Source organism: Pseudomonadales bacterium, from assembly GCA_024234435.1.
Classification (GTDB): domain Bacteria; phylum Pseudomonadota; class Gammaproteobacteria; order Pseudomonadales; family Porticoccaceae; genus JACKOF01.
In genome coordinates this window covers 1,845,188-1,902,858 of the sequence record JACKOF010000001.1, presented here as the reverse complement: position 1 = coordinate 1,902,858, position 57,671 = coordinate 1,845,188, and the positions used below count along the sequence as shown (strand labels likewise).

At 48.3% G+C, this 57,671-nt stretch carries 53 protein-coding genes (1 of these 53 cut by a window edge); 38 read left to right on the top strand and 15 right to left on the bottom strand.

The genetic code is table 11. The annotated features are described in order from the left end of the window. Positions 1 to 60: 60 nt before the first annotated feature. The 3 genes from H7A02_08765 to H7A02_08755 form a co-directional block, all read right to left on the bottom strand. Positions 61 to 492: an ester cyclase gene (locus H7A02_08765; GenBank protein MCP5172342.1), complete on the bottom strand. Its 432-nt coding sequence runs from the start codon at positions 490 to 492 to the stop codon at positions 61 to 63. A gap of 265 nt (positions 493 to 757) precedes the next feature. Beyond that, positions 758 to 1,792 carry an alpha/beta hydrolase gene (locus H7A02_08760; protein MCP5172341.1) on the bottom strand — a complete coding sequence of 345 codons (1,035 nt, stop codon included), beginning with the start codon at positions 1,790 to 1,792 and terminating at the stop codon, positions 758 to 760. Between the two features lie 52 nt (positions 1,793 to 1,844). Continuing rightward, positions 1,845 to 2,723, bottom strand: coding sequence for an AraC family transcriptional regulator (locus tag H7A02_08755; GenBank protein MCP5172340.1), 879 nt, complete (start codon positions 2,721 to 2,723; stop codon positions 1,845 to 1,847). A 207-nt stretch (positions 2,724 to 2,930) separates the two neighbouring features. Between H7A02_08755 and H7A02_08750 the strand changes: the two genes are divergently transcribed. Genes H7A02_08750 through H7A02_08735 form a run of 4 tightly spaced genes read left to right on the top strand, consistent with a single transcriptional unit; the run spans position 2,931 to position 7,255 of the window. Then, positions 2,931 to 3,389, top strand: a complete 459-nt coding sequence (locus H7A02_08750) for a (2Fe-2S)-binding protein (protein ID MCP5172339.1) — start codon at positions 2,931 to 2,933, stop codon at positions 3,387 to 3,389. Beyond that, positions 3,389 to 5,599 carry a xanthine dehydrogenase family protein molybdopterin-binding subunit gene (locus H7A02_08745; protein MCP5172338.1) on the top strand — a complete coding sequence of 737 codons (2,211 nt, stop codon included), beginning with the start codon at positions 3,389 to 3,391 and terminating at the stop codon, positions 5,597 to 5,599. The genes H7A02_08750 and H7A02_08745 overlap by 1 nt, the downstream gene beginning before the upstream one ends. A gap of 58 nt (positions 5,600 to 5,657) precedes the next feature. Beyond that, entirely contained in the window at positions 5,658 to 6,671 is a 1,014-nt protein-coding gene (locus tag H7A02_08740) for an XdhC family protein (GenBank protein MCP5172337.1), read from the top strand. Further along, the gene (locus H7A02_08735) at positions 6,668 to 7,255 is read left to right on the top strand and encodes a nucleotidyltransferase family protein (GenBank protein ID MCP5172336.1); all 588 of its coding nucleotides are present in this window, start codon (positions 6,668 to 6,670) and stop codon (positions 7,253 to 7,255) included. Before H7A02_08740 ends, H7A02_08735 begins: the two co-directional genes overlap by 4 nt. An 18-nt stretch (positions 7,256 to 7,273) precedes the next feature. Here the strand turns inward: H7A02_08735 and H7A02_08730 are convergent, their stop codons facing one another. Both H7A02_08730 and H7A02_08725 read right to left on the bottom strand, forming a co-directional pair. Continuing rightward, complete coding sequence (locus H7A02_08730) at positions 7,274 to 8,035, bottom strand: enoyl-CoA hydratase/isomerase family protein (protein MCP5172335.1); 762 nt, start codon at positions 8,033 to 8,035, stop codon at positions 7,274 to 7,276. 63 nt (positions 8,036 to 8,098) lie between these two features. Then, complete coding sequence (locus H7A02_08725) at positions 8,099 to 8,968, bottom strand: SDR family oxidoreductase (protein ID MCP5172334.1); 870 nt, start codon at positions 8,966 to 8,968, stop codon at positions 8,099 to 8,101. A gap of 417 nt (positions 8,969 to 9,385) precedes the next feature. Here H7A02_08725 and H7A02_08720 point away from each other — a divergent pair, with 417 nt between their 5' ends. After that, a complete protein-coding gene (locus H7A02_08720) occupies positions 9,386 to 10,720 on the top strand; it encodes a wax ester/triacylglycerol synthase family O-acyltransferase (protein MCP5172333.1) in 1,335 nt (444 codons plus the stop codon). A 468-nt stretch (positions 10,721 to 11,188) separates the two neighbouring features. Here the strand turns inward: H7A02_08720 and H7A02_08715 are convergent, their stop codons facing one another. Next, the gene (locus H7A02_08715; GenBank protein MCP5172332.1) at positions 11,189 to 11,839 is read right to left on the bottom strand and encodes a TetR family transcriptional regulator; all 651 of its coding nucleotides are present in this window, start codon (positions 11,837 to 11,839) and stop codon (positions 11,189 to 11,191) included. Between the two features lie 431 nt (positions 11,840 to 12,270). Here H7A02_08715 and H7A02_08710 point away from each other — a divergent pair, with 431 nt between their 5' ends. The 13 genes from H7A02_08710 to H7A02_08650 all read left to right on the top strand — a co-directional run bounded on the left by H7A02_08710 (position 12,271) and on the right by H7A02_08650 (position 29,285). Beyond that, complete coding sequence (locus H7A02_08710) at positions 12,271 to 13,158, top strand: hypothetical protein (GenBank protein MCP5172331.1); 888 nt, start codon at positions 12,271 to 12,273, stop codon at positions 13,156 to 13,158. Between the two features lie 188 nt (positions 13,159 to 13,346). Further along, complete coding sequence (locus tag H7A02_08705) at positions 13,347 to 14,999, top strand: AMP-binding protein (protein ID MCP5172330.1); 1,653 nt, start codon at positions 13,347 to 13,349, stop codon at positions 14,997 to 14,999. A gap of 176 nt (positions 15,000 to 15,175) precedes the next feature. Next, on the top strand, positions 15,176 to 17,620 hold the full coding sequence (locus H7A02_08700; protein MCP5172329.1) for a TonB-dependent receptor: 2,445 nt from the start codon (positions 15,176 to 15,178) through the stop codon (positions 17,618 to 17,620). A 600-nt stretch (positions 17,621 to 18,220) separates the two neighbouring features. Beyond that, positions 18,221 to 18,826 carry a hypothetical protein gene (locus H7A02_08695; protein MCP5172328.1) on the top strand — a complete coding sequence of 202 codons (606 nt, stop codon included), beginning with the start codon at positions 18,221 to 18,223 and terminating at the stop codon, positions 18,824 to 18,826. 45 nt (positions 18,827 to 18,871) lie between these two features. Further along, complete coding sequence (locus H7A02_08690; GenBank protein ID MCP5172327.1) at positions 18,872 to 19,954, top strand: respiratory nitrate reductase subunit beta; 1,083 nt, start codon at positions 18,872 to 18,874, stop codon at positions 19,952 to 19,954. Further along, a complete protein-coding gene (locus H7A02_08685; protein MCP5172326.1) occupies positions 19,951 to 22,863 on the top strand; it encodes a molybdopterin-dependent oxidoreductase in 2,913 nt (970 codons plus the stop codon). The genes H7A02_08690 and H7A02_08685 overlap by 4 nt, the downstream gene beginning before the upstream one ends. Further along, positions 22,860 to 23,411 carry a molecular chaperone TorD family protein gene (locus tag H7A02_08680; protein ID MCP5172325.1) on the top strand — a complete coding sequence of 184 codons (552 nt, stop codon included), beginning with the start codon at positions 22,860 to 22,862 and terminating at the stop codon, positions 23,409 to 23,411. Before H7A02_08685 ends, H7A02_08680 begins: the two co-directional genes overlap by 4 nt. Before the next feature lie 95 nt (positions 23,412 to 23,506). Beyond that, entirely contained in the window at positions 23,507 to 24,439 is a 933-nt protein-coding gene (locus tag H7A02_08675; GenBank protein MCP5172324.1) for a 2Fe-2S iron-sulfur cluster binding domain-containing protein, read from the top strand. A gap of 5 nt (positions 24,440 to 24,444) precedes the next feature. Further along, on the top strand, positions 24,445 to 24,864 hold the full coding sequence (locus tag H7A02_08670) for a hypothetical protein (GenBank protein ID MCP5172323.1): 420 nt from the start codon (positions 24,445 to 24,447) through the stop codon (positions 24,862 to 24,864). Continuing rightward, entirely contained in the window at positions 24,865 to 25,269 is a 405-nt protein-coding gene (locus H7A02_08665; protein MCP5172322.1) for a hypothetical protein, read from the top strand. 83 nt (positions 25,270 to 25,352) lie between these two features. Then, entirely contained in the window at positions 25,353 to 26,675 is a 1,323-nt protein-coding gene (locus tag H7A02_08660; GenBank protein MCP5172321.1) for an FAD-dependent oxidoreductase, read from the top strand. 67 nt (positions 26,676 to 26,742) lie between these two features. Beyond that, positions 26,743 to 27,516, top strand: a complete 774-nt coding sequence (locus H7A02_08655) for a CbbQ/NirQ/NorQ/GpvN family protein (GenBank protein MCP5172320.1) — start codon at positions 26,743 to 26,745, stop codon at positions 27,514 to 27,516. 47 nt (positions 27,517 to 27,563) lie between these two features. Continuing rightward, positions 27,564 to 29,285, top strand: a complete 1,722-nt coding sequence (locus tag H7A02_08650; GenBank protein MCP5172319.1) for a VWA domain-containing protein — start codon at positions 27,564 to 27,566, stop codon at positions 29,283 to 29,285. An 88-nt stretch (positions 29,286 to 29,373) separates the two neighbouring features. Here H7A02_08650 and H7A02_08645 read toward each other — a convergent pair whose 3' ends face one another. Further along, positions 29,374 to 30,078 carry a molybdopterin-dependent oxidoreductase gene (locus H7A02_08645; protein ID MCP5172318.1) on the bottom strand — a complete coding sequence of 235 codons (705 nt, stop codon included), beginning with the start codon at positions 30,076 to 30,078 and terminating at the stop codon, positions 29,374 to 29,376. 89 nt (positions 30,079 to 30,167) lie between these two features. Next, complete coding sequence (locus H7A02_08640; protein ID MCP5172317.1) at positions 30,168 to 31,295, bottom strand: spirocyclase AveC family protein; 1,128 nt, start codon at positions 31,293 to 31,295, stop codon at positions 30,168 to 30,170. Positions 31,296 to 31,810: 515 nt separating this feature from the next. Between H7A02_08640 and H7A02_08635 the strand changes: the two genes are divergently transcribed. The 7 genes from H7A02_08635 to H7A02_08605 all read left to right on the top strand — a co-directional run bounded on the left by H7A02_08635 (position 31,811) and on the right by H7A02_08605 (position 38,622). Then, complete coding sequence (locus H7A02_08635) at positions 31,811 to 32,485, top strand: TetR/AcrR family transcriptional regulator (GenBank protein MCP5172316.1); 675 nt, start codon at positions 31,811 to 31,813, stop codon at positions 32,483 to 32,485. Positions 32,486 to 32,630: 145 nt separating this feature from the next. Next, positions 32,631 to 35,045, top strand: a complete 2,415-nt coding sequence (locus H7A02_08630) for a TonB-dependent receptor (GenBank protein MCP5172315.1) — start codon at positions 32,631 to 32,633, stop codon at positions 35,043 to 35,045. A 138-nt stretch (positions 35,046 to 35,183) separates the two neighbouring features. Continuing rightward, positions 35,184 to 36,116: a hypothetical protein gene (locus H7A02_08625; GenBank protein MCP5172314.1), complete on the top strand. Its 933-nt coding sequence runs from the start codon at positions 35,184 to 35,186 to the stop codon at positions 36,114 to 36,116. 201 nt (positions 36,117 to 36,317) lie between these two features. Then, a complete protein-coding gene (locus tag H7A02_08620; GenBank protein ID MCP5172313.1) occupies positions 36,318 to 36,824 on the top strand; it encodes a winged helix DNA-binding protein in 507 nt (168 codons plus the stop codon). Between the two features lie 126 nt (positions 36,825 to 36,950). After that, entirely contained in the window at positions 36,951 to 37,712 is a 762-nt protein-coding gene (locus H7A02_08615) for a hypothetical protein (GenBank protein ID MCP5172312.1), read from the top strand. 9 nt (positions 37,713 to 37,721) lie between these two features. Further along, positions 37,722 to 38,324, top strand: a complete 603-nt coding sequence (locus tag H7A02_08610) for a cytochrome c oxidase subunit 3 (protein ID MCP5172311.1) — start codon at positions 37,722 to 37,724, stop codon at positions 38,322 to 38,324. Between the two features lies 1 nt (position 38,325). After that, positions 38,326 to 38,622: a cytochrome C oxidase subunit IV family protein gene (locus tag H7A02_08605; protein ID MCP5172310.1), complete on the top strand. Its 297-nt coding sequence runs from the start codon at positions 38,326 to 38,328 to the stop codon at positions 38,620 to 38,622. 33 nt (positions 38,623 to 38,655) lie between these two features. Here H7A02_08605 and H7A02_08600 read toward each other — a convergent pair whose 3' ends face one another. Continuing rightward, positions 38,656 to 39,717 (bottom strand): AraC family transcriptional regulator, encoded by a 1,062-nt coding sequence (locus H7A02_08600; GenBank protein ID MCP5172309.1) that lies wholly within the window; start codon positions 39,715 to 39,717, stop codon positions 38,656 to 38,658. Positions 39,718 to 39,930: 213 nt separating this feature from the next. Between H7A02_08600 and H7A02_08595 the strand changes: the two genes are divergently transcribed. From H7A02_08595 to H7A02_08565, 7 genes are all read left to right on the top strand, one after another. After that, a complete protein-coding gene (locus tag H7A02_08595; GenBank protein ID MCP5172308.1) occupies positions 39,931 to 41,187 on the top strand; it encodes a cytochrome P450 in 1,257 nt (418 codons plus the stop codon). Between the two features lie 88 nt (positions 41,188 to 41,275). Further along, complete coding sequence (locus H7A02_08590; GenBank protein MCP5172307.1) at positions 41,276 to 41,599, top strand: 2Fe-2S iron-sulfur cluster binding domain-containing protein; 324 nt, start codon at positions 41,276 to 41,278, stop codon at positions 41,597 to 41,599. Positions 41,600 to 41,608: 9 nt separating this feature from the next. Then, positions 41,609 to 43,207: a choline dehydrogenase gene (locus H7A02_08585; protein MCP5172306.1), complete on the top strand. Its 1,599-nt coding sequence runs from the start codon at positions 41,609 to 41,611 to the stop codon at positions 43,205 to 43,207. Between the two features lie 13 nt (positions 43,208 to 43,220). Then, on the top strand, positions 43,221 to 44,357 hold the full coding sequence (locus tag H7A02_08580) for an acyl-CoA dehydrogenase family protein (protein ID MCP5172305.1): 1,137 nt from the start codon (positions 43,221 to 43,223) through the stop codon (positions 44,355 to 44,357). A gap of 70 nt (positions 44,358 to 44,427) precedes the next feature. Then, positions 44,428 to 45,648: a phosphotransferase family protein gene (locus H7A02_08575; GenBank protein ID MCP5172304.1), complete on the top strand. Its 1,221-nt coding sequence runs from the start codon at positions 44,428 to 44,430 to the stop codon at positions 45,646 to 45,648. 2 nt (positions 45,649 to 45,650) lie between these two features. Continuing rightward, entirely contained in the window at positions 45,651 to 46,190 is a 540-nt protein-coding gene (locus H7A02_08570) for a hypothetical protein (protein MCP5172303.1), read from the top strand. 10 nt (positions 46,191 to 46,200) lie between these two features. Beyond that, positions 46,201 to 46,623, top strand: coding sequence for a globin (locus tag H7A02_08565; protein ID MCP5172302.1), 423 nt, complete (start codon positions 46,201 to 46,203; stop codon positions 46,621 to 46,623). Positions 46,624 to 46,703: 80 nt separating this feature from the next. Here the strand turns inward: H7A02_08565 and H7A02_08560 are convergent, their stop codons facing one another. Further along, entirely contained in the window at positions 46,704 to 47,777 is a 1,074-nt protein-coding gene (locus H7A02_08560) for an AraC family transcriptional regulator (protein MCP5172301.1), read from the bottom strand. Between the two features lie 423 nt (positions 47,778 to 48,200). Between H7A02_08560 and H7A02_08555 the strand changes: the two genes are divergently transcribed. From H7A02_08555 to H7A02_08545, 3 genes are all read left to right on the top strand, one after another. Then, the gene (locus tag H7A02_08555; GenBank protein ID MCP5172300.1) at positions 48,201 to 49,490 is read left to right on the top strand and encodes a cytochrome P450; all 1,290 of its coding nucleotides are present in this window, start codon (positions 48,201 to 48,203) and stop codon (positions 49,488 to 49,490) included. Continuing rightward, complete coding sequence (locus H7A02_08550; GenBank protein ID MCP5172299.1) at positions 49,487 to 49,669, top strand: rubredoxin; 183 nt, start codon at positions 49,487 to 49,489, stop codon at positions 49,667 to 49,669. The genes H7A02_08555 and H7A02_08550 overlap by 4 nt, the downstream gene beginning before the upstream one ends. A 96-nt stretch (positions 49,670 to 49,765) precedes the next feature. Then, the gene (locus tag H7A02_08545) at positions 49,766 to 49,942 is read left to right on the top strand and encodes a hypothetical protein (GenBank protein ID MCP5172298.1); all 177 of its coding nucleotides are present in this window, start codon (positions 49,766 to 49,768) and stop codon (positions 49,940 to 49,942) included. 34 nt (positions 49,943 to 49,976) lie between these two features. Here the strand turns inward: H7A02_08545 and H7A02_08540 are convergent, their stop codons facing one another. The 5 genes from H7A02_08540 to H7A02_08520 form a co-directional block, all read right to left on the bottom strand. Beyond that, on the bottom strand, positions 49,977 to 50,951 hold the full coding sequence (locus tag H7A02_08540) for a MarR family transcriptional regulator (protein ID MCP5172297.1): 975 nt from the start codon (positions 50,949 to 50,951) through the stop codon (positions 49,977 to 49,979). Between the two features lie 253 nt (positions 50,952 to 51,204). Next, positions 51,205 to 51,981, bottom strand: coding sequence for an SDR family oxidoreductase (locus H7A02_08535; protein MCP5172296.1), 777 nt, complete (start codon positions 51,979 to 51,981; stop codon positions 51,205 to 51,207). A 100-nt stretch (positions 51,982 to 52,081) separates the two neighbouring features. Beyond that, positions 52,082 to 52,870: an SDR family oxidoreductase gene (locus tag H7A02_08530; protein ID MCP5172295.1), complete on the bottom strand. Its 789-nt coding sequence runs from the start codon at positions 52,868 to 52,870 to the stop codon at positions 52,082 to 52,084. Between the two features lie 45 nt (positions 52,871 to 52,915). Further along, positions 52,916 to 54,061: an acyl-CoA dehydrogenase family protein gene (locus H7A02_08525; GenBank protein MCP5172294.1), complete on the bottom strand. Its 1,146-nt coding sequence runs from the start codon at positions 54,059 to 54,061 to the stop codon at positions 52,916 to 52,918. After that, positions 54,054 to 54,881 (bottom strand): enoyl-CoA hydratase/isomerase family protein, encoded by an 828-nt coding sequence (locus H7A02_08520; protein ID MCP5172293.1) that lies wholly within the window; start codon positions 54,879 to 54,881, stop codon positions 54,054 to 54,056. Before H7A02_08520 ends, H7A02_08525 begins: the two co-directional genes overlap by 8 nt. A gap of 379 nt (positions 54,882 to 55,260) precedes the next feature. Between H7A02_08520 and H7A02_08515 the strand changes: the two genes are divergently transcribed. The 3 genes from H7A02_08515 to H7A02_08505 form a co-directional block, all read left to right on the top strand. Continuing rightward, entirely contained in the window at positions 55,261 to 55,584 is a 324-nt protein-coding gene (locus tag H7A02_08515) for a 2Fe-2S iron-sulfur cluster binding domain-containing protein (protein ID MCP5172292.1), read from the top strand. Between the two features lie 394 nt (positions 55,585 to 55,978). Beyond that, positions 55,979 to 56,896: a catechol 2,3-dioxygenase gene (locus tag H7A02_08510; GenBank protein ID MCP5172291.1), complete on the top strand. Its 918-nt coding sequence runs from the start codon at positions 55,979 to 55,981 to the stop codon at positions 56,894 to 56,896. A gap of 62 nt (positions 56,897 to 56,958) precedes the next feature. After that, positions 56,959 to 57,671, top strand: the 5' portion of a protein-coding gene (locus tag H7A02_08505) for a Rieske 2Fe-2S domain-containing protein (GenBank protein MCP5172290.1). 631 nt of this gene lie beyond the right edge of the window; only the first 713 of its 1,344 coding nucleotides appear in the window; the start codon lies at positions 56,959 to 56,961; its stop codon lies beyond the right edge, outside the window.

The window sequence follows — 57,671 nt, the reverse complement described above, 5'->3', positions numbered from 1 at the left end:
TACTCGTCTTTTGGGTGCTCTGTTATTGAGTTTTACTCGTTTGCAGTGTGTTTTACGAAATTAAATAACGAACTGTGGATCCGGGGCCTTCAATCCAAGTTGTCGCATCAAGCATCCGGTATCCCACATACTTCGTTCCAGCGTGATTTTGCCTTCGACAAAATTATGCACAGTCATACCAGTGACATAGGTGGTTTTTCCCACTGCTGGTAAACCCAGAAAATCCGTTTTGTGTTCCATTTTCCAACCCCACTCTATGCAGCCGACGTTGTTATCTCCGTGGTAACGCAGGGCTTCAAAGTAATGCCTGGATGAGTTTGGGTCGGTGTTATCCATGGTGGCAAATAGGGCGCGTAGCTTATTCTTGTCGTTTACTATGCGAATACCAAAGATGAGGTCTTCGTATTCAAAGCTTTCGGGGTAGTTTGCCATCAGATTTTCGAGGTTATTATCAAACTGTTTTAACCAGTTGCTCTCCCACTCCAGATTCACATTGATCTCCCGATAGCTCATATTGGCAGTAGTGATTCTGGAGAGGACTCAGCGATATAGCGATGGCATGGTGCGACATCAAGTGCCATTTTGAGACAAAACAAGGTTGTGAGGCAGGGTCTGAGTGTTTGGGGCCCTTTGTGTGTACAGCGTTTTCAGAAAATCTGAACAACTATTGGGCAAGAAGCTGTTCGGGCAACCATTGAGAGATTGTTGCCCAGCCTCTGCGCCAATAATGACATCAGGGGCCGGGCCATTTTGTAGTTTAGGAGTGACTGGTTTCGGCTACCCGGCCTAGCCATTTACTTAGCTCGAGATTAACCTCGCCTGGTTTTTCCTGCGCCATCCAGTGACCAGTTGCGAGAACAGTTTCAGTTAATTGGCTGCATTTTTGTCGCATTGGCTCTGCGAGGCGAGAGCCAATGACCTGGCAGACACTATCGTCTTCTGCAGCAATAAAAAGTACAGGCATGTCGATGCTGCCATTATTTTTTGCCTGCAAATAGTAATCGGCATTGGCCTGGTGATTCATGTACCAGGAATTCGGACCAAAGAAGCCATTTTTTTGCAGAGCTTTGGCGTAAACGTCCAGCTCTTCGTCACTGATAATATCGGTATCTGTTGGTACATCAGGTGCTTCTCCGCCTTCGAACCAGCCACCTATCTGGCGAATGTAAGCGGTAAAAGCCGGTTTACCGAACTCATCAGGAAAACGTTTTTGAAACAGGGCTTTTATGGTGTTGCGAGGGTTCGCATCCATCTCTTCTGTGGCTTTATCAAAGCTCTCTTCGTAAAAGCGCATATATTCCCACTGGCCGGCAGGGAACTCATCTTCCGGGTAGATTGAGCGGTCTACGAGGCCTATCAGCGTATCTATTCCGCATTCAACAGTTGCGTAGGGAACGCAGAGATTGGCCACGGCGTGGCAACGTTCCGGGTGATGGCTGGCAATATTCCAGGCAACAGGGCTGCCCCAGTCGTGGCCGACCCAAATAGCTTTTTCATAACCTAGTGAATCGATCAGCTCAATCATGTCCTGCACGATAAGTTCCTGGCGGTAATCACTGTGCTCAGAATAGACGCTGGAACGACCATACCCTCGCATATCCGGCGCAATGGCGCGAAACCCTTTTTCAGCAAAAAAGGGTAGCTGATGGCGCCAGCTCATGGAGCACTCCGGCCAGCCGTGGATAAAAATGATCAATGGGCCGTCTTCAGGGCCGGCTTCAAGATAGAACGTTGTGTGACGCGCGGTTTTCAGGGTTTTTTCCGTAATTGTCGAATTGTTTTTGTTATGCATGGTAAGTCCTTACCGATAATTGTCGGGGTAGGTCGTGGTGGGAACAGGGTTGCTAGCCTGAAGCTTGCAATTGGATATCACTGGGAGTATTGCCGAAAAAACGTTTGAACTCGCGACTGAACTGTGACGGACTATTGTAGCCTGCCTTGTAGGATGATTCGCTGACAGGGTTGCCGCTCAACAGTAGCGAGTGAGCCTGATGTAAACGAAGGCTTTTGACAAACTGCATGGGTGTCATGGAGGTTGCCTGTTTGAAGTGATCGTGGAGCGAGGATGAGCTCATACCGGCGTAGCGGGCAATCGTGTCAATATCAAGCGGTTGTTGAAAATTCTTTTCAATATAGTGGACCACGGGCGCTATCCGGTTGGCTCCGGCATGGTGCGCGACACAGTTTCTCAGCAGATTGCCGTGGAGGCCTTTTAGTACTTCATAAAAAATTTCCCGTTTGATAGCTGGTGCGAGCACTTCCTGATCCATATCGCTCTCCAGGCATTTCAGCAGGCGCACGAAGCTGTTTTCCAGCTGATCATTGATAGCAGTAGAAACAATGATATCGTTCGCCAGAGTTCGAGAGTTGTTATCGAATTTCCCCATATCGATCAACAGCTGGCTGACCAGATAGCTGTCAATTTCGAGACTCAGGCCTAGATACGGCTTATCTTCGGAAGCCCCTGTGATCTCCATTTCTACGGGCATGGTGACGGAGTTTATCAAGTAGTTGTCTGCGTTATAGCTCCTTGTGTAGTCCCCAAAATAAAGGTTTTTGTGGCCCTGCGCGACGACGCATATCGCCGGATACAAAACAATTGGTTGGCGGTTTGTCGATTGGCTGGAGTGGTAAAGCGACAGCCCGGTAATAGCGGTTTGGCCGGTGCCGTTACGGGAGCTGAGTCGCTCCAGTACTTGAATAAGCTCGGAATCTGTGTGCATTGTTATCTCGGCTTTATATATTATTCGAGGATTATGGCAGGATTGATCCGCCTTTTGCCATCTTACACGTTAAATTTTGTAGTTTTGTGCAAATGGTTTGGATGATACCGATAACGATTTTTATTTCATTAAGCGCATAGTACGGTTGGGTTGTGGCGTATAACCCGATACCCAAAGGCACCAGTTAAATAATCAGGAGAAGTTGTTATGTCTGTCACCTTAACGGTAAATGGCGTTGACCGTGTTCTGGATGTCGATCCGGATATGCCTCTTTTGTGGGCTATTCGCGACCATACGGAGCTGACGGGAACCAAGTTTGGTTGTGGTATGGCTGTGTGTGGTGCTTGCACCGTGCATCTGGAAGGGCAGCCAATACGATCCTGCTCTGTTCCGGTTTCGGCAGTTGCTGGCAAGCAGATAACAACGATCGAAGGCGCGAAATCGAAAGTTGCCAAGGTGGTTCAAAGTGCCTGGGAGGAATTACAGGTTCCTCAATGCGGATACTGTCAATCTGGCCAGATTATGTCCGCGACGGCGTTATTGGAGTCCAACCCTCATCCGACGGATCAGGATATTGATAACGCCATGCAGGGGAATGTATGCCGGTGTTCGACTTACCCCCGTATTCGTAATGCCATTAAATCTGCTGCTAAGGAGTTAGGGTAATGATTACAAATAATTCGGGGCAGGAGCAGCCATTTTTTCAATCGAAACAAGATACTTTGACAACCGATCGCCGCGGTTTTTTGCGCATGATGGCTGTAGGCGCAGCCGGTTTAACGCTGGGTGTGAATTTTTCTTCTTCGGCAGTTGCTGGTGCGCACAAAGGAACAATTAATAGCGTTGGCGAGTTTGAGCCAAATGCGTTTGTTCGGATAAGTCCGGATAACACGGTTTATGTCATGATGAAGCATCTGGAGATGGGGCAGGGCTCTTTCACCGGATTGGCCACATTGGTTGCTGAAGAGCTGGATGCTGACTGGAGCCAAATTGTCGCCGAAGGTGCGCCAGCCAATACGCAGTTGTATAAAAACCTCCGCTGGGGAGCCCAAGGTACGGGTGGTAGTTCAGCGATTGCTAACTCCTATGAGCAAATGCGTTATGCGGGCGCAGCGGCGAAAATTATGTTAGTTGCGGCAGCTGCCAGGAAGTGGGCTGTTCCTGTGGAAGAAATAACGGTTAGTCAGGGTGTTATTCAACATGCCGCTTCAGCTAAAAAAGCCAGCTTTGGCGAGCTAGCGTTGCTGGCAACTGAACAGCCCGTGCCTGAGGTTGCCGACATAACGCTGAAAGATCCAAAAGAATTTCAGTTTATTGGCCAATCGTTACCCCGCAAAGATACCGGAAAAACGAATGGCAGCGCTGTATTTACTCAGGACGTGAAGCTGGAGGGGATGTTAACTGCCTTGGTAGCACATCCACCTCGCTTTGGTGCAACCCTGAAAAACTTTGATGCAGCAAAAGCCTTGCAGATGAAAGGGGTTGTTGATGTTGTAGCAATTCCTTCTGGTGTTGCTGTTCTGGCAAAAGACTTCTGGAGCGCTAATAAAGGGCGTGAAGCGTTACAAATAAGCTGGGACGAATCTGCTGCCATGCAACAGAGCAGTGACGAGCTGATGCTCGAATATAAAGCCGTAGCTGAAAAAACGGGTGCGGTTGCTCGGGATGACGGTAGCGCAGCAAATGCACTAGCCGGTGCGGCGCAGGTGATTGAAGCCAGTTTTGAGTTTCCGTATCTGGCCCATGCTGCGATGGAACCAATGAATTGTATATCTCAGGTAACTGCAGATGGTTGCGAAATCTGGAATGGTGAGCAGCTTCAGACGTTTGATCAAATGGCCGTTGCTCAATTGCTGGGGTTACAACAGGAGCAGGTAAAGATCAACATGTTGTATGCCGGAGGCAGTTTTGGTCGCCGCGCCAGTACGACATCAGATTATATTCTGGAGTCAGTTAATATCGCCAAGCAAAAACCGGGAGTGCCTGTGAAGTTGGTGTGGACTCGCGAAGATGATACGCAGGCAGGTTATTTTCGACCACTCTGTTTTCATAAAGTAAAGGCTGGCCTGGATAAAGACGGCAAGTTGCTTGCCTGGCAGCAAACTATTGTTGGCCAATCAATTATGGAAGGCAGCCCTTTTGCCGGAATGGTCCAAAACGGTGTGGATGCCACACTGGTTGAGGGTGCCTCAACCTTGCCTTATCTCATTCCTAATCTGTACGTTGACACGCATATTGTGAGAAACCCTGTGCCGGTTTTATGGTGGCGCTCGGTAGGTCACACTCATACCGCTTTTGCAACTGAGGTGTTTTTTGACAGGCTGGCCAAAGCTGCTGGACAAGACCCGGTTCAGATGCGCCTGCAGCTGTTAAAAGATGAACCGCGCTATGCAGGGGTATTGAAGCTGGTTGCAGAAAAAGCAGGTTGGGGTAAAGCGTTGCCGGAAGGTCACGCGATGGGGGTTGCTTTACACAAGTCCTTTCATACATATGTTGCCCAAATTGCAGAGGTTTCGTTGCAAGGTAAAGACAGCTTTAAGGTTGAAAAGGTTTTTTGCGCCGTCGATTGTGGGGTCGCTGTAAACCCGGACGTGATCAGGGCTCAAATGGAGGGTGGTATTGGTTTTGGGCTTTCGCCGGCATTGGTGAGCAAAATTACCATTGATAAAGGGCGTGTAGTGCAATCAAATTTCCATGATTATCAAGTGTTGCGCATCAATCAAATGCCAGAAGTGGAAGTACATATTGTGCCTTCGGCAGAAGCGCCAACGGGTGTTGGTGAGCCAGGTGTACCGCCCATCGCACCAGCCGTAGCTAATGCACTTTATGCTTTAACCGGGCAGGAATTTGATCAGTTACCAATTAAAATGTCTTGAGATTTTAAGTTGACGAGACGTTTAACCAGGCGGTAGCAGATACAGCGAGGCTGAAACTATGGCTAATCAACTTTTGTCTTTATTGCAGCATTGGTACCCACAGCGAGATAGTTGCGATTGGGTACTGGGTACCATCTATAAAACAGAGGGCCCCTGTTATAGAAAGGCAGGGGCTATGATGTTGTTTAATAGTCTGGGCCAGCAGTTTGGCTTACTTAGTGGTGGCTGTCTGGAGTCCGATATTCAGATTCATGCGCGCAAGGTGATGCAATCGGGTGATTCAGTGTCGCTAACTTATGACGGTAGTGATGAGGACGACGTGTCCTTTCATCTAGGAATCGGCTGTGGTGGTAAAGTCTATTTGATGCTTCAGCCAATCACCGCGGCCAGTGACTATTTGGGTCTTGGGGGCGTTCTGCATCGTCTTAAAAAGCGTCAAACCAGTATGTATTACCAGTGTATACCTGAAGAAAAGCAGAGTAGTCGGGCGTTCTCTGAATTAGCAACCGCGGGCCAGTTTTCTGAGGCAAGGTCCCGTATAACTAGTCGCGATGGTGTTGACTGGTTAGTCACTGCTGTGCGACCAGAGCCTCATGTTCTTCTGGTGGGAGGCGGGGTAGATGCACAGCCCTTGTTGGCGATTGCCAAACAACTGGGTTGGATGGTATCAATATGGGACCCTCGCCCAGCTAACGCGAGGAAGGAGCATTTTATGCAGGCTGACAGGCTGTTGAAATGCCCGGTTGAAGACTTACCCGGTTATGTTGCTGAAGCCAAAGTTGATGCGGCGATATTAATGACTCATAACGTTGTAATGGACGCAGCGGCTTTGGCACAGCTTGATGGATCTCTGGGTTACATTGCTTTGTTGGGTCCACTGAGCCGCAAGCAGCAAGTGTTGCGGCAGGCGGGCTTAAAGGAAGAGCTGTTGCGTTGTCATTTACACGGGCCAGCGGGTTTCGATATTGGTGGCGATTTACCGGAAAGTATTGCTCTGTCTATTTTGTCGCAATGTCACCAAGTGTTGTACAAAGGTGAGCAGCTTTCGATGAAGCACGGCCTCGCTGCGTGAGGTTGGGTGTTCTGGTGATGGCTGCCGGAGCGAGCAGCCGGTACGGTGGTTGCAAGCTGTTGGCCAAGATTAAAGAAAAGCCGCTACTTGAATACGTCGTGGCTAATGCCGTTGCGCTAAAACCGATTTACCTAGCGGTCGTTACCGGTGCCTGGCATGAGCAGATCAGAGCTGCCCAGACGTCAGGTATACTGACAAGGGTACCGTTGCTGTTGAATCAGGGTTGGCAAAAAGGGCTGGGTCATTCCATCGCCTTTGGTGTGTCGAAACTATCTGATGAGGTAGATAAGTTGCTGATTGTATTAGCCGATCAGGTTGCCATCACTACGGAAAATTTGCAGGTATTATGTGCAGCGTCCGGAAGTGCACAGATCAGTTGTGCCTTTTATGCAGGGAAGCGCGGAGTGCCAGCGGTGTTTGATAAAACCTGTTTCAAAATGCTGTCTCAGCTTGAGGGTGATCGAGGGGCAAAGGTGTTGTTATATAACCCTGAGCTTGATATCTGCGACATTCAGATGCCGGAAGCCGCCATGGATATTGACACCCCCGAAGATTTGGAAATCATCAGCGAAACGTTTTGTTAACGAGTGAGTTTCCCCATATTAATTTCCTTTAAACACCGGCGTACGTTTTTCTCTGGCGGCAATTAATCCCTCTTGAAGATCATTTGACTGATTACACTGCTGGATCAGAGTAGTTGTTTCTTCCAGGTCAAGGTTGCCCGATGCTGTTTGATCGCAAATTGCTTTCATGGTTCTAGTTGCAATGGGTGCCAGCTGGCTAATAGCTTGAGCCATTGCTATGGCCTTTGCCTGGACATTGTCTTTCTCGGTGATGTGTGTGAGATAACCGACGGCCAGCAAGTCTTCACCATTGAGTTCTTCGCTGGCAACCAATAAACGTTTAGCTGTATCCGGGCCGAGTTTATGAACATAGCGCTGGATCCCGTTGACGGGATAGCAGAGTCCGAAGCGGGTTGCCGGAATAAACATTCGCATCTCTTTGAAGCCGATACGGAAGTCGCAACACAGGCCTATCTCTGCACCACCACCGTAGGCATTGCCATTGATTGCGCAGATGGTGGGTATGGCGGTGGCTGCGATTCTATTGGTTAATACCTCAAATCCTTCACCGTTCAAACTGCCGCCGCCCAGTTCTGTCAATGAAGCGCCTGCACAGAAAGTTTTGCCGCCTGAGGATGTAATAAGCAAAGCGCGAATATCTTTGTCGGTTTCAACTTCGTTTAGAAGTGAAACGAAATGAGCAATGTCCTGGGCGGCAAGGGCGTTATGCTTTTCAGGGTTTTCGAGACATATGGTGGCTACATGGCCGTCGATGCTGAGTCGGATATTTTGAGATGACATAGAATCCTTTTTCATCGCTACAGAAGTGGAAGGGCAAATGCCAGTATTTGCCCCGAAAGGTTTTTATTTTTTACGTTTTAATACTTCCGGCATTTTCGCTCGATGAAAGCCCTGGAATGGTTCATTGCCTGCTGTCTTTTCCAGGGTCCAGGTTTGTCTGGCGTTGGGTGCGCCACCATCTACCCGGATACAGGTGCCGGTAATATAGGCAGCAGCCGGGGATAACAGGTAAACGATGGCGCCGGAGATTTCTGACTCAGTGCCATAGCGCTGCAGCGGTACTCGCTCTTCATATTCGTAGAGTTTCGGCAGAATTTCCGGCGGATACGTATCGAAGCCGCTGGAGGCAATACCCCCGGGCGCAACAGTATTAACCCGGACATTGGCGGCAGCCCACTCACATGCCGCTGATTCGCTTAGTGTGAGCATTCCGCCCCGCGCGGCTCCCGAGTGGGCGAAGTCCGGCCAGCCGTTCCAGATATCAGCAATCATATTGACGATGGCGCCGCCATTTGCCTTCATCCAGCGCGTATACACCTCTCGCATAAAGATAAAACCACCGGTCAGGTTGTTACGCACAACGGCTTCAAACCCTTTGGTGGAAATAGTTTCCATCGGGGTTCGATATTGCCCGCCGGCATTATTTACCAGCCCGTTGATTGTGCCGTACTTCTCAATTACCGCATCAATGGTTTGCCCAACAGCTTCTTCGTCCCGAATATCACAGACAAGTGTGGTCACTTCTCCGCCATCTGTGCTGATTTCTTCAGCCACAGACATCAGTTTGTCTTCACTGCGTCCGGTGATGACAACATTAGCGCCCAGATAGGCAAGTTCGTGGGCAGTACAGCGGCCAATACCGCTACCGCCGCCTGTGACAATAATGGTTTGTCCGCTGAATAATCCAGGGGCAAAAACGGATTGATAGGGCATGATGATTTCCTCCAGGGTATAGGGTCTTTTATGGGTTTGGTGCTGTTATCGGATTTAGGCCATCGTTAACAAGACAGTGCTTACTCGTTTATCAATATCAAAACAGGGGGAACATAATAGTAGGGTGCAAGTAAAGATTCCATGTGTTGTGTTGTGCTTCATGATTTTTGTCATTTGTTACCTTTTTTCCTCAGTGGGCCCAAACAACTCATTAATTACGCAATAGGCATGCACAATACTTTATCAACGGCGAAGTTGGTGTTTAGCTTATCGGCGAGTGTTTATCAAACAGGCAATGCCGCTGGCTAATGGGATAGCTGAAATAGCTAACCGACCGGGCTGAGCAAACAATTGACCCCTCTTTATGGTGTTGAGGGGTACTGAATAACAATACTAATTAAAGGGAGAATCGCCAATATGATGAAGATGGCTGATGCAGGTTTCCTGTTAATGGAAAACGCTTCACGGGGTTCGCACGTGAGTATGTTGACTACATGGGAGTTGCCTAAAAGCGCACCTGAAGATTTTCTGAGTAGCTTGGTTGCACGTTGGCGAGAGTCGCGAAAATTTGCAGAGCCGTTTAACCTGCGGGTAAAACCGGGCCTTATCCTTGATTGGGAAACACTGTCGCCCGACCAGATAGATCTGGATTATCATTTGCGTCACTCAGCTCTCCCCAAGCCTGGTGGGGAGCGCGAGCTGGGCGTTCTGGCTTCTCGCCTGCATTCACATCCCCTCGATCGCAGCCGCCCCCTCTGGGAGATGCATGTGATTGAAGGGCTGGAGAATGACCGGTTCGCTATTTTTCTCAAACTGCATCATTCGCAAATAGATGGCATGGGTGCTATTCGGTTATTGGAACGTGTTTTATCGACCAGTCCCAGTGACAGGAAAGTGCCTGCATTCTGGGAAGTTCCGCCCAAGCGGGACAGAAAAAAGCCCAATGCGCAGAAACTGAGTTTCAAGCTGTCGGATATCACTAAGCTGACCGGGGCTGTGGGTGAAATGATGTTGTCCCAGGATCCGGATAATGCAGTGCCTTTTATGGCGCCGAGAACACTGCTGAATAGCCGTTTGCAGGCTTCCCGGCGGGTGGCAACCCAGCTGTATGATCTCAATCGCCTTTCCAGAATCGCGAAGAAGACAAATGTGTCTATCAACGATGTTGTACTGAATATCTGTGCCGGGGCATTGCGGGATTATTTTCTTGAGAGAGGCGAGCTTCCAGAGAAATCGTTGACAACAGGGCTGCCCGTTTCTGTTCGAGAGGGAGAGGGGGTTGGAAACGCCATTTCTTTTGTTGTTGCCAAACTGCATACGGAAATCAGTGACCCTGTGGAGAGGCTGCAAGCGATTCATCGCTCGACTACTTTGGCCAAGGACCGCTTTAAGGCCTTGCCTTCCCGAGTTTCGCGTGAGCTTTTCGGCACATTGATCATGGCGCCTTTTATTGGCCAGGTGGCGACGAACACGGCAGACCTGTTTCCTCCGGTTTATAACGTGGTGATTTCCAATGTGCCGGGGCCTAGAGAAGCACTGTATCTTGAGGGTGCCCGTATGGAGGCGTTCTACCCCATTTCATTAATTACCGATGGGCAGGCGCTAAACATAACCTTTCTGAGTTATGCTGGTCGTTTTGCTGTGGGATTTACCGCCTGCCGGGAGGCAGTTCCCAGTATGCAGAAGATAGCCGTAGCAACGGGAGAGGCGCTGGATGAGCTTGAATATGCTTTGGGGTTCCATGGCGTTTGATGCATGATCAATGATGTCTGCGTGAGCCCAAACGGTTCGGTCTGCAAGATAATGTTGCCCGCAGATATCCAAACACAGACCACAGGTGCTCTACCGTAGTCATTCGCAAAAGGGCTTTCCGTAGCCCTTTTGCTTCTGTCACTGCTAGGGAAAAGGCTGCCATTGGGTAGCTGCGGTATTCAAGAACGCAGTCAGTCAGCAATATCATTCCAAAAGTGATTAACGTGCTGCAGACAATATTGGCCCATACACCGGAAATAAAGTCGTTAATAAAGCGCTTTGGGTTCGATATCCTGCATAGTAGGCAGCTAATGCGGCGAACCTAATGGAGGCGATGATGGGATAAATAACCGTAAATGATGCCTCGTCGAGAGCAGAGGTTAACGCTTTTGTCGACACTCAAGTTAGAGACTAAATATCACCCGGAAGCGCCAGCGCTGGATACCGGTTCACCCGCCACTTTTTCGATCAGTTATGGTCCTTGTAATCAGACTCTGCTTTGGTTAGGGCATATAGGCAGAGTGCTCTCAGTGATCTGATGGAGTCGGAAAAAGAAACCTCTTCGGGAGATATCAGCCATTGATAGATGCAGCCAAAAATCTGGGAAAAGTAATCGATTGCAAATAGGCGGGGGTTGGCGTGCGGTAGTATTTCGCCACTCTCTATGCCTTGTTGAACATGATGGGCGATAGCAGAACGAGTTTCCTCATGGAACTTCATCAGCTGCTCACGCATGGAAGATGTGCGTCCAACAGATTCAAACCAGAGAGTATAGATAGCTTTAATAGTATCTGGCTCCTGAAGGAAAAGCTCTTCGACAGCATCAACTCTCGCCATAATGGCAGCAAGGCCGGTTTTGTCCTGGACATGCTTATCGATGGCTTCTGCCCAAATTTCTCTGTGCAAGACAATTAAACGAAGGAACAGGGCCTCTTTTGAGCCGAATCGTGAGCTGGCTAACCCCCGGCTGTATCCGGCTCGTTCACCCACCTCTTTCAGGGTGGTGTTGGCAGAGCCGACTTCAAGAATTAACTCGGATGCAGCTTGGAGCATATTGTTGTCTGAAATGGCAATTCGTTCTGCCTGGGTGAGTTTGCGACGGGGTTCTGATATAGACATTTTGTGATAAATGACCCTTGGAATTTCGCGGTTAAAGCCGCAGTTCCGCTTTCCTTTTATCCCCGGTAAAAGGGAAGTGCGACATTGTGACGGGAGCAAGTATACATAACATCGGAAGGCTGCACTATGCTGGCAGTGATACAGCGGGAATGGCATATCCGGAAACTGTCGGGCAGAGAGAGGCAGGTCCGAGGATTGTTTTCTGAGATTGAATTTGCTGTCAGTTTACATTAATATTTGCTTGCTTCAATCTAGTAAGTTTGCTGTCTGAGACAGATAGACTAAAAGAGCAGCGCCAGCTATACCATTTTCTGTTATTGCTCAAATGAACAGTAGCGATCATTCTTTACTGAGTGACGATGTGGTCAACGATTCGTATCGCATAATGATAGCCATTGAATAATGGCAAGGCTGTATTTTCGGAGATAAAAATGAAAGAGATCAGGCCTGAAGATGATTTTCTTCGTGCACCGTTTGGAACAGACCCTTTTTTAAATGAAAGTTTTTATTTCAATATTCTTGATCCGGTTAATGATATCGCCATTTTTTTGAGGCTCGGCATTTTTCATAACCAGCGTAATGCCAATTTAAGTGTTCTCATTGTCAATAACGACAGGGAAGTTTACAGCAGACTTTATTACAACCAGCCTGTCCCTGAAGGCAATATTGATACCGGCTTGAGTTGTGCCGGTTTTACAGTAATGGCATTGGAGCTTTTAAATGAGTACCAACTTGAATATACAGATGAAGCCTATGGCTTGAATGTCAATGTTAACTGGAAATCGATACACCCCGTTGTCGATGGTAATCAGCATATCAAAGCACGGCCTGGTTCTGCGCATATGGAGCAGGCGGGAAGGGTTTCCGGTTTGATGACTTACCGTGAGCAGCCTTATCAGATTAACGGGTTCGGTAACCGGGATCATGCGGTAGGGCGCCGAAACTGGAGCATTTTTAATGGCCATAAATTGATCTGGGCAGTGTTTGAAGATGGCATGTCGATAGCGGTAGGTCGTTTTGATATTGGTGAAAAGGGTGAGATTGATATGAACTGGATCTGGCGTGATGGCGAGCTCCATGATGTTGTCACCGATACTTTCGATTTGGAAATAGATGCTGCCGGACGTACTCTCGGAGCAAAGACAGTGTTTGCTGATGATAAGGGGCGTTCGTATAACTTGACGGCGAGTCGATGCTCGGCTGCTCACTGGCCTTTTGACGGGTATTTTTTGGAAGAGGGTTTTGCCCGCTATGTTCGCGACGACGGTGCTGTTGGTTATGGCCTTCTGGAAAGGGGCTGGAAAGGCGCGATCAGGTAATGTTGACGCGGTTTTCCAGGTTGCGGCGCACTTGTTGAAGCATGGCGAAATAAGGTGAGCTGTGACGAGTGTATCAAGGATCGAGAAACTCAAACGGCAACTGTTGTCTCAACAGTTCAGTGATGAATCACACTGGATAATGAGCTTCAACAGAAAACAAATGAAAGATTCCAGGAGTTTCAGGAACCATGGCTGATGATTCATACATGATGAAAACACCGCTGATCACCAGCGATATTATTGAATACGCCGAGCAGGTTTATCCGAAAGTGGAGGTGTTTTCACGAGAGAATAATGATTGCGTCGAACAGACTTGTTACGGCGAGATCGCTATTCGAAGCCGAAAAGTTGCCGACTCGTTCCTCAAAATGGGGCTAAAACAAGGCGATTGTGTCGGCGGTTTTGCCTGGAGTACGCGACGCTATCTCGAACTCTTTTACAGTGTTCCGGGTATGGGTGGGATGCTGCACACTATTAACCCCAGACTTCACTCTGAGGACCTTATTTATATTATTAATCATGCTGCTAACCGGGCGCTTTGTATTGACAGGTTTACCTGGCAGGCTGTTGCCGATATTTCAGAAGATCTGACAACGGTTGAGTATTACGTCTGGCTGGACGATGTCGAGCATATTCCGGCGCAGCACCCGTTTAAAAATCTTTTTGCTTATGATCATCTGGTGGAGAGCGGAAGTGCAGACTTTCAGTGGCCTTCCCTGGATGAGGATAGTCCCTGCACCGTGTGCTACACATCAGGTACAACCGGTAAGCCCAAAGGGGTGGTGTATACACACCGCGGTAATGTTCTGATGATGCTTAGTTCTGCCAGTAAAGGGTTTTTTGGTTACCCCCAGACCGATGGGCAAAGCCTGTCTTTTCTGTCGCTGACCGGGATGTTCCACGGAAATGCCTGGATGATGCCCTTTGCGGCGCCATTTCTGGGCGCGAAACTGGCTTTGGTGGGAAGGGATTACGATCCCGCCAAGTTGTGTGAGCTTATTGATGTGGCTCGGGTGAGCCTGGCGGCTGGTGTTCCCACGATTTTACAGTCCATGCTTGATTATGTCCTGCGAGAGAATAAGGATTTCGGGAGCTTGAAAAAAGTGGTGCTCGCGGGCTCCAGGCCGAGTATTGCCTTGATTGATGCGCTGGAAAACCAGTTTGGTCTCGATGTTGCGCAGGCCTGGGGAATGACTGAAGCCCAGATGGGCTCAATGCCTGTTCTTGGAAGTGAATACGCGCACTTGTCTCACGAGGAAAAGATCAAAAAGAAATATCGAGGTGGTTTGGCTAATTTTGGAATGAAAATGCGCCTGATTGATGATGATAACGGTGTTGTGCCATTTGACGGGGTAACGTCAGGCCACCTGCTTGTCAAAGGGCCCTGGGTTATTTCGAAGTACCTGAATCACGGTGATGAAGAACGCTCTGGATATATGACCGAAGATGGTTGGTTCAGAACGGGAGATATTGCCTGTATTCACCCGGATGGTTGTCTTGAGATAGTGGATCGATCCAAGGATCTCATCAAGTCGGGAGGGGAGTGGATCGGCCCGGCAATTATCGAATCAGTTGTCAGTTCACACCCCGGAATACAGGAGTCTGCGGTAATCGGGATTCCCCACCCGAAGTGGCAGGAGAGACCAATGTTGCTGGCAGTGAGAATAGCTGGCAGCAACATTGATGAGGCGGGCCTTAGGGATTACCTCACTGGCAAAGTTGCCCGGTGGTGGGTACCCGAGAACGTGCTCTTTGTCGATAGTCTGCCCAGAACCGGTACAGGAAAAATCAATAAGAAAATGTTAAAGGATAAATACAGCCGATTTCAGGGAGAACGATAGAGCCGTTTTTACCGGTGTGGATAGCCAGCCGAGCGGGAAAGGTTTTTATTATGGATGGGTTGTAAAACGCAAAAACAAGGGATATGATCGCCAAACAACATACTTGATCAAGACAAGCAAGTTATAGCTATAATCAAGCAAGTATGTTGGTACAACAATATGACAAGGGGAAGATCATGAATAATCATAAAATCACTATGAGAAAGAAACTATTATCTGCTGCGGTTGTGGCAACCTGTTTCTCCGGCGTTGCTCACGCTGCATTGGAAGAAATTATCGTAACTGCGAATAAGCGCGCTGAAAGCGCTAATGATATCGGTTTGTCTATTTCAGCCGTTTCCGGCGATAAGCTGGCCGAACAGAAGCTCGTTTCGTTAGAAGAGATCACGGCTGCAGTTCCAGGCCTGGTTTTTGCCAACAGCCAACAAAACACGCCTATTTTGACACTTCGTGGTGTTGGCTTTAACGAAAGTTCATTGGGTGTTTACCCGTCTGTGAGCTTATATGTTGATGAGATTCCTTTGCCGTTTCCGGCGATGGCTTCTCATAGCTCCTATGACCTGGAGCGAGTTGAAGTTTTAAAAGGGCCGCAGGGCGTTCTTTTTGGGCAGAACTCCACAGGTGGAGCGATTAACTTTATTGCCGCGAAGCCTACAGATGAGTTGTCATATGGCGGTGATATCAGTTATGGACGTTTTAACAAGATTGAAACCAATGCCTTTGTCAGTGCTCCTCTGAGCGATACGGTTGGTGCTCGCTTGTCTGTTCAAAATGTGACAGCCGATGAATGGCAAAAAAGCGAAACACGCCCTGGCGACGAGAATGGAAAGGAAGACTACACAGCAGCGAGACTGTTATTAAACTTCCAGCCCTCGGAAACCAGCGAAATCACCGTTAACCTGAATGGTTGGCGTGACAAGTCAGACCCCCAGGCATTTCAATTTGTTGCAGCAAGCCCTAAGCGGTTTGATCTGGCTCCAGGCAAAGCGGCAGAAGTTGTTGCCGTGCCTTTCACCGATGAAGACCCTCGTGCAGCAGATTGGTCAGAGGATTTCGAGCCTAAGGGTGACAAGGAGTTCTACCAAGCGTCAGTTCGTGGTGATTTCGAAATTTCGGATTCTAAAACACTGACTGCCATTGTTGCTTACAGTGACTATGAGCAGGATCAGGTTCATGACGGCGACGGTATGACGCTGATTGCTGCTGACTTTGAATACAATAAAGGCTCCATTGATTCTACCTTTGCGGAGATCCGCCTCGCTGGTGACGAAGAAAATTTCCGTTGGGTGATTGGTGCTAATTACGAAGACAGTCAAACAAAAGAAGATCAATTACTAAGGTATGTAGGTAATACCAGTCACCGAGCTTCAGCACTGTTTATTAATGGTAGCGGCTCCACGATGGAGCAGGACATTGAGTCGTATGCTGTTTTTGCGAATATTGATTACGAGCTGGCCGATGACCTGACGTTGAAAGTGGGCGCGCGTTATACCGATACCACAATTGATGCTGAAAGTTGCGGTTATGCCCCTCCGAATCTGGATGGTGTGCCTGATCCGTTTGGAAATGGCAGTAATGTGGCTGATTTGTTCAATATTCTTGGTGGTCGAAGCACACGATTCATGGACCCCATTGCTGTTGGTGATTGCTTTACGCTGGATGCGACAGCAGGCGCATCCGGTACTCTGACGCCTGAGGCGGGTATCCCGGGTAGCTTGTTTATTGATGAGTTGGCGGAAGACAATGTGTCTTGGCGCATTGGTCTGGATTACCAGCTGAATGATGACATTCTGATTTACACCAACGTTTCTCAGGGCTACAAAGCCGGTAGTTATCCAACGCTTAGTGCGGCGACAATCAATGAGCTGGCACCGGTAACGGAGGAATCTGTACTGGCTTATGAAGCAGGTTTTAAAGCTTCTCTCGCGGATAGCTCTGTTCAATTGAATGGTGCGGTGTTCCACTATGATTATGAAGATAAGCAAGTAAGGGGCAAAATTCCCGACCCCATTTTTGGACCACTGGATCGCCTGGTGAATATTCCTGAATCCACAATTACCGGAGTAGAACTGGATATCGTTGCACAGTTGACGGATCAATTAACGTTGTCGGCGGCGGTTACTTACCTGGATTCTGAAGTTGATGAGTACATTGGGTTCTCGGTACTGGGTGTAAACCCGTCTGACCCCGCCAATAACGCCATTGCGGAAGACCTGTCCGGAAATGCGTTGCCTTATACACCTGAATTCACTTATAGCCTGGATCTGGATTACAGAACAGAGCTTGAGTCAGGTGGCTCCTTATTTGCCGGGGTTAGCGTCATTGGTCAATCGACATCTGATGCAGTATTTAACGGCGATGACATTGCGTTACCGCAGGATCGAATTGACGCAGGTACAGCTAAATCGATCACTAAGAACTACTTTGAAATTGAGAGCTATGCAACCGTAGGTGCTCGCTTAGGCTATGAATCTCAGGACGGCAAATGGAAAGTTATGCTCTGGGGCAAAAACCTTACTGATGAGTACTACTACAATGCGGTTATCGCTTCTTCAGAAAATGGTGCTCGTGTTGCTGGACGTCCCCGCACCTATGGATTGACAGTGGGCTATAAGTACTGATCCGTATAAGTTGATACTGGGTAATAAAAGGGGCTGGTAACAGCCCCTTTTTTGTGAGCGACTGTTTTGAATCATATTTGCTAGGGTTTGCATCATTTTGACGGTAAATCGTGTGCCATTGTAACAATTGGTCGCTCGTTGCCGAGAATTAAAAAAATCAGGTTGTGCTGGCGGTGCAATCCTTTCGTGCTTGCACTTGTCGGAATACTCACAATATTTTCAATACTTTTCAGGGGGTAACGTGATTAACTGATATTTATATCAGTTTGTTTTCTGGGAAGCCGTCTCGCGGTTTTTCTTATCTCGGGCATTTCTCTATTTTAAATTTTTTTAGAAAGAGCATATACTCTGAATTTTAATCCACTAGCATACTATAGTTAATCGATAATAATTATCATTTGGGTTTTGAGAAGTTCTGATTGATATGGATTTTAGCTCCGCTTGGTTTCTTTTTAATATTTAAGGTTTCCTTCTTCAGTCATTGAAGGAGGCGGATGTTTTATGCGCTAAATTATCGCTTCAAATGTAGTCCAAGTGGTTATCAATATCAGTTCTACAAGCTAAATCTTTTATGGAGATAAACCATTGAAAAGCAGCAGAGTGTCTAGCATCGAAAGTTACCGGGATCCCATGTCCGCAGGTTGGTCTCAAATTAAAACAGATAAGATCAATATGATACCCACCCCAATGGCGATGCAGCCGACGGCATATATTCGTAATTCGCGGGCGGAGACACCTCACGGGTTAGTGGGTGAACTGGACGTGGCAAGCGTGCATGATGGTGAAACACTGGCTGTTTATTTAACCTGGAAGGGTGTATCTCCCGAGGGCGGGGATTTTCCCGACGCTGTTGCGGTTGCGTTCCCTGTAAGTGGCAACCCTATGTTAGTGCTGATGGGGGGCAGAGACGCTCCTATTCATATCTTGCACTGGAAAGCTAACAAAGGGGTTAAGTCTATTAAAGCCGAGGGAATAGGGCTTTCAGACCCCGGTCCGCAAATTAAAATCTCTTCTAAGGCTCAAGCTGACGGCGATAGATGGCACGTTGTGTTAACGCGAGTGCTCGGGAAGGGGGCTGGTGTTGCTCCGTTGTATCCGGGGCTTGAACAAAAAGTTGGTTTTGCCCTTTGGTCTGGAGCTAATGATGAGCGCGCCGGGTTAAAAGCATTTTCGGTGGACTGGGTTCCATTTGTTGTAGACGCCTAATCGGGCCATAGTCAGGAGATAATAATGAGTAAAAGACAAATTGCCATGGTAATGGATCTGAATAAGTGTCTTGGTTGCCACACTTGTTCAATCGCCTGTAAGACATTGTGGACCCGGCGCGAAGGCATGCAGCACATGTGGTGGAACACGGTTAACACCCAGCCTGGTACGGGTACTCCCCACGGGTATGAAGAGATGGGGGGTGGCTTTCGTGAGGGAGAAGCCCAAAAAGGCTATCGCCCCAGTGAAGAAGATTTTGGTAAAGCCTGGGATTTCAACTACGATGAAGTGTTCCACGGAGGCAAAGAAGACGCCTTCCTTCAGGCTAATTACGGCGAGTGGAATAATGGTGAAAACTGGAAAGGGCCTAACTGGGATGAAGATATAGGCGCAGGGGAGTACCCCAACAGTTATTATTTCTATTTGCCGCGTATCTGTAACCACTGTACACACCCAGCCTGTCTTGAAGCCTGTCCACGTAAAGCGATTGAAAAGCGTGAAGAGGACGGCATTGTCCTGATTAATGAAGAACGTTGCAGTGGCTACCGCTTTTGTCAGGAAGCCTGCCCTTACAAAAAGATTTATTTCAATGAAACCCTGGGCAAATCTCAAAAGTGTATTTTCTGTTTCCCGCGTATTGATGAAGGTGTGACGACGGCGTGTTCTCGTCAATGTCCAGGGCGTTTACGCTTTGTGGGTTATTTGGATGATCCGGAAGGACCTATCTACAAGTTGGTTCATGAGCATAAAGTTGCGTTGCCGTTACACTCTGAATACGGTACCCAGCCTAATGTGTATTACGTCCCACCAATTTCTTCTCCCAAGTTTGATGAAAACGGTGAACCTACGGACGAGTCCCGTATTCCGTTAGATTATCTCGAGTATCTGTTTGGCCCGTCGGTTAAAGGCGTGCTGGATAAGATTGAAAGTGAGCGAGTGAAGGTTAGAAATGGTGGTGAGTCTGAACTGATGGACTTGCTGATTGCCCGTAAATGGTTAGACCTGTTCGGGCCTTTTACCAAACACCCTCGAGATGTCGTGACTGCCAGCCCTGTGCGGATGGTTGGACTGACTGATAACAATAATTCATCCGCTGTTCAGATGTGGGATGCAGGAGTGAAGTCATGAGTGTAGATTTTGATCGTCGCAGTTTCCTGAAGGGGTTCGCAGCGCTCTCAGGTACCCTCGCGATGCCGGGGTTTGTCGCCAAATCTGCTGCCAGTGTTCTGGAACTGACGACCAAGGAAATTCCCGATTACGAAGATTGGAAAGATATTTTCCGTCACCAGTGGTCTTGGGATAAGGTAGTAAGAAGCACTCATCACCTTAACTGCTGGACTCAGGCGCACTGCGCCTGGGATGTCTTTGTCAAAGACGGGCTTGTTTTTCGGGAAGAACAAGCCGGCGAATATGAAATGGTTAATGAAGACCTGCCAGACTTTAACCCTCGTGGTTGTCAAAAAGGCGGATGTTTCAGTAACCGTATGTACGATGATACTCGTATCACTCACCCGCTGCGTCGGGTTGGTCCGCGAGGAAGTGGTAAGTGGGAGCGAGTCTCCTGGAAAGAAGCGCTGGACGATATTGCGGATACTTACCTCGATGTTGTCACAGAAGAGGGCACCGATCGCCTGATATGGGATTTAGGTCCGGGGATCGATTTGGGTGTGTCGACTGCCGCCCAAGGGCGTTTCAGTATGCTGACCCAATCCATCGGGTTGGATATGGATGGCGAAATTGGTGATTCGCGTCGCGGTACTCTGGAGATGTTTGGCAAAATCCAGTTTGAGCGTTCTGCTGATGATTATTTTAACTCTGATCTGATTTTATTCTGGGGCGGGAACCCTATTCAGACACAGATACCGCAAGCCCACTTTTATTTGGAAGCCAAATATCGTGGTGCAAAAATTATTGCGGTATGCCCTGACCTGAGCCCTTCTGCTACCAAGGCCGATCTTTGGGTTTCATTGAAACCCGGTACCGATGGCGCTTTGGCAATGGCTGTAGTACACGAAATTATTGAACGCGGAGCCGTCAAAGAAGATTTTGTGAAGGAACAAACTGATTTGCCGTTGCTGGTTCGTCAGGACACACACGAGTTCCTCAAACAGTCTGATCTCGAAGAAGGCGGCAGGGATGATCACTTTATCCTTTGGGACGAAGTCTCGGGTAATGTAAAGGTTGCGCCCTTCAGGACTCTGAAACTGGAAGAGCTGAATCCAAAGCTGAATGTCAGCGAGAAAGTAACACTTAAAGATGGCAGTAAGATCAAAGTCAGAAGTGTTTATTCTTTGTTGCTGGATCGCATGGAACCTTATACGCCTGAAGCGATGTCCGAGGTGTGTGGCGTCAAGCCTTCCATGATTCGCCGTTTGACTGACGAGATTCTCAACGCCAGGGCTGTTTCCAGTGTTGCTCAGACCACTATGTGCAAGTTCTATCACGGCAACCTGATGGAGCGTGCTGTGGGTATGATCTTTACACTCACGGGTAATATGGGTCGTAAAGGTGCCGGTTTTGCTGGCTTCCCTCTGCTGACGCCTGATGGTGGAGACAAGTTCCAGGTCGCGCCACATATTAAAGACGCTAAAGAAATGTTCGCCCAGCTGGAGCATCAGTTGTTCGCGCCCAAGCTGGAGGCGGGCGATACCATCGAGATGGCCATGTTTGATTTTGGTCATATGATGTTTGACCCCGAAAACCGCCCGATTAAAGCGCCCATCTGGACTTCTGGTTCTCTGTTCTGGCAAGTACATGGTGGTATTTCCGAGCTTTCGTCAGACCCGGAGGTACAGAAAAAATGGAATATCAATCTGAAACGGCCGATTTATTCCTATCTTGAAGAGTGCCTCGATAAGAAGTGGCAGCCACTGAATCCACCTAAGGGCACAGACCCTCGGATGATGATCTCATTGGTGAGTAACAGCATGCGCCGCATGCGCGGTAGCGAAAAGCTGCTGGAAGTGCTGTGGCCGAAATTGAAAAAAATCGTGGTGATGGACTGGAGGATCAACTCCACTGGTCGTTATGCCGATTACGTATTGCCGATTGCTCCGTGGTATGAACGCACCAGCCTGAAGTGGGTAACTCCGCTCTCGCCTTACCTGACCACCACAGAAGCTGCGACCAAGCCCATGGGCGATTCGGTCAGTGACTGGGGAGTAATCGTGATGATGGCCAAGCATATTCAGGAAAGGGCTATCGCTCGTGGTATTACCAGCGTGAAGAGCCCTCAAGGTGTCGATGTGGACCTGAACACCCTGTATAAAGATTTGACCATGGACGGGGAGTTTTCCGAGCATGACGACGACAAGGTGGCAAAAGCCATTTACGACCTGTCCGAAACGCATACGAAAATGACCTGGGAAGAGACCAAGAAGAAAGGCTTTGCCCGCTTCGAGAGGCTGCCGATGGAGCCGAGTTCTATTGGTAATATGTGTGATATTCCCGAGAACGACACAATTGTGCCGCTGACTTACCATATTCGTGACAAGGTTCCCTGGCCAACAGCGAGTCGTCGGATACAGTTCTATATCGATCACCCCTTTTATCTTGAGCTGGATGAGCATCTGCCGCGCTACAAGGAAGCACCCAAAATGGGCGGTGATTACCCGCTGATGATGACCGGTGGTAAAACCCGTTGGAGTATCCACTCAACCTGGCGTGATCATGATTTGATGATGCGACTCCACCGCCCGGATCCTGCATTCCTTATGTCAAAACCTGATGCAACAGAGCGGGATATTGTGGATGGGGATTGGATACGAATCTACAATGATGTTGGCAGCTTTAATGCGCGTGCGAAAGTTACGCCAGGTCTGCGTCCCGGCCAGTCATTGATGTTCCATGCCTATGAAAAATACCAGTTTCCGGGCAAAGGTGATATGAATAGTGTATCGCCTTCTCCGCTGAACCCGGTGGAGATGGCCGGTGGTCATCCACACTTGCGCGCCGGGATTCTTATGGGGCAAAACTCGTTCTACGACAGAGATACCCGGGTGGAAGTTGAAAAGTTGCCTAAGGGTTACAAAATATGAGTGAGGAAGAAAAACTCGACCTGCGCACTCCGGAAGCTCGCAGCGAAGTATATGGGCGTTTGGCTCAGGCCTTTGCTTACCCTGAACCGGGTAAGCAAAGTCTGTTGTCCGCTGTCGATTACACGGAAGCTTTTGACCCTGCAGCTAGCAAAACGGCTTGCTCCGTACGCGAGTACAACTACAACAAGGAAATGCACTCTACTAATCTGAATGAAGAGTTACTCAGGTTTTATCATTTCTTTGGTTTGAGCCGTGCTCCTGACGCCTTGATGCCGGACCATATTTCAATTGAACTCGAGTTTATGCAGTTTCTTTGTACCCTGGAGGCTAACGCCGCTGAAAGAGGGGATGATGTACTGCCTATCAGGAAGGCGCAACGTGACTTTATTCAACGTCATGTGCGGCGACTGGTTCACGGTATTGCCGAGAGCTTTCGTGCCGATTCTGAAGCATGTCTGGCTCTTGTGGAGATGACCGTGGAAGTCATTAATGCTGACTTACACCAGTTGGTTGAAGAGTTGGGGCTTGGCTCAGACCAGGCAGCCTGATAGCACTTTACCACTTATTCTGACAGTTCATTCCCGAGCGGCACAGGGTCGCTTTGAATTAGTCAGAATTTTTCTTTTGATGCCGGAGATATTTCTTGCCCGAATTACGTTTTGAAGATCACACTTATCAGGTCGATGACTTTGATACTGTGCTGAATACACTGCTGAAAAATGGTCATGCAATACCTAATTTTTGCCGCGGTGGTATCTGCCATTCCTGCATGATGAAAGCTGAGGAAGGCACACCGTTACCCTTTACCCAGATTGGCTTAAGCGACGAACTGATTGCCGAAAATTATTTTCTTACCTGCCAGTGTGCAGTATATGCGCCAATGACTATTCGCCGGCCTGACAGGGAGAAGCGTACACGATTCATTGCCATGGTTCGTGAAAAAGAGCACCTATCAGAGAATGTCGTTAAGCTTGTTTTGAGCCCGGCCCATGAGTTTGTTTATCAGGCGGGTCAATACACGACATTGATCAATGTTGACGGACTGTCGGGGGATTTTCCTATCGCCAGCGTGCGGGGTGAAGAGGGTGGTTTAATGGAGTTTCATATAGCCAATCATTCTGACGACCCCCTGAATCAATATATTTTCTCTGAGTTAGCGGTTGAAGACGGCCTTGAAATTCAGACGGCTCTGGGGGACTGTTATTATAATGAGTCGTTGCATGATCAGGATGTTTTGGTTGTCGCTGTCGATGAAGCATTGGCGAGTGGTTTGAGCCTGTTGAGTAAGGCAACCCAGAGTGACCATCGAGGTCAATTGAGCCTGTTCTGCGTACAGAGTCGTGTTGAGAAAACGTATTTTGATAATGCTTTGATGTCAGCGGTGTTGCCTGATTCGGTATTAAACCAGTTTGCCGCTGCAGATAATGACGAAGATGTACTCAACCTGGTTAAGGCCACTATAGATAAAGCTGGTCAGGACACACTTGTGCTCGTGGCGGCTGCACCTGAGCTTGCGAATCAACTTATTGCTTTAGCGCCCGAACGTTGCCGTTCGATATCGGTGGAGAAGGCATAATAACTATGGCCGCACAATTGTTAGAAGATACAGCGTTTGACCGCTTCTTGGCCGTGGCCAGAGAGAAGCCGTTTTCACAGAAGCTTTTGCTGGTGTTTGCAGAAAAGGAGTTGAGGTCTGCTGATGATATGGTCGGAGATGTGGATGAAATTGACGACGACTTTTCAGTAAAGCCATTAATGTATATCGACAAAACTTTAGATGAGGTGTCTAGCTTTGAAGGCTTGCTGGAAGATTCTCTAAAAAGTGGTCGTGCCTGGGATTTACTCTATGTCACTGTGGCAGATGTCGAAAAAATAGATCAAGCGCAAATTGACCAACGGTTGGAAGTTATGGTAAAAGTGATCCACCAGGGTGAAGCTGAACGGTTTTTAATATTCAATGCACTGGGTGAGGTTGCCCAACTGAACAAGGTAGGGTCGTAAGTGGAAAAAATATCAGTTGTTGATGAAGCTAGAACGGATTTTGATAACTTCCTCTCCTACGGTAAACAGCGGGAGGAGCCGCAAACTATTTGTGCGGTAGTTTGTGAAGCGGCCTTTATGGAAGAAGGTGAAGGACTCAGCTTGAGCCCTGTTACATGTGTCGACAAACCACTGCAGAAAATCAACAATTTTCAGGACCTGGTGAACGCAGGAGGCCTGATGGGGCAAGACTGGGACATGATGTGTATCACCATGTTGTTGGGTGAGAACGGCAGCATAGCAACAGCTATTGAAACCAATAAGCGGCTGGATGTGATGCTGGAGCTTATTCGCCAGGGCCAGGCCGACAAGATGGTAATTTTCGCTCGAGATGAAGAGCATGTGAGACTTAATCACAACTTATAGTGTAAATAGAATGTACAACCAACGATTTTAGCTGGTCTCGGCAATTAATTAGGCCTGTTGATTATTAGTATGAGGAGAGAGTCGTGAAATTTATTGTTGTAGGTGGTGGCCCCGCCGGCTGTGCAGCAGCCTATACCTTAAGCAAACAAGGGCACGAAGTTTCTGTTTTTGAGGCTACCGATAAAATTGGTGGCAGAACAAAACATATTCAAATAGGTGATTTTAGTGTTGGTACCGGCGCGCTGTTTTTGATGGGGGGTATTTACCCTCGCACCAGCGCTATTCTGAAAGAGATGGGTCGTTATGACGACTTGATTCCGTGGGGCGGGGCGTCCGAGCTATTGGATAATGATGATTCTCGTTACCCTGTCAGTTTTGTCGATCTTGTTAGTTATTTAAAAATCCCCAAACTGACGTTTGGCGACAGAGCGAAAATTGTTGCCGCTGGCATTAAGTTATTATTAAGCCCTGGAGCAAAAAACCCCTTTGATGGAGAGGATCTGGCTCGCTTCGATCATGGTGAAGACCTTGAATCCTGGACACGAAAACATCTGGGCGACAGGCCTTACGAATATATTATGCGCCCGTTAATGGACTTTCTGTATGCTGTCCCTTGTAGCTGGATGTCTACACCGTTTCCAATTGCTATTATTCAGCAAGCCTACAAAATGAAGTTGTCTGTTCCGCCGGAAGGCCCCGGTCAGGTGAGCGACTGGATGATGGAAAACAGTAAGAACGCGCAGGTTCATCTCTCGGCACCTGTTACGGCCATCCGTCAGGTGGGTGAGGGCTACGAAGTAGATGCTAACGGTGAAACTCATACCGCGGACGGTTTGGTGGTTGCTACTGAGGCTTTTGTTTCTGCAGAGTTGATGAAAGATTTTATTTCCGAGTCATCCTACGACAAGCTTATGGCTGCGCCTTACACCGATTATGCCCATGTGCAAATTGGGTTTTCCAGGAATCCGTGGCCTGACTATCCGGTAGATATTGTCTTGCCTGTTGGTTACGGTGAAGGACCTCGCAGCATCGGAGCAATGGTTCTGCAAAGTCACCGCCAGCCTTCTGCTGTACCAGAAGGCGGTGAGCTTGTGGGAGTTTACTTTACAACGCCACCCCTCGAGCATATGAGTGATGAAGAAATCAAGCAGGATGCTCTGGATAACGTTTACCGAGCATTTGGAAAGCCTGAGGAAGAACCCGAATTTGTGCATTTGTTCCATTACGATAAAGGACTCAACATCGCTAAACCGGGATCTTACGGAAAGCTCGATGCAGTCCGTAACGAAATGCCTAAAGGTGTCTTTTTGGCGGGAGATTACTTCTCTCAAGCCGGTATTGAAGCAGCGGTCTTCAGTGGTGAGCGCGCCGCAATTCAGTTGATGGACGCGGCTTCTTCAAAATAATTTGTTTTTCTGCCTGCGGTAGCACCGGTTGTTGCCGCAGGTTTTTTTATGCACGAGGCCCAATTTTATGTCGAGCTTTTATTTGCCAATAGGTTCTGAAGTAGAGGTTTTTTCTTCATCCTTCAGGGAGCGTTTGCCTGTGATGATCAAGGGGCCTACCGGATGCGGGAAAACCCGGTTTGTCGAGTATATGGCAGAGCAGTTAAACGTGCCTTTGATTACAGTACCTTGTCATGAAGACCTGACAGCCGCAGATTTGATTGGCCGCTATCTGTTGGAAGGGGGAAACACTGTCTGGGTAGATGGACCTATGACCCGTGCTGTTCGTGAAGGGGCCATCTGTTATCTGGATGAAGTTGTGGAGGCCCGGGCAGATACTACAGTTGTTATTCACCCGCTTGCCGATCATCGGCGTGAGTTGAACATTGAGCGCTTGGGTGAGTCATTGAAGGCGCCGGATAATTTTATGTTGGTCATGTCCTACAACCCGGGTTATCAAAGTGTTTTAAAAGATCTGAAGCCTTCTACACGTCAGCGTATGGTTGGTCTTGAACTGGATTACCCGGAGTTTGAGCAGGAAGTTCGTATTGTCACAACAGAAACGGGTGTGGATGAAACGATTGCCCGGGAACTGGTGAAGCTCGGCAATGCTATTCGGAAGCTGGATGTCAGTGGCATGCCTGAAGTTTCTTCAACTCGTACCCTTATTACCGCAGCCAGACTTATTGTAGGTGGTCTGTCGCCCGCCGAGGCCGCAAAAGGCGCCATTATTGTGCCGCTTACTGATGATGCTGAAACATCCCAGGGGCTGCACGAAATTATTGCTTCTTTCCTGGGTTGATGGCGACGCTTTATTTATGATTTTCCTGATTACGTAGTCTCCCGGTCATGACCGATCAATCTACGGCTCATCCTCCATTCCGGTTACTCGCTACGGCCGGTGTGGGGAGACCTGTCTATATCGCTTACCTGAAGGAGCAAGGTGCTCCGTCCTATACGGATGGTGAGCGCATCTATATATCGCTGGACAATACGCACGAAAATCAACGTAAAGAAGTCATCGTGCAGTGCATTCTGTTAGCCAGTGGGAGTCTAAGTCGGAGCATTCTGCCTGGCATCGTCGGGCGATCGCACCTCAGAAGTCGCTATCTGCTACTGGAGGTGTTACGGGGTACGCGATCATTGGCGCACCGACTCCCCTCGCGATTTATTCAGGCGGTAGATGCCTGCAATGTTGATATTATTTCGCAGAGCGCTGAAGAATCTCTGGCGATTGCTAAAAGTTCAGTATCTTTGCCTGCGCCGCCAGACTGGTTCGGTACAATTTATCCCGTCAAAATCTTGAGAATCCGCGCTGATCACGGCGGTTTGGCTGTTGAGCAGGAAACCATGGCGGAGCTTGAGTCTCAACTGGCGAAGTTGCAGCGGGAGTTGACCGAAGACGATGACGATGAAACCAAGAAGAAGGATTCATTCTGGAAACTGTTTTCCTCGCCTATAGGGAAAGACGGCATGCTCTCTCGCTTACTTCGGGATTTGCTGGATATGTCCTCTTCCCCAGACGATGATACTGATGGCGATCAAGGCTCGGCGTTGTCGACAGAACAGGTGTCAGGCCGTTTGGTTAAGCGGTTGACTGATGCGGCAAATGCGCTTCGCTCAACCTCTGATCAGGTCATTTCTGCCGCTTTTATGCAGCAGGAAACCGGGGCGCACAGTTACCCAGAGTGGGACAATAATAAGCAAAAGTACAAACCTAACTGGGTAAGCGTTGAAGAGGTTGATGCCTATAGTGAGGAGCCTGCTCTGGACCCTGATGCATTTAAACGTGGAGACAATGCGCGCTTTCAGCGTTCACTAGCCGGACTTTGCTTTAATTACGAGCGTCATCGTGGGTACGCGTTCGGTGATGATTTGGTGATAGATCGCCTAATTGACCTGACCACAACAATTCGGGCAGGTAGCTCGGGAGATGATCGGGTTTATCAGGCCAACCTAAAAACGCGTCGTGACTTGGGTGTACAAATATTGGTAGATGCTTCCAGCTCGACTCTTGAAGAGTCGGCGGACGGCACAAAAGTTTGCGACCTGCAGATGAATGCAGCGTGGCAATTGTGTCGAGCCTTTTCGTTGATGGGAGATCGGGTAGCAATGCACGGTTTTCATTCTTGGGGGCGGACGTTGGTGCGGTTGCAACGCCTGAAATCATTTGATGATCGAACGGGGGGGGGCGTAGAAAGCCGAATCCGTAATATGTCTGTTGCCGGCTACACTCGTTGTGGTGCGGCTATTCGCCATGCTGCCGATCAATTGCAGCGTTTTTCCGGTATGCCATGCCAGTTGTTGTTGGTGATTTCTGATGGTTATCCCTATGACGATCAGTATGAGAACGAGTATGCCGCCGAGGACACCAAAAAGGCGCTTGAAGAGGTGCGAGAGGCCGGGGTTGCCTGTGTTTGTATTAGCGTCGGAAGTGATGTGGATGCGAGGCAGTTGAAAAGCATCTACGGTGAGGCGAACTACCTGGCAGTTGATCGTATCGACAAACTGGCCACTCGGTTGCGCCCGGTTGTCGAAGCGGCAATTGCAACAGCACTTAAGAATACTTAAGCCTCAGAGTTGAAGAAAAAGTAGCCCTAAGTGGGATTCTGTTGCGCGATTGTCTGACTAAACTGTTGTTGATTATGTTGCCAGGAACTTAGTTGTTACTGGACTTCGCCAGGTGCGCTTTAAGCATTTTTCCGTGCTTTTTCCGCGCCATCGGTTGTAGAAGTTTGTAAAGCGGTCTAATCAGCCAGTTTGGCAGGTAGCAGGCTCTCTCTTCATAAGCGACTCTGCCTCGAGGGTGGTCCATGAGGTTCGGGTAAGGCATCGGGAACCGGTAATTGCTGCTGTCGGTCCAGAATTCGATTTGATTGATGTGTTTTGCATTTTTGTAACCGTAATGAGCGGGAGCTACCAGTCGCAGTGGTGCACCGTGATCTATTCCTAGTCTTTCGCCGTTAAGCGTATCGGCCAACATAACGTCGTCGGCTAACAGGTCTTCCAATTGCATGCTGACGGCATAACTGTCTTGCCCGCGCAGTACGACAAAATTGTTGCCTTGTTGAGGCTTGGCCTGAGGCACCACAACCTGGTGGTAAAAGTCCGCGAACCTGACGCCGGACCAGTTCAGATTGCGAACGGACCAGGTAGTAACACAATGAAAATCGGAGGTTTGTTCAACTCTCGGAAGGTTATTGAGTGCATCGTTGATGGTAACGGAGTTCTCAACATTACCGGCGATAGAAATTTCTATTTTGCTGAGTTCGGAAGGAAATCGATTTGCGAACAGCCCGAGTCCAAATCGGTCGTAAGAAGGGTGTTCTTTTTGTCCGGGAGGTAAAGGTGATTCGCTATTCATATTAAAGGTCTTCTGTTGTAAAAGTGTGTGGGTTGGGATTAAAAAAGGATGCAGTATTCACACTGCACCCTTTGTTCATTCTCCGCCTGTTATTTGGCCAAACGAGACATTGCCTCTTCATGAGAAATTTGAGGAGTGTCTTTGAACTTCTCTAAATCATTGCGTCGAATGATGGGTTGGTCAGGGCGTGGACACACCAAACCTGTCCCTGGACCACACATGCCTGAGCCGACATTAAAGAACTCAGGGAGGTCTTCAGGGAACGGGTCAGCATTAGCGGTTAATAGTGGCATAGGCAAAACATACACAATAACCTCAATTACCTGACAAAAACCCAGGATGGCCATAAACCGAACAACTGTTTGACGGAAGTTGGATTCTTTACACATGTTGATCTTTTCAACGCCGCGCTCGACCCATGTACGACCTTTATCATCTTTGAAGTACAGTAAAACGCTACATGTTCCGACCCAGCCGCCAAACAGAAGCGCTTCGTAGATGGGGAATTGGTACCAATGCCCACCCCATAAACTGACCGACCGGATAGATCCGGGGTATGCATAAATACCTGAAAAACGAATTAGCAGGCTTTCCAGAACCATATCGGCAACCATTGAACCGAAGATTCCAAGGGCAGCAAGCTTCACATTAGAGATATTGGGGAACCGCTTTTTCGTAAAGCGCATGGTGGCGAGGCCTGTGATTGTCATCCAGGTCAAAAAGCCGGGGTAGCCTCCGGCCCATGCCAATAAAGGCTCGGGCAGTCGATTGCCATGAGGGCTCATCCAGCCGGGTATTTCCCCTGATAAAAAGCCGAGGTTAAAGGCGTAAGCGTTGTAAACACAGCCTTGCTGGATCCAGTTCATTGAAGGATCCCAGAAGATAGCCACAAAAAAAGCACAACCCATTAGCCCCAAGGTATTCGGCTGTCCATTCTGACGAATAGGGGTGATGATTTGTGTCCAAATGAAGTAGGCCCATACCAGGCCCATTCCAATGGTAACCGTCCATACACCGATCTTGAAATTCATTGGAACTTCAATGTGTTCAGGTAAGTGAGTCGGGCCAAAATAGGGTGCGGTAACCCAGTTGAAAATGACATACAGCATAAATGCCAGAAACAGGCAGCCGATAATTGCCCAGGTTTTTACAATGGCGGAGGGGTCGCTACCACTGATGTCTTGTGCCCTGGGGCTAGAAGGGTTATTCCCACTCATAAATACCTCTATGTTTGAATGTTATTGTTATCTGATTATTTGGCTATAAATGTCGCTGGTTGTGTTACCTACCCAAGGATAGGGTTACAAATCAATGGCCTAGCCGGAATTTGAAAAATGGTTGCAACTTTCCTGGTTTGTTTTAATAGTTTTATTTTTCGAATGAATTGCCCGAATAAAAGTAAACTCGGATACTATATTCCATATTGTCTCCATTTTTCAACAAATTAACGTATTTCTTATACTATATTTAGCCTCGCGATTCGGGTTTTTGGCGATGCATTGAATGAGCTTAATATGCTTGACTAATGACGTTATTTATATAATTCTTGCGACTAACAAATAAGTTGCGTGAATCAATGGCTGGAAGGCCGATTTTTTTCACAGCAAAAAAACATACCTGTTTTTTTCTTACCATGTAGTCAGTGTTTGTTTTGTTCTGGTTTCAGGTCTGTGAAGAAATTAGGTGTGGTTTTGGGAACAACTGTGACTAGTTGCTTTTGGGGGAGGTAACAATGCATAAAAACACAGGATTTGATGTTGCTCCTGCCTCGGCTCTAAATTGGCAGGCGGCAAAAAGCCAAATGACTAGAACGACCATTTTAGAGGCAACGTGTGAGTGCATTGCTAAATACGGTTATGCCAATACAACAACTCCACGGATAGCTGATATTGCTGATGTTTCGCGCGGGGCGATGACACATCACTTTAAATCGAGAGAGGACGTTATTTTTGCTGGCGCAGCATATTTGTATCAGAGTCGGCTAGAGGAATATAAGAAATTGATGGCTCAGGCGACTGAAAGCTACCAACAGGTTTCTGGGCGAGATTCAAAGCGCCAAGACGAATTAATGCGACACATTGTTCGAGGGTTTTGGAAATACTTCACTCTTCCTTCCTATTACGTGCATCTGGATTTGATTGTCGCGTCGCGAACAGATCCTAAATTGGCTGCGCATATTGAATATTTGAACCGTGAAGCAGAAAAGGTGGTGCCGCAAATATTTAAGCAGTTCCTGTCGATTTTTAAAAAATCCGATAAAACAGCAGAGCTGGTATTCGATTTGCTGTTTTTTACATTGCGAGGAATGAGTATTAGTTACGTCAACAATCGTAAGCACCTTCGAGTGGAGAATATGCTTGATCATTTGGCTCATGATTGTTTAAACCTTATTAATACTAACGATTGAATAAATAGTTGTAGGAAAGTCCACTTTTATAAATGGATCCATAAAAAAGAAAAGGGGAGGTTTATGTTACTGAAGAAGAGAGGCATCAATAGTTGTAGTTTTACGTTTTTTATTAATTATAAAAATTAGTTATCGAGAGGTTCTTATGTTTAAGAAAAAGATAAATCCGCTATTAATAGCGACTTGTGTTGGTAGTGCCACGCTGTTATCACAAACAGCCTACGCTGCTATCGAAGAAGTGATTGTAACAGCGAACAAAAGGTCAGAAAGCGCCAATGATGTAGGTATATCTATTTCGGCGTTGGGTGGAGATCAAATAAAGGAGCAAAAACTGACATCTTTGGAAGATATTGCTTCGGTTGTGCCGGGATTGGTTTTCTCTCCAAGCACAACTAATACGCCAATTTTTACTCTTCGTGGTATTGGTTTTAACGAAAGTTCATTAGGCGTTTATCCTTCAACCAGCTTGTACATTGATGAGGCCCCGTTACCATTCCCGGCTCTTGCAGCACACGCAGCTTTTGACTTGGAGCGAGCAGAGGTTCTGAAGGGCCCACAGGGTACTTTGTTTGGACAAAACTCTACTGGCGGAGCAATTAACTTTATTTCCGCCAAGCCAAGCCATGAGTTCGGCGCGGGCGGCGATGTCAGCTACAGTCGTTTTAACAAAGTTGAAGTTAACGGTTTTGTTACAGGCGGCTTGACTGATGAATTAGCTGCACGTCTTGCCATAACAAGTGTTAAGGCAGACGATTGGCAGAAAAGTATTTCTCGCGGTGATGAAAACGGCGAAGAAGAGTACACAGCAGCCCGCTTGTTATTTGATTTTGAGCCAAGTGATACCGTTAGAATCAATGTGAATCTAAATGGTTGGACTGATAAATCTGATCCTCAAGCCCAGCAGCTTGCAGGTGTTCGTCCGACAATTCCTGGGGCTGCTAGCCCTGAGCTGATTAACGCACAGTTTGTACCCAAAAATGCCCGAGATGCGGACTGGTCTGTTGCGAGTGCAGCTACGCCTGGCACTATTGAGCCGTTTAAAGGTTCTAAGCCGAGTGCAGATCGCCAGTTTTATCAAGGCATTGTTCGTTTTGATGTGGATCTGAGTGAAAGCGTTACCTTAACGTCGTTAACTACCTACAGTGACTTTGAGCAGGACGTAGTAACTGATGGTGATGGTACTGCGTTGGTGACATTTGACTTGGAAAATATTGAAGGTTCTGTTCAATCATTCAATACTGAGTTGCGCCTTGCAGGTGAAGCCGAAAGATTTAACTGGATCGCGGGTGTGAATTACGATCAGACCGAGACTAATGAAGTCCAGGATCTTCGCTATTTTGATAACTCCAACTACAACGCCACACAACCAACTGTAGACCTCTTCTATCCAGTGTTGCCAGAGTATAATGGTCAACCAGCACCAGGCATTAACTTCAGTGGTGTAGATTTAGATCAGGAAATTGATTCATGGGCAATATTCGGCAACATGGATATTGAATTAGCTTCTATGGTCACTTTGAAGTTGGGTGCTCGTTATACCGAAACAACTATTGATGCAAACGCCTGTAGTTATTCAACAATACTTGGTGGTGTACCACAGTTCTTTAATGTTCTTGGGGGAGTGAGTGGGACCGCTGGAGAGATCGGTGGGTTGCCAGATTGTTACACGTTGAATGATCAAAACCTCCCGGGTGACGCTTTCAAGGATGAGTTGGATGAAGACAATGTAGCGTGGCGTATTGGGCTTGATGTTGATGTGACCGACGATACGTTGTTGTACTTCAATATCTCTCAGGGCTACAAAACGGGTAGTTATCCGGCTTTGGCTGCAGCCCAGTTTAAAACGTTGGCTCCAGTAACCCAAGAATCTAATTTGGCTTATGAGTTAGGTATGAAAACATTGATGTTGGATGGGAACTTGCAGCTTAATGCCGCTTTGTTTCGCTATAACTACGAAGATAAGCAGGTTCGTGGCAAGGTATCCGATATAGTGTTTGGCACATTGGATGCTCTGGTTAATGTACCTAAATCAGAGATTCGCGGAGCTGAGTTCGATGTAACGTATCAACCAACTGATAATTTGACGCTAACTGCACAGATGACATATCTGGATTCAGAAATCAAAAATTACGAAGGTTTTAATATCATCGGCGTTTTTGAAGACTTTAGTGGAGATCGGTTGCCCTTTGCTCCGGAACTCACTTATAGCGTTGGATTAGATTATCGTGTGCCTTTGGATAATGGTGGTGAGTTGTTCTTCGGCGCTAATGTCAGAGGCCAGAGCGATTCGGATGCCGCTATTGGGGGTGATCGTATTTCGTTCCCTAACACTCCTCAAAACAGCTCCTTCCAGAAATATCCTTTCGAGATGGATGGTTACACATTGCTTGACCTTCGTGCAGGCTACGTGACGGAAGACGATAAGTGGAAAATCATGGTATGGGGTAAAAACGTAACAGACGAATACTACTGGACTTCTGTTATCCCTTCATCTGATAACATGGCCCGCTTTGCTGGTCGCCCAGCAACTTACGGTATTACTTTAGGCTATACCTACTAAGCAAAAATCCCGGCGGGGTTCTTTGAGAATCTCGTCGGGCAGCTTAGTTATTCTTAATGGGCGAATCAGGCTATGACTGGCGCGCCTTTTTTTTTGCCCAAAAAAAGCCAAGTACTATCATTTGGTTAGGAGTTTTAGATGACAGAGCTTACTACTGAATACATGGCGGAGAATATCGAGCGGCTGATCTCCAATCCGGATATTCCCAAATGGAATCAAAGTTTCTATTTTAATTTTTATGATCGCCACCAGAAAACAGGGGGGTTCTTTCGAATTGGTGTTCTCGAAAACAAGAAAGAAGTGAACTGTTTCGCTATTTTCTTTCGCGACGGCAAACCGTTGTTTACCCGCCTGAACATGAACTTGCCTTATACGGAAGACCGCTTGGATCCCGGCATGACGGTCGCGGGCATCACCATGAAGGCAACCAAGTCCCAACAAACGGCAATAGTGAAGGTGGAGGCCGAAGACTTCTTTGCCGAACTTGAATGGGATCTGATTCACCCCATGGGTGACAGTATTGCCCTGAGTAATCTGGCAGATGATGACGCGATTGCCCGGGAGTTGTGTTATGTACACCCGGAAGGTTTTTGCAATGTCACCGGTGATATTAAGTTGCGAACGGGCGAAATTATTACCATAAATGACAAAGGGTTTCGTGACCTTAGTGTTGGCCCGCGCAACTGGACTGGGCTGATTCATTATCGGCTGGCTTGGCCCATTTTCGACAATGGCATGGCTTGTGTGGCGGTTCACGGCATCACCACCGGTGGCGACAGTTACCAGAAAATTTTGCATGACGGCGAACGCTGGCTTGCGATTGATAAGGTGGAAGAAAAAATCACTTTTGAAGATGACGATATAGGCTTCAAGCATGTTTTCTGGAAACTGACGGATGAGACAGGCCGTGTTTGGGAATTCACAGGTAAGCCTCTGTTCCGCTGGCAGTTCCCTTATGATTCATTTATGTTCGTCGAGCAAATGATGGAATACACCCTGTCGGATGGCACTAAAGGGTATGGGATGGGGGAGGGTGGCTTCAGTTTTCCCTGGCAAGGGAATGGAAACTAAATAAATAGTCAGTTTTGTCGTAAGTTCGGAGTTTTTTGGCTCGGAGCGATATGCTTGCCTTCCAGGCAGTTCTGCTGGAGGGCTCGGGCGGTAAGGCATATAATGGTAAACGGTGGAGAGGTGTTGGTGTCGGGGAATTACCTTGTCGAGCAACCCATGTTATTTACTACTCAATATTAATCAGGCTTACTTGAACTTCAGATGTCAGCAGATACCGATTTAGACAATGCCTCTCCCGCAAGAGCGACGCTGCATGATTTGCTGGGTTTTTTTTATCCCATTCACTACCGAATTGGTATGGAGCTGGAGCGAAGAACCTGCCAGCAACAGCTTTCGCGTCAGCAGGCAGCCATTATTTGGTTGATTGAATCAGAGGCAGGTTTACATGGCTGGATGCGTCGCAAGCTCATAGAGCAAACGTTAAAAGACTGGTTCGAATCTCGGAATTCGCATGTTACTCAATTATTGCGTGAGTTATCTGAGCCCCCTCTGTCTCTGGTTGCCCAGAAGGCCAACCCGGATTCTGGTCGCGAAAAGCTAGTTTCTCTCACTGATGCCGGGAGGGCTTATTTCGAAAGTATGGTAAATGCAGGGTTGGATTATTTTTCCGAGTTGCTACCTCATTTGGGCGATGAAGAGCTGAAAGAAGGAATGAAGTTTTTGGCGCGCGCTTTTGGGCCTCCAACCCTGAGCCATACAAAAAAATAAATAGTTAAAAAATTTAACAGTATTGACAAGCCTGATCAGAATAATGAAAATGGACAGCGAATCATAGCTGTCAGTCTGCAGCAAATATTTTTATTACTACATAAAAAATACAATAGGAGGGAGATAATGAGCCCCACAAACCCATTACCACACTTAAGTAACGACGAATATTTTAAATACTGGCGTGGCTGCGCCTTGATGGGCCCAATATTTTTGGGAGCTTTTCTTCTTTGCTGGGGAATGCTCGGTTACAACATTCCGCCTATTCCTGCCGACTGGACAGCCGACCAAATGGCGGAGCACTTCCGCACGCATTACAATGAAGTAAGAGCGGGCATGTCTGGGGCAATGTTATTTGGTGTTCTGTATCTGCCGATGACTCTGGCTATTACCAAAGTGATGCACTGGATTAACCCAAATAAGAACGATATGGCCGCGACGCTACAAATGTGGGGAGGCGGGCTTACCGTTGTGCCGCTTGTTACCTCTTCGGTGTTCTGGTTGACGGGATCCTACCGTCCTGAGGATTTACCTCCCTGGATGTTACAAATGCTTTACGACCAGGGCTGGTTGTTGATTGATATGTTTTACGCGATTACCACTATTCCTATGGTGGCTATTGGTGTTGCTGGTTTAACTGATCAGCGGGCTGAGCGTTTGTATCCTCGTTGGGCTTGCTGGTTCTCGATCTGGGCTGGTATCAGTTTCTTGTTCGAATTGTTAATGCCATTCTTTAAAACAGGTCTGTTTGCTCGCCAGGGTTGGCTGAACTTCTGGGTCGAGTTTATCGTCTGGTTTGTTTACATTGTCGTTATCAGCTACTACACATGGAAGGCTGTTCCTCGCTTAAAAGAAGAACGCACCGCTTTACTTGCTAACGCTAGCTGATATTGCACAATGACAGATTTTCAATTGCCAGAAGCGCCCGATAAGGGCGCTTCTTCCGTTAAAGATGAGCTCATCGCCGGTATACATTTTTTTATCGTTGCAGATATTCTGGTTTTTGCCGCGCTGTTTGTCGGGTTTATGGTTGAGCGCTCTGCAGATGTTGAGCTGTTTAACCAGTCAGCAAATCTTCTCAATGCCTGGGTCGGTATTACCAATACTCTGATTTTGGTGACTAGTGGTTTGTGTGTGGTTTTGGCTGTGGATTCAGCTCGTCAGGGTAAGACGGCTCAAACAAGGCTTTGGTTGGTCGCTACCTTTGTTATTGGTGCAGGTTTTGGTGTCAGTAAGATCATGGAGTATAGCGATAAGATCTCACATGACATCACCATGCACACTAATGGCTTTTTCATGTTTTATTACGCTCTGACGGGAGCCCACTTTCTGCATTTTATTGGTGGTATGGGCGCGCTGGCTTTTATGTGGTTTCAGACCGGAAAAGAAGCAGTGGATGGAAAGCTTTTTGGTACTCTGGAATCGGTAGCCCTTTATTGGCATATGGTTGACTTGCTCTGGATATTTATTTTTCCGCTGTTGTATTTGTTGGGTGCCTAATATGAGTCATTTGCTTACTAAACACATCTCTCCCATGAATGCGCTTGTTGTCTGGTTGTTTCTTGTTGTTGCCAGTTTGTGTACGGGTTGGCTCGGTGAGCATCATGGCCTTTTTGGCCGTTGGACAGTAGCCGCAGTGATGATTGTTGCGCTGCTAAAAGCTCGGGCCATTATTCTTTATTACATGGAAGTGAAACACGCGCCCATCAAACTGCGCCTGATCTTTGAGGTGTGGGTGTTCGTGACACCTGCACTGATTTACGGATTCTGGCTGGCTCAAGGTGGTGTCGCGGGTTAACACCGCAGCTGTTCGGGGTGAGCCCGTAAAACTTTACCGTGTGTCGCTTGTTCGTGATTTATCCTGACTCTGGCGAAACTGTTGTGGTGTAACATTATGCCAGCGTTTGAACGCGCGCCTAAAGCTCGAACTATCGTGGTAGTTTAGAATCGCGGCGATGGCCTCTACCGTTAAATCAGTATCTCTAAGATAGTCCGCAGCCAGATTGGCGAGAATTTCTTCTCGTAAAACGCGAAAGGAGCTTTCCTCAGCATCGAGTCTGCGTGCCAATGTTCGTTTGCTAATGAAGCTCAGCCTAGCTGCGGCTTCTTCATTGAGCTTTCCTGGTGGGTGAGAGAGTAGTAGCCGTCGGATATGGTTGGTGGTTTTGCTTGCTGTGTTGTCCAGTTGCTCCAGCATTTTTTGGCACTGCGTGAGTGCAAACTCATAACTGCGGTGATCCGCGGCTACATTTGGGGTGTACAGTAGTTTCGCAGGGATCGTCAGCTTGCTTTCTTTGGCGTTGAAGCGAATAGGGCAATGAATGAAGTCCCGGTAATCTTTGTGATACGAGGGTTTTGGATAGCTGCAATAAAGTTTGCCTTCGCGGAATTGCTTGCCGATTACAAATTCAATCAGTGAAATTAACGACAGGCTGAAGCACTCCAGAATGGTGGGATACATCGTTTCACGGCCTGGAATTTTTATATCAAAAAAACAGGTCAGCTCTCGCTCTGTAAGTTCGGTTCTCAAGATTGTGATGTTGGAGCGTGCGGGTAGAAAAACCTGAAAATCCGTAATGGCGGTTAACAGACTGGGGCTGCTATTGGCCAAAAAACCCAATGGGCCGTGGGTAGGTGGGGTGAGCGACTGTCCCATGTTGAGCCCAAAACCATCATACCCGGAAAGCTCAACTGCATTGGCGATCAGTTGTAATTGTTGTTCACCGCTCAGCAGCGTGGCATCGTCCAGAAATTGCTGCCGACTGATGCCCGTTCCTTGAAGCAATATCCACAAATCTTTCTCTTGCAGGTTGAGCTGGCGGGCCATCGCCCGCGAATAACTAATGGCTACTGCCGATTGAGTGCGTTGGTTTTTTGGGGCGGGGTTATCCATGATCAATGATGGAGCCTATATTTTTTGATGGTATTGTGGCAAAAAATGCCCCCATATTGTCGTTTTATGTCCTGATCGATGCCGATGTTAGCTTATAGCATGTGTTCAAACAATGATAACTATCAACGGATAAAATCTTGGTGCTGCATTAACTTTGGGTGGATAGCTGGTTATAGCGCATCAGAAACACATTGAAGAGCTGAGGAAAAAACAATGACTGCAACCCTGCACAGTAAAAGCTATGTGGATAGCTTGCCTCTCGAGGATATTGATGTCAGCAAAACAGAGCTTTTTGAGCAAGAGGCACTGTACCCTTATTTTGAACGACTGCGTCGTGAAGACCCTGTTCACTACTGCAAAGACAGCCTCTACGGTCCTTACTGGTCGGTGACCAAATACAAGGACATTATTGAAATTGATACTAACCATAAAGTCTTCTCATCGGATGTAAGTCAGGGCAGTTTTGTACTGGATGACACCACACTGAATGCGGTAGAAGGTGGTATCGACCTGCCCAACTTTTTGGGGATGGATCCACCCAAACACGACGTACACCGGATGGTGGTAAGCCCTATCGTTGCGCCGCAGAACCTCATGAACTATGAAAAGCTGATTCGTGAAAGAACTCAGGGAGTACTGGATGACTTGCCCGTGGGTGAAACATTTGACTGGGTGGATGAGGTTTCCATCAAACTGACAACCATGATGCTGGCGACGCTACTGGATTTTCCTTTTGAAGATCGCACCAAACTTACTCGGTGGTCTGACATCATTACGACACGTCCGGGCTACGGGTTGGTTGATACCTGGGAGCAGCGGACCACAGAATTGTACGAATGCCTGGAGTACTTCAAGCGGATTTTCCATGAAAGGCAGAACCTGCCGCCCAAACCGGATCTGATTTCCATGCTGGCTCACTCAGAGGATATGAGCGACATGAGTGATACGGATTTTCTGGGCCTGCTGGCGCTGCTGATTGTGGGCGGGAATGATACTACTCGCAGCTCTATGTCGGGCGGTGCTTACGCCTTTAGCCTCAACCCGGAGGCTTTTACTCGTCTGAAAAATGATCGCAAGCTACTGGCGACAGCGATACCGGAAACTGTGCGCTGGCAGACGCCTATTGCGCATATGCGTCGCACAGCGCTGCAGGATTTTGAGTTCAAGGGCAAGCAAATCCGCAAAGGCGATAAAGTCGTGATGTGGTACTTGTCGGGTAACCGTGATGACGAGGCGATTGAAAGGCCCATGGACTTTATTATTGATCGGCCTAAAGCACGTCAGCATTTGTCATTTGGTTTTGGTATTCACCGTTGCCTGGGTAATCGCCTTGCTGAGATGCAGTTACGCATTCTTTGGGATGAGGCGTGCAATCGTTTTTCAAGAATTGAAGTAACCGGCGATCCCGTGCGCGTACCTTCGAATCTTGTGCATGGTTATCTGGAACTACCTGTAAAACTACACGCTTAACAGCAAGAATATTGATCAATTCAAAGCGCTCTTTTTAAGAGAACTATTTAAGAGAGCTACTTAAGAGAACTATTTTGAGAGGATAGTCATGCCAAAAGTGACATTTATTACCGCCGATGAAGAAACGTACAACGTAGAGGTAGACGAAGGTTCTACTGTGATGGAAGCGGCCATCAATAACATGGTGCCCGGTATTGATGGTGACTGTGGTGGTGCAGCAGCATGCGGCACCTGTATGGTTCATGTTGATACAGCCTTTGTGGACAAGGTGGGTGGCCCTGCATCAGATATGGAATCGGAGATGCTTTCACTGACCGATGATGTTTCCGACACCAGCCGTCTTGGTTGCCAGATTACAATCACAGATGAGATGGACGGGCTGACGTTACGTCTGCCACGCGCCCAGCACTGAGTATCAGAAATGAAAACTTTCAACTCGCCAGACTACGTGATAGTCGGCGGAGGCTCCGCTGGTTGCGTGTTGGCAAACCGGCTTTCCGCCGACCCTTCGGTCAACGTGTTACTGCTGGAAGCTGGAGCCAGAGATAGCAACCCGCTGTACAGGGTTCCGGCCGGTTTTTTTCCGCTGATGATGTCAGGCAAGGGAAACTGGAATTACGAAACAACTCCTCAGGCCGGTTTGGGGGGGCGCACAGCGTATTTTCCGCGCGGTAAGGTGTTGGGTGGTTCCAGTGCAATTAACGGTATGGTGGTGTCGCGAGGCAACTCGGGCGATTACGACCGATGGGCAGAGCTTGGCAATGCCGGTTGGTCATTTGCTGACTGCCTGCCTTATTTCAAGGAAATTGAAAACGTGCCAGGAGGCGACCCGGCCTACCGGGGTGTTGGTGGACCTGTTGACGTGACCTTTGTTCAACAAGAACAGATGAACCCATTTGCTCGTGCCTGGATGGAAGCGGGGCAGCAGGCCGGCCTGCCGTTTAATCCGGACATGAATGCTGAAACACCTTATGGTGTTGCTCAGATGCAAGGGAACTACGCTAATGCTCGGCGTCAAAGTGCGTCTGCTTGCTACCTAGCGCCAGTTGCAAAGCGAGCCAACCTCACTGTGAAGTCGAAAGTACTGGTTACTCGGGTAATTGTCGAAAACGGCTGTGCTTGCGGTGTGGAGTACCTTTATAAAGGTACCCGTCATACTGTTTATGTGAATCGGGAAGTGATTTTATCCGGTGGGGTGGTTAACTCACCACAGCTATTGCAGCTGTCGGGCATTGGTGATCCCGAAGATATTGAACGACACGGCATTCAGATGGTTCACGAGCTACCTGGTGTGGGCAAAAACCTCAAAGACCACCTGGCCATTTCGGTTAAACAACGTTCAACCCGGCCTTACTCACTGCTTGCCACATTGAAGCCTTTGGCCATGCTCAAAACAGTGAGTGAATACCTGTTGTTCCGTTCAGGCGATGCGGTGAAAGGGCCGCTGGAAGCCTGGGCTCACTTGAAGACAGAGCCGCAATTACAATACCCGGATATACAGGTTTACCTCGTTCCTCTGATGTATAACGACCACGGTCGCGACATTATTCAGGAGGAAGGTTTTATGGCGGTATTGAATAGCTGTCTGCCGCGCAGTGTTGGATCTGTAGCCATACGCTCGGCTGACCCCGCGCAGCACCCGGTTATTGACCCGCAGTATTTGAGTGACCCGGATGATTTACGAGTGATGCGTGAAGGTATTCGCCAGGTTCGACATATTTTTGCCCAGTCCGCCTTTGATGATTGCCGGGGCAGTGAGTATGCGCCGGGTGAAGCTGCTGATACAGATGACGCGCTCGATAACTACATTCGCCGTAACGCGAACTCCCTTTACCACCCGGTGGGCACATGCAAGATGGGCAATGACACCGACGCTGTTGTTGATCAGAACCTCTGTGTACATGGGGTTGAAGGACTGCGAGTTGTCGACGCCTCGATTATGCCGGAAATCATCAGCGGCAATACTAATTTTCCGACCATGATGATCGCCGAAAAAGCGGCAGATATCATCCGCCAATAAAAAGGAACAAATCATGTTAATGCGAACACCTTACGGTGAAGATCACGAAATGTTTCGTGACAGCGTCAAGAAAATGTATGCCAAAGAGCTGTTGCCAAAGCGCGAGCAGTGGGAAGAAAACGGCATTGTCGATCGGGACTTCTGGCTGGCCTGTGGTGCCAACGGATTGTTGTTACCGGATATCCCCGAAGAGTACGGTGGTGGTGGTCAGGATTTTCGTTTCAATGCCATTGTGCTAGAGGAAACGTCGTTTGCTGGCACAACCGGCCCTGCGTTTGGTGTTCACAATGACATTGTGGCTCACTATATCAATAATTACGCCGGTGAGTCGCTTAAACAACAGTGGTTACCAAAGATGGCATCTGGTGAAGCCATTGGTGCTATTTGCATGTCTGAGCCGAGTACCGGTAGTGACCTGAAGGCACTCCGTACTAAAGCTACTCCAGTTGATGGCGGCTTTTTGATCAACGGTTCCAAAACTTTTATTACCAATGGTATCAATGCCGATGTCGCTGTTGTTGCTGCACGCGTTGGTAATGACGAAGGGGCCTCGGCCATTTCCCTGTTTGTGATAGACGCCAAAACAGAAGGTTTTGTTAAGGGTCGCAAGCTCGACAAAGTGGGCAATCGTTCTTCCGACACGGCGGAGCTCTTTTTTGAAGATGTTTTTGTGCCGGAAGAAAACCTGATCGGTGGGCAGGGCAACGGTTTCAAACTGATGATGCAGGAGTTGCCGCAGGAGCGTTTGTCTATATCTATTTCCTGCCAGGCTGCTGCTCAGCATGCGTATGACATTACGCTGGATTATGTCGAACAGCGCAGGGCTTTCGGTAAAGCAATTAAGGATTTCCAGAACACCCGCTTTAAGCTGGCCGAAATTAAAACCCAGTTGCAGGTTGGCTGGGCACATCTGGATGCCTGCATCATGGCGCAGATTAACAAACAGCTAACAACCAATGAAGCGGCCTCCGCCAAACTCTGGCACTCGGAGTTGCGGGGTAACGTGGTTGACGCCTGTCTCCAGCTTTTTGGCGGTTACGGTTATATCGAGGAATATGAGATTGCCCGTCTGTGGCGCGATGCCCGGGTTATGCGTATCTATGGCGGGACATCAGAAATCATGAAGGATCTGATCAGCCGCTCTATCTGAGCGCTTGATTGCTAACCGTGCCGTAATACAACAATGACAAGCCGACCTGTCGGCAATGGGGAGAAGAAGAATGACTGACCTGTTAAAGGCCTTGCGTGGAAGGATTGACAAAGATCATCCCTCACCAGAATGGATTGCGGCGTTGCAGCGTCAGTTCGCCGTTGAAAAGTCGGTGGACCGATTGCTGACCCGAAAGCTTGAACGCAGAGCCGGGCCCGGATATGTGCCAGCTAGTCTCGAGCGGTTGAGCCTGGGGGTGAAAGCGTTGGTCAAAGCGAGAACTGGCAAGGATTATGCTATTTCTGATGAGCGCTGGTTGTCAGGTGGTGCCTCTAAAATTCAGATGGCTTTCACGCTGGATTGGGATCGCCCAGGTATTGGGAGAGAGCAGACGCCGATGGTGCTGCGTATGGAACCGGCGGAGTCAATCGTTGAAACCAGCCGGTTGCGAGAGTTTCAGATTATCAAGGCTATGGAGGGCATAGTACCGGTGCCCCCGGTCTTTTGGTGTGATGAAGATGGCGAGTATTTGCCGTACCCCGCGCTAGTGTATGGCTTTGCCGAAGGTGTTACCAAGCCTGCGGCTGCAACCAGCGGTGTCTCCGGTGCAGGAACGACATTGCCTGAAGAGGTAAGAATCAAGCTGGCCCCCCAGTTTATTAATCACTTGGCGAAAATACATAATTTTGACTATAGCCAAGCTGATTTAAGCGCCTTTGAAATACCCAAACCTGGCACCCAGTGTGCCGCGTGGGGCGTAGACTGGTGGGAGCGGGTTTGGGAGGAAGATGGCGATGAGGAGATTCCGCTGCTTCGTATTGCTGCTGTCTGGTTGAGACGCAATTTGCCACAGCTGGATAAACCGACGCTGGTGCATTCTGACTATCGGCTGGGAAATTTTCTGTTTACTGAACGTAATTGTGAAATAACCGCATTACTTGACTGGGAGTTGGGGCGTATTGGTGACCGGCATCAGGATCTGGCGTGGACGACCAGCAAAGCTTTCGCGACTATGGACCCGTCCGGAAAGACACCACTAGTGTGCAGCATGTTGCCGGAGGCTGAGTTTTTCGAGGCCTATGAGAAGGCATCCGGCTTCAGTGTCGATCCCAAAGCGTTGCACTGGTACAAGGTTTATAACAACTTCAGCCTGGCCATTTTGATTATCGGTTCTGGATACCGGGTGGCGCGCAATGCGAAAACCCATCAGGACGTGTTGCTCTCCTGGTTAATGGGTATCGGTTATATGGTGCTGGACGAAATGCGCTCTCAAATAGAGCAGGGGGTATAACAATGCAGTTACGAAGTGAAATACAGTTGGCCACCATGATGCGGTCAATGAAAGATGTGGTTATTCCTGCGATTGAACCCGGTAATCAACTCGCTCAGGAACAGGCACAATTGATTATGGGAATGCTGAATTTAATGTCCCGTCAGTTGCCACTGCAATATCGCTTCGATCGCGACGAGCTTACGCGGTTGATCGACTATACCGACAGGCTTGCCACACACGGCGGCCAGAACCCCTCATTGAAGAATGATTTTCAGGCATTGTCCCAGGCCGCAGAGTCTGCCCGGCAGCTACTGTCAGGTTGCGGTACAGATCCCGCAGAGCTTCACCGAGCAATTAAGCAGCTACGCGAAAATATCAGTGAGCTGGTCAAGTCTGTTTCGGCAGTTGGCGATGACACGTTGATGAGCAGCATTGAGCCGGTGATTCTTGAACTGTCTCGTGAGCAGCTGTTAAGGGACCGGTCGCTGCTGCTTGATCAGGGCTGGGAACCGGAGCCGGAAAGTATTCCGGATATTGAAACTCTGCTTTCTGCAGATTGAGATGCCTGCCATGTCACATTATGAAGAGACCATTGAGCAGTGCCTGGAGCTGGTTGCGCAGCGAAGCGAGAATATTGCGCCAATGGTTTACCAGTATTTTTTCTCGCGTCACCCTGAAGCGGAAGTATTGTTCGGCATTGACGACTACGACGCCTATAAGAATGAGATGGTGGTGAGCCTGTTGCAAGAGTTGATGAACTTTTCTACAGGTGATGTCTACCGGGAAAATATTCAGCGCTGGATTCTTGACCACAAGGCATATGGCGTCACGTTGCCCATGTACAGCACTATGCTGTCGGCGTTAGCACATGCCATGAAGGAGCTGTTGGGGGCCGACTGGACTGCAGAGATGTCGGAGGCATGGCAAGCTCAGTTCAATGTGTTGGAGCCTTTTTTAACTAGAATTTACAGTGATGGTTTTTCCATTGCCTGACCAGCCCAAAACAGTCGTAGGTCGTGTTTTTCCGGAGACTGTTTGAGCTTTGGGGGGCTGGTTTGTTTGTCATGTGTTGATTAGTTGTTTTCGCCGCGCTTGTTGCGTTGCCTGTAGTCTTCGGGGGTTACGTTGTGCCAACGTTTAAAGGCGCGGCGAAAACTGGAACCGTCGTGATAATTGAGCATGGTCGCAATTACCTCGACTGAAAATTCGGTGTCTTTCAAATAGTCTGTGGCGAGATTGGCCAGATGATTCTCTTTCAATTCGCGAAACGACGTGCTTTCTGCCTCCAGACGGCGAACCAGAGTACGCCTGCTCACATAACTGAGTTTTGCGGCCGTAACTTCTGACAGTTGCCCCGGCGGGTAAGAAAGGAATAGTTTTCTGACGCGGTCAGTGATCTTGTTGGTTGTTGCTTCAAATTGCTCCAGCTGTTGCTGACATTGCCTGTAAGCAAACTCATAACAGCGTGGGTCTGGCGAAGTGTTCGCAGTTAGCATCAAGTCGGCTGGAAATACCAGCTTGCTCTCGGTTGCACCGAAAGTGATGGGGCAATGCAGGTGATCACGGTACTTTTCATGGTATGTCGGGGTGGGGTATTCCAAATATATTCGCCCTTCAGTCAATGGGCGGCCCAACACAAATTCAATCAATGAATTGAGAGAGAGCACCAAACACTCCATTGCACAGCGGTACAGGGCGTTGCTAGTGCCTGCCGGGGCATCAATTTTATAGTGGCAAATCTGGTTTTCTCCAGACTGCTCGACTACCAAGCGCGTGAAGCTGACCCGGCTGGGAAGGAAGTTTTGGGCATCCTGAATGGCTGTTCCCAGATTTGGCGCGCTGCTCGCCAGAAACCCGAAAGGGCCGTGCATGGGCAAAGTCAGCGCTTTGCCCAACTGCAAACCGTATTCAGGTTTGCCTGAAATCTCCATGGCGTTGGCCATAATTTGCAGTTGTTCTTGTTTGCTCAGTAACAGGTTGTCATCCAGAAAGCTTTCGTAGTTAATTCCCGTTCCCTTCAATAAACGCCAAAGCTCTCGCTCCTGAAGGGACAGTTGTCTGGCAATCATTCGTGAGTAGTTGATGGTAATTGAAGGTACTTGGCTGGAGGGCCTGCGAGTAGTACTGTGATTTGACATATTGGTCATGGAGTTTCCGCTCTCTTTTTATAATCAATAATGCTTGCCCCGTCGCAGTGGTTACTGGATTTTATCACGGGGTGGGTGTGCTGAATTTCTATTCCCCCTGGTTAATAATTTTTTCTTTCTCAATAAACCGGATGGTGGTTTGCCGGGCTTTGGGTTGCCTTTCACCCAGTCTGGACATGCTCGCTTGGCACATTATGCCTCCTTTCTGGCACTTTATGACCTATGTATTGGTGGTCTGACTTTGTAAGTTATAGCTGATAGTTGGCACATTCTGTCATAGAACAATAAAAATTGTTTAGTCTGGGTTTATTGAAGGTAGGTTTCGATCCAGATGATTTCAAAAACAATAATAAAAGTTGTTACCGCTTGATGGTTTGCATGACGCTAAAAATCGTATAACAACGACATCGTCGGAGAAATATAATGAACCCGAGAATTCCCACGGAGTTGGTAGCTCCGATTTTTGACCCCGTTACCTTTACGCAGCCAGAGAAGATAGACGAGATATTTAAACAGCTGAGGAAAGACTACCCGCTGGCCGTGGCCGAAGTTCCAGGCTACGACCCTCACTGGATCGTTACCAAAGCTGAAGATATCAAAGAAATCTGCCGGATGAGCGATGCCTTTCACAATGGCGACCGTTCGAAAATGCTGGTTTCAAAAGCTTCGGAAGATCTGATCCGCGAGTATACGGGTGGCGACTACAATATTTTGAAAACCCTGGTGCACATGGATGGTCAGGAGCACAAAAACTACCGCATGGTTACTCAGGACCAGTTTATGCCGAACAATGTGGCCAAGCTGGAGCCACTGGTGAGAGAGATTGCCCGCTCATTCGTTGATAAACTCGAGCAGTGTGCCCCTGAGTGTGATTTTGCGCAGGAGATTGCGTTTCAATACCCGCTGCGAGTGATTGGCACCCTGATTGGTGTGCCTGAAGAAGATCACGCGTTACTGCTTAAGTTGACCCAGTGGATGTTTAACTATGCCGATCCGGATTTGCGCCGACCCGGTGCAGACCCCGAGAACCCGGCTGAGCAGACCGAAACCTGGAACCAGGTTTACAAGCAGTTTGAAGAATATTACGCACCCATTATTGAAGACCGCCAGCGTTGTCCGCGTGAAGACATCGCGACACTGATTACCAATGGCAAGGTAGAGGGTTGTCCGATGGAGCATCGCGCCCAGATCTCCTACTTTGTGATTGCCTCAACAGCAGGTCACGACACCACAGCCGCTACTACGGCCACGGCGATGTGGATACTGGCTGAACAACCTGACATTCTGGCGCAGCTCAAGGCAGATCCCGGTTTGATTTCCAATTTCATTGAAGAGACTATTCGCTGGGCCTCGCCGGTTAAGCATTTCCTGCGCAGCGCCACGCAGGATTATGAAATCCGTGGGCAGAAAATCAAAAAAGGCGACTTGATGTATTTGTCTTATGTGTCAGGTAACCGCGATGAGGATGCGTTTGACCATCCGTTTGAATTCAGACTCGATCGCAAACCCAACCGGCATGTGGGTTTCGCATTTGGTAACCATATTTGCCTGGGGCAGCACCTGGCCCGCCTTGAGCTGAAAATCTTCTGGGAGGAGCTACTGCCCAGGCTGGAGTCTGTTGAATTGTCAGGCACCCCGCGTCTGGCGATTGCCGACCTCGTGTGCGGTCCTAAATCGATCCCGATTAAATTCAGTATGAAGGCCGCATCATGAGCAGCGAACAAGGTTCTCGTCAGTGGGAATGTCAGGTTTGCGGTGAAATCTATGATGAAGCGCAGGGCTGCCCGGATTCGGGTATTCCGCCCGGAACCCGCTTTGAAGATTTGCCGGATGACTGGATGTGCCCAACCTGCGGATCGGGAAAAGACGATTTTGAGTTGGTTGATCGTTAATGCCAGCAGAGCGCCAGATAGACGATCTCTATCTGGCGCTGCTTCCTTCTTTTTTCGTCCATCGATGTGGTGGCAAAGGATGCTATGGGGCGCTCAATGACGGTGACCAGTAAGGCCTACGCGCACTACAGTTTTGATACCGACCCTGTAATTATGCTCAATGAGGCTGCCACTGAGACATTGGTGGACGGCTATAAAGGTGTGGGCTGGGTTGAGTTCTGCTGGAATCGCGGCTATTTGGAATATGCAAAACAGTTTCCAGCGTTTAGGTGAACCGTTTTTTCAGCGGCAGTAGCCTTCAGGTGCTTCAGGCCGTTGAGTCGAGCATCTCTGAAATGTTTGATTTCATTTTTTTGAGGACATCGATAGTCGTTTTAATATCTTCTTCGTCGATGCCAGACAGGACGAAATCTTCTGCTTGTGCGGTTGTAGATCGGATTGAGCGGACCAGGCTGTTACCAGCCTTGGTGAGAATTACCCGGTTGCGACGTGAGTCTTCCGGGTCAGGCAGTCTAACTACCAACTGATTTCCTTCCAGTTTGATAATTAATGTACCTAGTGCCGAGCGACTTAAATCCAGCTCATTGGCAAGAGAGGTTTGTGTCATACCATCCCGCTCGGTTAAAAAACTGAGCACGCGCCACTGCGAACGGGTAAGGCCGATGGGTTGCAGCAGGCGGTCAACAATACGTTGCCGCATTCTCGATACATCGTGTACTTGAAAGCCCACCCAGTTGGGTTCGGTTTGGCCTTCGACCGATTCGATTTTTTTGATCAGGTTGTTGGGCGCCCTTGTTTTCTCAGAGCCAATATTCTTGCGGTAGATATTCAGCTTGGCCGTTCTTAGCACCTCGCTAGCGGTATCGAGAAGGGGCCTATCGATATCCTGGCAAATTTTAGTGGCGAGATCGCTTTCAATATTGATAGAGCTTTCCAGCACTTTTCTACCTGCCGGAAGCATTGCGATATGTTGCGCTCGCTGGTCATTGGAATTGGTGGCACGGGATAGCAGTTTGGCGGCTTCCATTTTGGCGATGAGCTTGCCAACACCACCTTTTCCTGTTGCCAGCAGATCGGCCAGCTCAGTCTGATTAAGTGTGTTTTGGGTTGACGCTAATATCTTCAATACCCACCATTGTGCGCGGGTTACATTAAGGGCCTTAAAACAACGGTCAAAAAGTGTCCGTTGCAGACGCGAAACGCTGTGCACAAGTAAATGAAATTCTGTTTTTATGCCGCCCGACTGCGCGGGAAGGGTGCCATCAATTAACTCTGCTTTCATAACTGCTTTATCACATGCAACCTAACAGGGTGTCAACCCGATAAAGGCGATTAAGTGATGAAAGAGCAGCAACAGAGTCGGCGGGCTGATTTATGGCCAGTTCGCCTGGTTGTTGCGAAGGTTAAACCATTTTTCAAATGGTGCTAAATTTTGGCAGGAAATGATTAACCTTCACGCCTGTTTCCAGCAGATTCAACCTGCTCCCGAAAGAGGTCAGGTTCCGTCAATATATTGATGTTAGTGAGCTGTTGGTTCAGGCAAGTTGAATATTCTGACCGGAGTCCACGGGAATAATCGCGCCGTTAATGTAGGATGATGCGTCACTGGCGAGTAGCAGCAGTACACCGTCGAGCTCTTCCAGTTTACCGATGCGTTTGATTGGCAACGTCTGTTCCATAGCCTTGGCTTCTTCTGTGTCGAGGAATGGATCGGACATTTCTGTTTTAAAGTAGCCGGGTGCAATGGCATTGCAGCGAATTCCCTTGTCGAATAAATCAACCGCTATTTGCCGGGTGAGCTGATTCATGGCGGCTTTCACGCTGCCGTAGCAGGGCACATTTTTCATGGTTTGCATGCCTGTTACCGAACTGATGTTCACAATACAGCCAGGCTTTTCTGCCGCGATTAATCGTTGAGAAAACTCGCGAGACATACGCATGCTACCGGTAAGGTTGACATTAACCAGGTTGTTCCAATCGTCATCATTAATGTCCGGGAACGGTTGGAAAATCAGCTGGCCCGCGCAGTTGACCAATACGTCGACCAGGCCGTAGTTTTTTTCGATTTCATCAAACACCGGTTTAATGTTGTCGGTTTGGGTGATATCGAGTTTGAAAGCGATGGCGTCGCCGCCAGATGCGACTATATCACTAGCGACCTTGCTGACTTTGTCCAGTCGGCGAGCCGCGCAGACAACCCGTGCGCCTGCGCCAGCGAGAACGTGGGCGAATCGCTCGCCCATGCCAGAAGCCGCGCCGGTCACCAAAACGACTTTGTCTTTCATCGAAAATAATTGATCGGTGTTATACATGTTCAGTCCGTTAGTATTTTGCTTTTGCAGGTGTTTGTTAACTGGGGATATTCATCTGGTATGCTTTGCTTGTGTGTTCATGCTCAATAACATGACAGCTTTAGACACTCATGCCACCGTCGGCAACAATGGTTTGTCCGGTGATGTAAGAGGCTCTTTGAGAGGCAACGAAAACAACAGCTTCAGCGATTTCGTTTGCTTCAGCTCTACGCCCGAGAGGAGTGATGCTATCCGCAAATTCGAGCATTTCTTTTCCGGGACCTTCTATACCGCCGACAGCGCCGGTAACCAGCCCTGCATTGGTAATACCGGGAGCGACTGCGTTGGCGCGAATCTGGTGTTTTGCCTCTTCGCAAGCGATATATTTGAGCATCTGTGTCACCGCTGCTTTGGGAATTGCTGACATGGCGTCATGTTGCAGAACATGGCCGATAACCGGAGTGGTTACTGCGGTAAGTGATCCGCCGCCGCCTTCTTTGAAAACTTTCACAGCGATTTGTGAAATATTGAAAAAACCGTATACATCTGCGTCGATTACCGATTTGAAATGCGCTTCGCTGGCTTCTGAAAAGGGGCCTATTTCAAGCATTGGGCCAATAGCGGAAATAACGCTGTGTATTCTGCCATGCTCCTTTATAGCATTATTGAAGACCTGTTCGACTGAGTTACGTTGGGTTACATCGCAGCTGGTAGCAGAGGCTTTATTGCCGAATTTTTTAATCCGCTCAACCAGCGCATTCGCTTTTTCAGGGTTGGAGCGATAACAAAGAACCAGATTTACTCCCTGCCTGGATAAAAGCTCGGCGATCGCCTGACCAATACCGCCGTTGGCACCAAAAAGAATGGCGCACCCGGTAGGGAAATCAGAGTTGCTATTGCTTGTATCCATCAGTACGTTCCTTCTAAAAAGTTGTTGCGTCGGTTGCCGTTCCCATTAAAGTGAGCGAGAAATAATCTCCCTCATAATTTCTGATGTTCCACCGTAAATGCGCTGAATTCTTGCGTCAGCGTAGAGTCGGCAAATTTCGTACTCTTTCATAAAACCGTAGCCGCCAAAAAACTGCACGCATTGATCAACTACACGACCTTGCATTTCAGTTACCCATAACTTGGCAATAGAGGCTCGTTCAGCCGAGAGCTCTCCTTTGATTAATTCAGCTAAACACTGATCCACAAACGACCAGCCCACGGCTAAATCGGCTTTTAAATCGGCCAGCTTGAAACGCGTGTTTTGCATGTTGCCAATGGCCTGTCCAAAAGCGTGGCGTTCTTTGACGTATTGGCAGGTGATATCAAAGGCTTTTTGAGCCGCCGCAATAGAGGCGTAGGCAATAATCAGCCGCTCTTGAGGTAGCTCGGACATCAGCGCGCCCATGGCACCGCCTTCAACGCCTAACAGGTTCGTTTTAGGTACACGCACCTGATCAAAGAACAATTCGGAAGTGTCAGCAGAGTGATGACCGAGTTTTTCGAGGTTTCGGCCTCTTTCAAAACCGGGGCTGTCTGCTTCCATTAACAACAGGCTCATGCCTTTTGATCCTGCTTCAGCATCGGTTTTAACCACCACGACGGCAATATCACAGTGCTGGCCATTTGAGATAAAGGTTTTGGAGCCCGACACGATGTAATGATCGCCGTCGTCCACGGCTTTTGTTTTAAGGCCCTGTAAGTCGCTTCCCGCCGAGGGTTCACTCATGGCTATGGAGCATACCGCTTCGCCAGACACCATTTTAGGCAGCCATTTTTCTTTGATTTCCTGGCTGCCGTAGGACAGCAAATACCCACAGCTAACGTCGCTATGGGCGGTAAAGTTACCGGTTGGCCCGGCGTAACCGGCGTAGGAGCATTCTTCAATCAACACCGCGTTAAAACGAAAGTCGCCGCCGATACCGCCATACTGTTCAGGAACCTGAGGGCAGAGTAGTCCCGCCTCACCGGCTTTGGTCCACAGGGACCTGTCGACCAACTCGGTTTTTTCCCATTGTGGAAAGTTGGGCGCGATTTCGGTGTCCATAAAGCGACGTACGCTGTCACGGAACAGGCGCTGGTCTTCATTAAATACGGCGCGATGCTCAATCATTATGCAGTCCCGCGACTGGTGTGGCATGTTTGCCGATACGACCTTCATCGGTTTTAGAAAAGAACTTATTCGAGCGCTCTTCAATAACGGGGTTGTCTCCGCAAATGGCGTAACCGAGCAGGGCTTCCAGTTTGAGCTGATCATCAAGAGGGCGGCCAATAACCTCCATAATGGTCTCTTTGGCCGATTCTACGGCCTGGCGGTCATTACGCAGGATGCGGGCGGCATAGTCTTCAGCTGCGGACATTAATTCATCGTGAGGAACCACACGGGACACCATGTTGGCAGTGAATGCGCGTTGAGCATCAATCGCTTCACCTGTGAGTTCCATTTCCAGAGCGATACCAGCGCCGCAGATATTCACCAGTCTGACAATCCCCCCGTCTGCGGGGTGCATACCTCGGCGTAATTCGAAGGAGCCGAACATGGCTTTTTCTGAAGCAATGCGGATATCACAAGCCAGTGCCAACTCAAGGCCGCCGCCTAATACCCAACCGTTTAGAGCCGCGATGATGGGTTTATAAATACGGTGTTGGCCGCGGGTAATGCCGCCAGCGAAGCCGTCTGGCAATTTGCTGCGGGCCAGCGCTGCGCCGACGCCATCCCATTCCGGAACATGGGTTTTTAAGTCGGCCCCGGCACAGAAAGAGTCACCCGTGCCTGTCAGAATGGCAACCCGCAGATTGTCGTCGTCGGCAAAATCGGACCAGATTTCCCATAGTAATTCGTGGGTTTCAACGTCAATGGCGTTTTTGACTTCAGGGCGATTGAGTCGGATATAGGCAATCGGGCCGCGCTTTTCGTAGACAACTTTTGGCATTCTTTATCTCCGGAGAGTATCTGTTAATCAGAGGGGAATATAGCAGCAGCAGGCGCCCTGGTAAATAGTATCTTACATTACAAAATTTAATACTATATTTTTGTTTTTATATAAAATAATCAGTATTTTTTCTAAATATAGTACTTTTTAAGAGTTTTGTGATTTTTGGAGGGCTGTTTTATTTAGTATTGTTTATTACAAATAAATTGTTTTTCTGGTTGGGTTTAGTCTAGTATTTGTATTGGCGTCATAGCTGTAGGGCTTTTCCAATAGTTTCGTGAGCAGTAGTTCCGCGAGCCACGGTTAACACTTGTGCTGGGGGTGCGAAAATACATAATGCCAAGGCCCAAAGAAAATAAATAATAATGAATTTGATCAAATGACAAACTTTCATATTCGTCTGGCTGATGACGACAAAGAGTATGGCTGCGAGCCTGGTCAAGCATTGCTGGACGCGCTGCTGGTGATACAGAATAAAAAAATAGCAGCGGGCTGCAGAAGTGGTGGTTGCGGAATATGCAAAATTCAGGTGCTTGAGGGAAGTTATCGTTGTGGTTCAATGAGCAAGTCACAGGTTTCCGATGAAGAGCTGGCGGCTGGGATTACGCTGGCCTGTAAAACATACCCTGAGTCGGACTTGTTGGTGAAACCTTATCAAAGTATCCCTAAAGGGTGGCTGGAAAGGATCTCCGTCGAAAAGTAGGGAGCTACTACTTGGATGTCGGTGGGTATTCCTGGGCTTTTGAGTGCCTCGCTTTAGAATATAGTTTCTTCTTCTCGTTAATCTTGTCGCTGCTTCACTCTCAGGAAGCCAGTCATTTTGCCCGATTTTACCTATTACAGTAGCTGGATAGTCCCTTCAGAATCTGGATTGTTGCGGTGTTTGTTCGCCCTACAATGCAGGCAATAGAAAAAATAAGAATAAAGATTAAACGCGAAAACGCTTCAACAGAGATCTGTTCAAAGAAGAATTTTTAACCCGATGCTGATGCATTTGGTGTCTTTTGGTATCTCAGGTTGTGGCTTTTCATCACAGCGCCAATTAATAGCAAGCCGGTGTTTAGCCGGTAACTACTATCGACATTAGGGGTGCCAATATGGCTATGACAGGAATTTTGCGACCCGGACATATTTGTTTGCGTGTGCTCGATCTCGAAGTTGCAAGAAAACATTATCTTGAAGTTGTCGGTCTGGTGGAAACCGCCAGAGACGATGATTGCGTGTATTTGAAAGCCTGGGATGAGCACGATGCTTATTCAGTCATTCTGCGGCAGTCGGATCGCTCTGGAATGGATTTTTACGGCTTTAAAGTGAAGCTCGATAGCGATCTCGATCATTATCAGGCCCGACTTGAGGCGGCAGGTTGTACGGTAAAACAGCTGCCTGCTGGTGATTTGCCCCGCTGTGGTCGACGCTTGCAATTTCAACTACCAACCGGCCATACCCTGGAACTTTATGCAGAGAAAGAGCAGGTGGGCAATGGTTTGCCTTTGGTAAACCCCGATCCTTGGCCTGATGGCTTAAAGGGTGCCGCTGTCAGGCGCCTAGACCATATTGCGATCTATGGCGATCAGTTAACCGAGGCTGTTGATTTACTCGTTAATGTTCTTGATTTCTCTATTACCGAGCAATTAGTCGACGGCGATCTGCAGTTGGCTGTATTTATGAGCTGCTCCACCAAAGCTCATGATATCGCCATTGTTCGCCACCCCGAGCCAGACAAGTTACACCATGTGTCCTTTCTTGTCGGTAGTTGGGAGCAGGTGTTGCGAGCTGCGGATATTGTTTCCAAAACCAAAACCCGCATGGCACTTACTCCAACGCGGCACGGCATCACTCGGGGGCAGACCTGCTATTTCTATGACCCTTCAGGCAACTGCAACGAGACATTTTGCGATGATTCCTGGTACTACCCCGATAACCCGGTAATTACCTGGACAGCAGATCAGGCCGGTCGCTCATTGCTGTATCACCACGAAGAAGTGATAGAACCATTTATGGCTGCGTGTACCTAGAAGTTTGTGCATAAAGTCAGCGAGGCGTCAGCAGTGAAGAGTCTCTTAAGGGAGAAAATAGTATGAATGAAAGAATAAAAAATTTGATCGCATCCAGTGTGGTTGAGGATGAATCTACCGGTGACTATAAAGTCAGTCGGCAGGCGTTTACCGACGAAGATGTTTTCGATCTGGAGATGAAGCATATATTTGAAGGTAATTGGATCTATGCAGCTCATGAAAGCCAGCTACCAAAAAATAATTCCTACTACACGTTGTTTGCGGGCAGGCGCTCAGTATTGCTCACCAGAGATAACAATGGTGAATTACACGCTTTTCTAAACGCGTGCAGTCATCGCGGTGCAACTTTGTGCCGGGATAAAAAAGGTTCCAGGCCAACGTTTGTTTGTCCGTTTCATGGCTGGTCATTTAAAACGGACGGCAAGTTGATCAAGCCAGCCAAACCAGAGGGCGCAGGTTACCCCGAAACCTTTAACTGTAAAGGTCAGCATGACTTGAAGGAGATCAAGCGGCTTGAGGTTTATAAAGGGTTTATTTTTATTAGTCTGAACGATGATGTTGTTACCCTCGATGAATATCTGGGGGGTGCAAAAACCTTTATCGATTTACTGGCAGATCAATCGCCAAACGGTCTTGAAGTTGTTAAAGGCAGTTCCACTTACACCTTTGACGGCAATTGGAAATTACAAGCTGAGAATGGTGCCGATGGTTATCACATTGATACCGTCCACTGGAATTATGTGGCTACCAACACCCGACGCAAGGGTGCAGGGAT

What these genes read in the sequence shown, in the direction of transcription:
- H7A02_08545 (MCP5172298.1), top strand. Translation starts at nt 49,766, where the DNA reads ATGACGGTGACCAGTAAGGCCTACGCGCACTACAGTTTTGATACCGAC.
- H7A02_08720 (MCP5172333.1), top strand. Translation starts at nt 9,386, where the DNA reads ATGATGAAGATGGCTGATGCAGGTTTCCTGTTAATGGAAAACGCTTCA.
- H7A02_08730 (MCP5172335.1), bottom strand. Translation starts at nt 8,035, where the DNA reads ATGTCATCTCAAAATATCCGACTCAGCATCGACGGCCATGTAGCCACC.
- H7A02_08630 (MCP5172315.1), top strand. Translation starts at nt 32,631, where the DNA reads ATGTTTAAGAAAAAGATAAATCCGCTATTAATAGCGACTTGTGTTGGT.
- H7A02_08760 (MCP5172341.1), bottom strand. Translation starts at nt 1,792, where the DNA reads ATGCATAACAAAAACAATTCGACAATTACGGAAAAAACCCTGAAAACC.
- H7A02_08590 (MCP5172307.1), top strand. Translation starts at nt 41,276, where the DNA reads ATGCCAAAAGTGACATTTATTACCGCCGATGAAGAAACGTACAACGTA.
- H7A02_08645 (MCP5172318.1), bottom strand. Translation starts at nt 30,078, where the DNA reads ATGAATAGCGAATCACCTTTACCTCCCGGACAAAAAGAACACCCTTCT.
- H7A02_08690 (MCP5172327.1), top strand. Translation starts at nt 18,872, where the DNA reads ATGGTAATGGATCTGAATAAGTGTCTTGGTTGCCACACTTGTTCAATC.
- H7A02_08520 (MCP5172293.1), bottom strand. Translation starts at nt 54,881, where the DNA reads ATGCCAAAAGTTGTCTACGAAAAGCGCGGCCCGATTGCCTATATCCGA.
- H7A02_08585 (MCP5172306.1), top strand. Translation starts at nt 41,609, where the DNA reads ATGAAAACTTTCAACTCGCCAGACTACGTGATAGTCGGCGGAGGCTCC.
- H7A02_08515 (MCP5172292.1), top strand. Translation starts at nt 55,261, where the DNA reads ATGACAAACTTTCATATTCGTCTGGCTGATGACGACAAAGAGTATGGC.
- H7A02_08550 (MCP5172299.1), top strand. Translation starts at nt 49,487, where the DNA reads ATGAGCAGCGAACAAGGTTCTCGTCAGTGGGAATGTCAGGTTTGCGGT.
- H7A02_08725 (MCP5172334.1), bottom strand. Translation starts at nt 8,968, where the DNA reads ATGCCCTATCAATCCGTTTTTGCCCCTGGATTATTCAGCGGACAAACC.
- H7A02_08680 (MCP5172325.1), top strand. Translation starts at nt 22,860, where the DNA reads ATGAGTGAGGAAGAAAAACTCGACCTGCGCACTCCGGAAGCTCGCAGC.
- H7A02_08570 (MCP5172303.1), top strand. Translation starts at nt 45,651, where the DNA reads ATGCAGTTACGAAGTGAAATACAGTTGGCCACCATGATGCGGTCAATG.
- H7A02_08640 (MCP5172317.1), bottom strand. Translation starts at nt 31,295, where the DNA reads ATGAGTGGGAATAACCCTTCTAGCCCCAGGGCACAAGACATCAGTGGT.
- H7A02_08715 (MCP5172332.1), bottom strand. Translation starts at nt 11,839, where the DNA reads ATGTCTATATCAGAACCCCGTCGCAAACTCACCCAGGCAGAACGAATT.
- H7A02_08745 (MCP5172338.1), top strand. Translation starts at nt 3,389, where the DNA reads ATGATTACAAATAATTCGGGGCAGGAGCAGCCATTTTTTCAATCGAAA.
- H7A02_08655 (MCP5172320.1), top strand. Translation starts at nt 26,743, where the DNA reads ATGTCGAGCTTTTATTTGCCAATAGGTTCTGAAGTAGAGGTTTTTTCT.
- H7A02_08540 (MCP5172297.1), bottom strand. Translation starts at nt 50,951, where the DNA reads ATGAAAGCAGAGTTAATTGATGGCACCCTTCCCGCGCAGTCGGGCGGC.
- H7A02_08750 (MCP5172339.1), top strand. Translation starts at nt 2,931, where the DNA reads ATGTCTGTCACCTTAACGGTAAATGGCGTTGACCGTGTTCTGGATGTC.
- H7A02_08605 (MCP5172310.1), top strand. Translation starts at nt 38,326, where the DNA reads ATGAGTCATTTGCTTACTAAACACATCTCTCCCATGAATGCGCTTGTT.
- H7A02_08625 (MCP5172314.1), top strand. Translation starts at nt 35,184, where the DNA reads ATGACAGAGCTTACTACTGAATACATGGCGGAGAATATCGAGCGGCTG.
- H7A02_08555 (MCP5172300.1), top strand. Translation starts at nt 48,201, where the DNA reads ATGAACCCGAGAATTCCCACGGAGTTGGTAGCTCCGATTTTTGACCCC.
- H7A02_08580 (MCP5172305.1), top strand. Translation starts at nt 43,221, where the DNA reads ATGTTAATGCGAACACCTTACGGTGAAGATCACGAAATGTTTCGTGAC.
- H7A02_08615 (MCP5172312.1), top strand. Translation starts at nt 36,951, where the DNA reads ATGAGCCCCACAAACCCATTACCACACTTAAGTAACGACGAATATTTT.
- H7A02_08685 (MCP5172326.1), top strand. Translation starts at nt 19,951, where the DNA reads ATGAGTGTAGATTTTGATCGTCGCAGTTTCCTGAAGGGGTTCGCAGCG.
- H7A02_08705 (MCP5172330.1), top strand. Translation starts at nt 13,347, where the DNA reads ATGGCTGATGATTCATACATGATGAAAACACCGCTGATCACCAGCGAT.
- H7A02_08600 (MCP5172309.1), bottom strand. Translation starts at nt 39,717, where the DNA reads ATGGATAACCCCGCCCCAAAAAACCAACGCACTCAATCGGCAGTAGCC.
- H7A02_08635 (MCP5172316.1), top strand. Translation starts at nt 31,811, where the DNA reads ATGCATAAAAACACAGGATTTGATGTTGCTCCTGCCTCGGCTCTAAAT.
- H7A02_08740 (MCP5172337.1), top strand. Translation starts at nt 5,658, where the DNA reads ATGGCTAATCAACTTTTGTCTTTATTGCAGCATTGGTACCCACAGCGA.
- H7A02_08530 (MCP5172295.1), bottom strand. Translation starts at nt 52,870, where the DNA reads ATGGATACAAGCAATAGCAACTCTGATTTCCCTACCGGGTGCGCCATT.
- H7A02_08670 (MCP5172323.1), top strand. Translation starts at nt 24,445, where the DNA reads ATGGCCGCACAATTGTTAGAAGATACAGCGTTTGACCGCTTCTTGGCC.
- H7A02_08575 (MCP5172304.1), top strand. Translation starts at nt 44,428, where the DNA reads ATGACTGACCTGTTAAAGGCCTTGCGTGGAAGGATTGACAAAGATCAT.
- H7A02_08650 (MCP5172319.1), top strand. Translation starts at nt 27,564, where the DNA reads ATGACCGATCAATCTACGGCTCATCCTCCATTCCGGTTACTCGCTACG.
- H7A02_08755 (MCP5172340.1), bottom strand. Translation starts at nt 2,723, where the DNA reads ATGCACACAGATTCCGAGCTTATTCAAGTACTGGAGCGACTCAGCTCC.
- H7A02_08700 (MCP5172329.1), top strand. Translation starts at nt 15,176, where the DNA reads ATGAATAATCATAAAATCACTATGAGAAAGAAACTATTATCTGCTGCG.
- H7A02_08535 (MCP5172296.1), bottom strand. Translation starts at nt 51,981, where the DNA reads ATGTATAACACCGATCAATTATTTTCGATGAAAGACAAAGTCGTTTTG.
- H7A02_08595 (MCP5172308.1), top strand. Translation starts at nt 39,931, where the DNA reads ATGACTGCAACCCTGCACAGTAAAAGCTATGTGGATAGCTTGCCTCTC.
- H7A02_08710 (MCP5172331.1), top strand. Translation starts at nt 12,271, where the DNA reads ATGAAAGAGATCAGGCCTGAAGATGATTTTCTTCGTGCACCGTTTGGA.
- H7A02_08620 (MCP5172313.1), top strand. Translation starts at nt 36,318, where the DNA reads ATGTCAGCAGATACCGATTTAGACAATGCCTCTCCCGCAAGAGCGACG.
- H7A02_08610 (MCP5172311.1), top strand. Translation starts at nt 37,722, where the DNA reads ATGACAGATTTTCAATTGCCAGAAGCGCCCGATAAGGGCGCTTCTTCC.
- H7A02_08565 (MCP5172302.1), top strand. Translation starts at nt 46,201, where the DNA reads ATGTCACATTATGAAGAGACCATTGAGCAGTGCCTGGAGCTGGTTGCG.
- H7A02_08510 (MCP5172291.1), top strand. Translation starts at nt 55,979, where the DNA reads ATGGCTATGACAGGAATTTTGCGACCCGGACATATTTGTTTGCGTGTG.
- H7A02_08525 (MCP5172294.1), bottom strand. Translation starts at nt 54,061, where the DNA reads ATGATTGAGCATCGCGCCGTATTTAATGAAGACCAGCGCCTGTTCCGT.
- H7A02_08560 (MCP5172301.1), bottom strand. Translation starts at nt 47,777, where the DNA reads ATGACCAATATGTCAAATCACAGTACTACTCGCAGGCCCTCCAGCCAA.